Origin of the sequence: Mitsuaria sp. WAJ17, assembly GCF_014174515.1 — a bacterium.
GTDB lineage: Bacteria > Pseudomonadota > Gammaproteobacteria > Burkholderiales > Burkholderiaceae_C > Roseateles_B.
On the sequence record NZ_JACJUG010000029.1, the window covers coordinates 1 to 53,595 of the forward strand.

Here is a 53,595-nt window from a genome sequence, read left to right on the forward strand (position 1 = left end):
CCTCGGCCCGGGGATAGACCAGCAGGGGGCTGGCCGGTCGCCAGTAGCTCCAGGCGCGGAACAGGCCCAGGGGAAAGCGGGTCTCCAGGCGCAGGGCGGGCAGGGCGTGCAGGCCGCGGGGCAGGGCGGGCAGGGCCACCTGGACCTGGGCATGGCCCTGGGCGGGCACGTCCGCCCAGGCGCTGCCGCCCAGGGGGTCGGCCTTCAGGAACTGGCGCCATTCCCGGCGGTCGGCCGCCAGGGCGATGCCGTAGCGCGCCGGGCCGGGGTTGTGCAGGCGCAGCAGCAGCGGGGCTTCGCTGCCGGCCTCCACGGCGTCGGGCGGGCGCAGGTCCAGGTCCAGACCGCGCAGATTGGCGTGGGTGGCCAGCATGGAGGCCAGGCCGGCGCCGGCCAGCAGGAAGCTCAGTGCGAAGCCCAGGCTCAGCTGCTCGTTGATGGAGGCCAGCAGCAGCACCGCCAGCGTGGCGCAGAAGAACAGGCCTGGCCGCGTGGGCAGGATGTAGAGGTTGCGCTGAGTGAGGTGGTGGGTGTCGGCGCGTGGATGGCGGGCGCTCCACCATCGCTGCCAGCGGCGTGCGAGCGAGGCCATCAGGGCAGGGGCACGGCTTCCAGCATGGCCCGCACCTGTTCCACGGCACCGCGGCCGCTGCCGGGCCGCGGGCGCAGGCGGTGGGCGATGGTCTGCGCCAGGATGCCCTGCAGGTCGTCCGGCGTGACGTGGTCCCGGCCGCGCAGCAGGGCGCGGGCGCGGGCGGCGCGTAGCAGGGCCAGGCCGGCGCGCGGTGAGAGGCCGTCGCTGAACCACTGGCCGGAGCGCGTGGCGCCCAGCAGGGCTTGCAGATAGTCCAGCAGGGCCGGCGAGGCATGGACTTGGGGGATGCGGGCCTGGATGGCCAGCAGTTCCTGCGGCTGCATCAGCGCCTGCAGGTGGCGGATGGCCTCGCGACTGTCCTGGCCCAGCAGCATCTCGCGCTCGGCCGCGCGGTCCGGCAGACCCAGGCTGATGCGCATGAGGAAGCGGTCCAGCTGCGACTCCGGCAGCGGATGCGTGCCCAGCTGCTCGCTGGGGTTCTGGGTGGCGATCACGAAGAAGGGCCGGGGCAGGGCATGGGTCTGGCCGTCGGCCGTGACCTGGTGTTCTTCCATGGCTTCCAGCAGGGCACTCTGAGTCTTCGGGCCGGCGCGGTTGATCTCGTCGGCCAGCAGCACCTGGGCGAAGACGGGTCCCGGATGGAACTGCCAGCCACCGCGCTCGCGCTCGTAGAGGCTGACGCCCAGGAGGTCGGAGGGCAGGAGGTCGGCGGTGAACTGCACACGGGAATAGCGCAGGCCCAGCGAGACGGCCAGGGTGTGCGCCAGGGTGGTCTTGCCCACCCCGGGAAGGTCCTCGATGAGGAGGTGGCCGCCCGCCATGAGGCAGGTCAGGCAATCCTCGATCTGTAAGGCTTTGCCGCGGATGATCGTGCTAATCTGGAGCGACAGGGCCTCGAACCGGCGGGCGATGCTGGCAGGGGAAAGGTCTTGCATAGGCCCAGCACCATAACCCAAATGTGGGGCGATGGCTTGCGCCATACAAGAGTTCCTGGAGACAGTGCCTGCGATGTCCACCGCCTTCCTCAGTCACCCCGACTGCCGCCGCCATGACATGGGCGCCGGCCACCCCGAATGCCCGCAACGCCTGGACGCCATTGACGACTGGCTGATCGCCAACGGCCTGGACATCGCCCTGAGCCGCCATGACGCGCCGCTTGCCGAGCTGAAGGATGTGGAGCTGGCCCATACCCATGGCTATGTGGCCGAGATCCGCGACGTGCTGGAGGCCGTGGCCGCCAGCGGCGAGTGCAAGGCCATCGACCCGGACACCATTGCCAATCCCTACACCTGGAGCGCCGCCCTGCGCGCCGCAGGCGCCGCGGTGCGGGCCACGGACCTCGTGCTGGACCGCCGCGCCGAGAACGCCTTCTGCGCCGTGCGCCCGCCCGGTCACCATGCCACGCGGGACCAGAGCATGGGCTTTTGCTTCTTCAACAATGTGGCCATCGCCGCGCGCCATGCCCTGGACGTGCGGGGCCTGGAGCGCGTGGCGGTGGTGGACTTCGATGTCCACCACGGCAATGGCACCGAGGACATCCTCGCCGGTGACGAGCGCGTGCTGATGGTGGGCATCTTCCAGCACCCGCTCTATCCCTACAGCGGCGCCGTGCCCAGGGGCGAGAACATGGTCAACGTGCCCATCCCGGCCTACACGCGCGGCGGCGAGATCCGCGAGATGATCGAGGCCATGTGGATGCCCGCCCTGGAGCGCTTCCGCCCGCAGATGGTCTTCATCTCGGCCGGCTTCGACGCCCACCGCGAGGACGACCTCGGCCAGCTGGGCCTGGTCGAGTCCGACTACGAATGGATCACCCTGCGCATCAAGGACATCGCCGCGCGCCATGCGCAGGGGCGCATCGTCTCGGTGCTGGAGGGCGGCTACCATCTGGGGGCCCTGGCGCGCAGCGTCGGCACACACCTCAGGGTGCTGACCGGCGTCTGATGACCCACCGCGTACGGGCTTCGCCAGCCCCCTCGATGGGGCACACCCCTGGAACCGACGGAGCCGGATCCCGGGGTGTCGCTCGATCTTTGAAGCGAAGCGCAGGTGGGTGTCTGGACTCCAATGAGGGGCGGCGAAGGCCGCCCTTGCCGTTTCTGAAGAGAGTGAATGAGTACCCAATCCCTTGATTTCGAGGAGGTGCAGCGCCTGCTGGCCTCCTTCGCGACGACCTCGGCCCTGATGGAGCTGGGCCTGCTGCTGGGCTGTCTGGCCCTGTCATGGCTCATCGTCTCGCGCCTGAGGCGCTTCGTGCAGGAGCGCCCGGCCTCGGTGCTGTTCGGCAGCCATGTGGTGGACGGCGTGCTCTTCCCGGTGCTGGCGCTCGTGGCGGCCTTCGCCGCGCGGCGGGCCCTGCCCATGCTGGGCATCAAGTCGGCGGTGTTCAAGCTGATCATCCCGGTGCTGGTGTCTCTGGTGGTGATCCGGCTGACGGCCCGCGTGCTGCGCGCGGCCATGCCGGAGTCGCGCTGGGTGGGCCTGCTGGAGCGCAGCGTGTCCTGGCTGGCCTGGGGCGGTTCCATCCTGTGGATCACTGGCCTGCTGCCGGCGGTGATGGAGGAGCTGGAGAACATCTCCTGGAAGATGGGCAACAGCCAGGTCACGCTGCGGGCCATGATCGAGGGCGGCCTGACGGCCATCTTCGTGATGGTGCTGGCGCTGTGGCTGTCCGCGGTGATCGAGGGACGCCTGCTGCGCAATGCCACGACGGACCTCTCGCTGCGCAAGATCGCCGTCAACCTGACGCGGGCCGTGCTGCTCTTCATGGGCCTGCTGCTGGCGCTGAGCGCGGCGGGCATCGACCTCACCGCCCTGGGCGTGCTGGGCGGTGCCATCGGCGTGGGCCTGGGTTTCGGCCTGCAGAAGCTGGCGGCCAACTACGTGTCGGGCTTCGTGATCCTGGCCGAGCGCTCGCTGCGCATCGGGGACATGGTCAAGGTCGATAACTTCGAGGGCCGCATCTCCGACATCAAGACCCGCTACACGGTCATCCGCGCCCTCAACGGCCGCGAGGCCATCGTCCCCAATGAGACCCTGATCACCACGCGGGTGGAGAACTCCTCGCTGGCCGATCCCCAGGTTCTGATCTCGACGGTCGTGCAGGTCGATTACGCGGCGGACCTGGACGTGGTGATGCCCGCCCTGGTGACGGCCGTGTCCGAGGTGCCGCGCGTGCTCAAGGACCCCGCGCCCACGGTGCAACTGAGCAACTTCGCCGCCGACGGCCTGGAGCTGACCCTGGTCTTCTGGATCTGCGACCCCGAGAACGGCCAGGGCGGCGTGCGCTCGGAGGTCAATCTGAGCATCCTGCGAACGCTGCGGAGCATGGGCGTGGAGATTCCCTATCCGCAGCGCGTGGTGCATCAGGGCAAGGCCTGACCCTGCCGCGGTGCCAAAAAGAAAACGCGACCCGAGGGTCGCGTTTTTCATGGCGCCGGGGGGATGAACTTCAGTCCCAGTCGCGCGTGCGCATCACCGAGGCCCAGCGGCCCTTCTCGATGGCGTAGACGCTGATGGTGCCGAAGGCCTGCTCGCCAGCGGCGTCGTAGCGCAGGCTGGCGGTCACGGGGCCGTGCAGGTCAAGCTCCTTCATGGCAGCCAGCACCTTGGCGGGGGTGGCGCTGCCGGCGCGGATCATGGCCAGGGTGATGGAGTGGACCGCGTCGTAGGCGTAGTGGGCACCGTAGACGACTTCCTGCTTGGTGGCCGCGGCGAAGCGGGTCTCGAAGCTGCGGCCGGCGCTGAACTCGTAGGGCTCGATCACGGGAGAGGTCGAGTAGACCGCGCGGATCGGCATGTCCATCTTGGGCAGCAGATTGGTCTTGATGGTGTCGCCGCCCAGCAGCACGGCGTCGCGCAGGCCGGCCTTGGCCATGGCCTTGACCAGGGCCTCGACCTGGAAGTCAGCCAGCGTGGTGATCACACCGTCGGCCTTGGCTGCCACCATCTTGGCGATGAGATCGTCAAAGTTGGTGGTCTTGGCATCCAGCGAGACGGCCACCGCCGCTTCCTTGCCCTTCTTCTTGAACAGGGCCTGGACGCCGGCGATCAGGGCCTTGCCATAAGGCGTGCCGTCATCGACCAGGGCCCAGCGCTCGGCCTTGAGGTTGGACAGCGCGTAGCTGGCCATGGCCTTGGCCTGCAGATCATCGTTGGCGACCAGTCGCAGCGTGGTGGACAGGCCCAACTGGGTGTATTTGGGATTGGTCGAGATGGCCAGCTGCGGGATGCCGGCGGCGGCATACACGGGGGCCGACTCGATGCTGACGCCCGAGTTCAGGTTGCCGATCACGGCCACGACACCGGCGTCCACCAGCTCCTGTGCCACCTTCTTGCCGGTGGCTGCGTCGGACTTGTCATCGCGCGAAACCACCTCCAGGGTGATGGCCTGGTTCTTCACGGAGAAGTGGGCCTCGTTGAGCTCCTTCACGGCCAGCTGCACGCCGGCCAGCATGTCCTTGCCCAGGGCAGCCAGGGGGCCGCTCAGCGGCTGAGCCACACCGATCTTGACCGTGTCCGGCAGGCGCGAGCAGGCACCCAGGAAGGGGGCGAGGCCGCCGGCGATGAGGAGGTTTCTGCGTTGAATCATGGGGGCCTTTCAGAAAGCTGCGCCATTCTAGAAAGCCTGACGCAGGCGCCAAGCCCGTGGGTGGCGCGAATGAGACTTCCTGTAGCAATTGAATGAGATTTCCTCGCCGGGGGGCCTGTGAATGCCCCGAGAAATCTCAGTGAGAACCCTGAAAAAAAGGCCATCGCGAGGCGATGGCCTGGGTCGGAGACCCCGGCTTCGGGGTTTTCCCTGGGCGAGCCGGATCAGGCCACGGTGACCGGAATCTTGCCGATCTTGGCCTGCCCGATCTTGTGTGCCCATTCCGCGGGGCCGGTCTCGTGGGCGCTGGTGCCGCCGGCATCCACGGCCACCGTCACCGGCATGTCGGTCACGTCGAACTCATAGATGGCTTCCATGCCCAGGTCCTCGAAGCCGACGACCTTGGCCGCCTTGATGGCCTTGGAGACCAGGTAGGCCGAGCCGCCCACGGCCATCAGGTAGGCCGACTTGTGCTTCTTGATGGATTCGATGGCGACCGGGCCGCGCTCGGCCTTGCCGATCATGGCGATGAGGCCCGTTTGGGCCAGCATCATCTCGGTGAACTTGTCCATGCGGGTGGCGGTGGTCGGGCCGGCCGGGCCGACGACCTCGTCACGCACCGGATCGACCGGGCCCACGTAGTAGATGACGCGGTTGGTGAAGTCCACAGGCAGCTTCTCGCCCTTGGCCAGCATGTCCTGGATGCGCTTGTGGGCGGCGTCGCGGCCGGTGAGCATCTTGCCGTTGAGCAGCAGGGTCTGGCCGGGCTTCCAGCTGGCGACTTCGGCGGGCGTCAGCGTGTTGAGGTCCACGCGCTTGCTCTTGTTGTAGTCCGGGGCCCAGTGCACGTCGGGCCACAGGTCCAGGCTGGGCGGCTCGATGTAGCTGGGGCCGGAGCCGTCCAGCACGAAGTGGGCGTGGCGGGTGGCCGCGCAGTTGGGGATCATCGCGATGGGCTTGGAGGCCGCGTGCGTGGGGTAGGTCTTGATCTTGACGTCCAGCACCGTGGTCAGGCCGCCCAGGCCCTGTGCGCCGATGCCCAGGGCGTTGACCTTCTCGTACAGCTCGATGCGCAGCTCCTCCAGCTTGTCCTTGGGACCGCGCTGCAGCAGCTCGTACATGTCGATGTCGTCCATCAGGGCTTCCTTGGCCAGCAGCGCAGCCTTCTCGGCCGTGCCGCCGACGCCAATGCCCAGCATGCCCGGCGGGCACCAGCCGGCGCCCATGGTCGGGACGGTCTTGAGCACCCAGTCGACGATGTTGTCAGAGGGGTTGAGCATGTAGACCTTGCTCTTGTTCTCCGAGCCGCCGCCCTTGGCCGCGACGATCACGTCCACGGTGTTGCCCGGCACCACCTCCATGAAGACCACGGCCGGCGTGTTGTCCTTGGTGTTCTTGCGTTCGAAGATGGGGTCGGACAGCACGGAGGCGCGCAGCTTGTTGTCCGGGTGGTTGTAGGCGCGGCGCACGCCTTCGTCGATGGCGTCCTGGATGGAGCCGGGGAAGTCGCCCCAGCGCACGTCCATGCCGATCTTCAGGAAGACGTTGACGATGCCGGTGTCTTGGCAGATCGGGCGCTTGCCTTCGGCGCACATGCGCGAGTTGGTCAGGATCTGCGCGATCGCGTCCTTGGCCGCGGCACTCTGCTCGCGCTCGTAGGCGCGGGCCAGGTGCTGGATGTAGTCGGCGGGGTGGTAGTAGCTGATGTACTGCAGGGCGGCGGCGACGCTGTCGACGAGGTCGGCGTAGCGGATGGTGGTCGTCATGGCTTTCGAGGCGGGGTCGTGAACCTGCGCGGGATTATCCCGCACGCGGCTGACGTGCCTTTGACGCCTGGCAGCTGCCGGGGCCGGGCGCTGACGCTGCAGCCCTCGGTCCCCGCAGGCCAGGTGCCTGGCTCCAGGTTCAGGGCCGACCGACTGCCGTCCAGGCGGCGGCCACGGCGTTCTGCTCGGCCGAGCCGCTGCCGTAAAGGTCGGCCGCCGCGCTGAGCGTGGCGCTGCGGGCCCCGGCGTAGTTGGTGCTGGAGGTCATGTAGACGGTCAGCGCCCGATACCAGATCTTCTCGGCCTTGGCGCGGCCGATGCCGGCCAGAGTGGCCGTGCCGGTGGCGACCCGGGTGTCGCCCGCCTGGCAGGTCTTGCTGGGGCTGCCCGCGTTCGTGCCCTCGGCCAGCAGGTAGAAGAAGTGGTTGGCCACACCGGAGGAGTAGTGCACGTCCAGGCTGCCCACGGTGCTGTACCAGCAGTCGGCCGAGCGGCCGTCGCTGCTGGGCTGAATCATGGAGCGCAGGGCGCTGTTGCCGCTTCTGTAGAGCTTCTCGCCGATCAGGTAGTCGCCCGGGTCGTTGGCGTTGGCGGCATAGAACTCGACGGCGGTGCCGAAGATGTCGCTGGTGCCTTCGTTGAGGCCGCCGGACTCGCCCGAGTACGTCAGGTTCGCGGTGCGGCTGGTGACGCCATGGGTCATCTCATGGCCGGCCACGTCCAGCGAGTCGAAGGGGTTGAAGGTGGTGCCGTCGCCGTCGCCATAGGTCATGCAGAAACAGGAGTCCGACCAGAAGGCGTTGTTGTAGTTGCGGCCATAGTGGACGCGGTTGTAGGCGCCCACACCGTCATTGGCGATGCCGCTGCGGCCATGCACGTTCTTGAAGTAGTCCCAGGTCACAGCCGTGCCGTACTGGGCATCGACGCCCACGGTCTGGCGGTTGGCCAGGCTGCCGTCGCCCCAGCTGTTGTCGGCATCCGTGAAGATGCTGCCCCTGCCGCCCTGCTTGTTGCCCATGTCGATGGTGTACTGGCCTCCGCGCGAGGGGTCCTTGAGCTCGTAGCCGGTGCCCGTCGAGTTGGTCACCAGGGTCACGCTGCCGTTGAAGAAGCCGCGGCCGCTGCCGTTGGCGGAGCCGGTGTGGACGCCGTCCCAGGCGTCGAGCAGGGCACCCGAGCTGGCATCGACGATCACATGCATCTCACTGGGCGTGCCGTCCCCGCGTTGCCCAGCCAGTCTCACCTCGTAGGCCAGCATCGGGGCGTCGCCGCGCGCGTAGACGAGCAGCTCGGGCCGGCTGTCCGCCGTGAGCCCGGGATGCCGCGCGAGCGCGGCGTCCATGGCGCTCTGTGCCCTCAGCTGGGCCTGGGCGGGCAGGTTGATCCCGTAGTGCAGGGTGCGCGACATGGCACGCAACTGGCCTTGCCGGTCCGCATGCACGACCAGGTCGCCGCCGATCACGCGCATGCCGCGGAAGCTGCGGTCGAAACGCACGTGGGTGCTGCCGTCGGCGTCGATGATCATGTCGCGCATCTCGTAGGCATGGCCCTCGCCATGTTGGGACAGGCCGGGGTAGGCGGCGATGTGCGCGCGGGCCTGCCCTTGCGCGTCTGCGGGGGCGGCAGTGGCTGCTGCTGTCTGGGCGGTGCCCAGCGTGGCCAGTGCCAGTGCGATGGCGGAGCGGTGGAAGGGCTTCATGTCTTGCGTCCCGGTTGAGTGCAATGAAGGCCGCCGCCTCGGGCGTGCGGCCCGGCGCTGGCGCGCGAACGCCTTCTGGGCTTGCGCGGCGGCCTCCCGCTTTTACGCCCGGTGCAAGCGCTTGACCATCCCGTGACTGCTCCCCTGTCGCATGAAAAAGGGGCCCCGCGGGGCCCCTGGCTGTGGTGGCGCGGCTGCGCGTTGTCAGTGGGCGTCGTCCTGGCCCGAGTGGCTGCCGTGGGCGCTGGCCAGCAGCTTGTCGGTGTAGGCGATGGCCATGGCCGAGAGCAGGAAGGCGATGTGGATCAGGGTCTGCCACATCAGCGTCTTCTCGCTGTAGTTGTCGGCGTTGATGAAGGTCTTGAGCAGGTGAATGGACGAGATTCCGATGATGGCCGTGGCCAGCTTCACCTTGAGCACCGAGGCGTTCACATGGCTGAGCCACTCGGGTTGGTCCGGGTGGCCTTCCAGGTTCATGCGGGACACAAAGGTCTCGTAGCCGCCGACGATCACCATGATCAGCAGGTTGGAGATCATCACCACATCGATCAGGCCCAGCACGACCAGCATGATGATGGTCTCGTTGAGCTTGGCGATGGGCTCGTAGCCGATGACGGCGCCGCTGGCGTCCTTGATGGACGCAGCCTTGTAGCCAATGCTCTTCACCAGCGTCACCAGGGCCTCCTGGTGGCCGAAGGCGGCCTCGATCAGGTGCACGAGCTCGGTCCAGAACTGGAAGACATAGACTGCCTGCGCCAGGATCAGGCCCAGGTACAACGGCAGCTGCAGCCAGCGGCTGCCGAACATCAGGGCGGGCAGGGGCCCCAGCTTGCGATTCATTTGGGAACTCATTGGTAACTTCCAGGTGGGATCGGCGGCGATTCTAGTGAGACGATCGCGGGCGCATTGTGAAGCAGTCGGATCTCCCGCGCCGGTGTCCCGGCGGTGCAGGAGCCACAATGCCCGAGAACACTTCTATAAGAGTCAGCGATTCGTCAGAGACGAATCGCACAGTTGGTGCAGCGCAAAAAATACCACGGGCCAGCACACGCACCCGTCAAGGAGACCCCAGCCATGAGCAATTCCCCGGAGAAGCTGTACAACCCCAATGAGGCGGCCGCCCAGGCGGCCCACGTCTCGGGCATGGCGGCCTACGAGGCCCTGTGCAAGGAGGCCGAGACCGACTACGCCGGCTACTGGGCCCGTCTGGCCCGCGAGCTGATCAGCTGGAAGACCCCCTTCAGCAAGACCCTGGACGACAGCCAGGCCCCCTTCTTCAAGTGGTTCGAGGACGGCACGCTGAATGTCTCCTACAACTGCCTGGACCGCAACATCGAGCGCGGCCTCGGTGACAAGACCGCCCTGATCTTCGAGGCCGACGACGGCGCCGTGACCCGCGTCAGCTACAGCGAGCTGCTGGCCCGGGTCTCGCAGCTGGCCAATGTGCTGAAGGCACGCGGCGTGAAGAAGGGCGACCGCGTGGTCATCTACATGCCCATGTCAGTCGAGGGCGTGGCGGCCATGCAGGCCTGCGCGCGCATTGGCGCCACGCACTCGGTGGTGTTTGGCGGCTTCTCGGCCCAGTCCCTGCGCGACCGGGTGCAGGACGCAGGCGCCGTGCTGCTGATCACCGCGGACGAGCAGGTCCGCGGCGGCAAGCACCTGCCCCTGAAGTCCATCGTCGATGAGGCGCTGGCCGACAACGCCTGCCCCACGCTCAAGGACGTGATCGTCTACAAGCGCACCGGCGGCACCATTGGCTGGACGGCCGGGCGCGATCTGTGGCTGCATGAGGTGCTGGCCGGCCAGTCCACGCAGTGCGAGCCCGAGTGGGTAGGGGCCGAGCACCCACTGTTCCTGCTCTACACCTCCGGCTCCACCGGCAAGCCCAAGGGCGTGCAGCACAGCAGCGGCGGCTATCTGCTGCATGCCGCGCTGACCACCAAGTGGACCTTCGACCTCAAGCCGGACGACATCTTCTGGTGCACGGCCGACATCGGCTGGGTCACCGGCCACACCTACATCACCTACGGCCCGCTGGCCCTGGGCGGCACCGAGATCGTCTTCGAGGGCGTGCCCACCTTCCCGGACGCCGGCCGCTTCTGGCAGATGATCCAGAAGCACAAGGTCAGCATCTTCTACACGGCACCCACGGCCATCCGCTCGCTGATCAAGGCCGCCGAGACCAACCAAGCGGTGCACCCGAAGCAGTACGACCTCAGCAGCCTGCGCATCCTGGGCTCGGTGGGCGAGCCCATCAACCCGGCCGCCTGGGAGTGGTACCACCTGCATGTGGGCGGCGGCCGCTGCCCCATCGTGGACACCTTCTGGCAGACCGAGACCGGCGGCCACATGATCACGCCGCTGCCGGGCGTCACGCCCCTGGTGCCGGGCTCCTGCACCTTGCCTTTCCCGGGCATCCAGGCCGCCATCGTGGATGAGTTGGGCAATGACGTGCCCAACGGGCAGGGCGGCATCCTGGTGGTCAAGAAGCCCTGGCCCTCGATGATCCGCACCATCTGGGGCGATCCGGACCGCTTCGTGAAGAGCTACTACCCGTCCGAGCTCAAGGGCTACTACCTGGCGGGCGATGGCGCCATCCGCGATGCCAAGACCGGCTACTTCACCATCACCGGTCGCATCGACGATGTGCTGAACGTGTCGGGCCACCGCATGGGCACGATGGAGATCGAGTCGGCCCTGGTCAGCTGCACCGAGCTGGTGGCCGAGGCGGCGGTCGTGGGCCGCCCCGACGAGACCACGGGTGAGGCGATTTGCGCCTTCGTGGTGCTGAAGCGCCCGCGCCCCACCGGCGAGGAAGCCAAGAAGATCGCCAACGAGCTGCGCAACTGGGTGGCCAAGGAGATCGGCCCCATCGCCAAGCCCAAGGACATCCGCTTCGGCGACAACCTGCCCAAGACCCGCTCCGGCAAGATCATGCGCCGCCTGCTGCGCTCCGTCGCCAAGGGCGAGGCCGTCACCCAGGACACCAGCACGCTGGAGAACCCGGCCATCCTGGAGCAGCTGGCGCAGACCAACTGAGCCCGGCTGCCGTTCTGCGGGGCCCGCGTCATGCGGGCCTTTTTGCTGGGGCAGACGGCGGATAGTGCCGCCAGCCCGCTGCCACCATCGTGGTCGGGCGAGGCACCGAGCACGGCGTCGATGCGCCAGGCGCCTGCCGCAACGATGAAAGAAGGGCCCACTGCACAGCAACTGGGCACCGCGGCCCAGCACCCAGCAGCCAAGCGCTCATCCGCTGCAAAAAGAGAAAAGGCCTGCGGCAAAGCAGCCGGGCACTGCGGCCCCGCATCCCAGCTGCCATACGCTCATCCGCTGCAAAAAGAGAAAAGGCCTGCTGCACAGCAGCCGGGCACCGAGGCCCTGCACCCCAACTGCCATACGCTCATCCGCTGCAAAGAAAGAAAAGGCCCGCTGCAAAGCAGCCGGGCACTGCGGCCCCGCATCCCAGCTGCCATACGCTCATCCGCTGCCAAAAAAGAAAAGGCCCGCTGCAAAGCAGCCGGGCCTTTTCGCACCGCACGCGGCTCGCTGATCCGGCTCCGCCGGTCAGCCGAGCCGGCCCCCCTGGGGGGGCGCGCGAAGCGCGTAGGGGGGGGATCACTTCACAGAGAGCACCCACTTGGCCAAGGTCTCTGCCTCGGCGGGGGTCACGGCATTGGCAGGCATGGGCACGGGGCCCCACACGCCGGATCCGCCCTTGATGATCTTCTCGGACAGCTTCTTCACGGCGTCTTTGTCCTTGGCGTACTTGGCGGCCACTTCCTTGTAAGCAGGCCCCACGACCTTCTTGTCCATGGAGTGGCAGGTCATGCAGTTCTTCTTCTGCGCCAGCTCCTGGTTGGCAAAGGCGGGAGCAGCGAAGACGGCGGCCAGGGCAGCGACGGCGATCAGCTTGGACTTCATGGATTCCTCTCGAAACTAGCGTCAGGGATTGGGGGCATGGCCCGGCGCTCAAACTGCTCTACAGTGGGAGCCGGAACCGGCGCAAGTCATTCTACGAGGCGCCGTCCCACGCAGCAGGTGTGTACTTCTTGTGTGGGGTCAAAGACAAAGAACCAGAAAGAAAGGAATCCGACCATGTGGTTTGTGGGTCTGGGTGTGCTGCTGATCCTGATGAAGATCGGCGATGTCGGCTTCGTGGCTGGCTGGAGCTGGATTGCCGTGCTGAGCCCCTTCGCGCTGGCGGTGGTCTGGTGGGTCTGGGCGGATGGCAGCGGCTACACGCAGCGCAAGGCCATGGAGCAGCTGGAAGCGCGCCAGGCCAAGCGCCGCCAGCGCGCGCTGGAAGCCCTGGGCCGCGACAAACCCGGCCAGCGGCGCTGAGTTCGACTCGAGCGCCGCTCGCGGCCCGCAGTTGGGCACCTGCGGATGCCCCCAGGCATTGGCAGTCAGCAGCGGGGCGTTGAGCCGCCCGGCGGCAGGCCCCCGCGCCCCGTCAGCGGTAATGCAAAGATGAAGAAAAAGGCCCTGACGGCAGCGCGCCGTCAGGGCCTTTGTGCTGGTGGCCGGGGCCTGGATCAGTCGAATTTGTCCAGCACGGCACCGGCGCTGGCGCTGGATGCGTTGCGGGCGAACTTGGCCAGCACGCCACGGGTGTAGCGCGGCGCGGGCTGGGTCCAGCCGGCGCGGCGGCGGGCCAGCTCCTCGTCGCTCACGTGCAGCTGCAGCAGCAGCTGGTGGGCGTCGATGGTGATGCTGTCGCCTTCCTGTACGAGGGCGATGGCGCCGCCTTCATAGGCCTCGGGCGCCACATGGCCGACCACCATGCCCCAGGTGCCGCCGGAGAAGCGGCCATCGGTGATCAGGCCCACGCTCTCGCCCAGGCCCTGGCCGATCAGGGCGCCGGTGGGCGCCAGCATCTCGGGCATGCCGGGGCCGCCCTTGGGGCCCAGGTAGCGCAGCACCATCACGTCGCCGGCCTTGATCTGCCCGGCCATGATGGAGGCCAGGGCGGACTGCTCGTCGTCGAAGACGCGAGCCGGGCCGGTAATGACGGGGTTCTTCAGGCCGGTGATCTTGGCCACGGCGCCCTCGGGCGAAAGATTGCCCTTGAGGATGGCCAGGTGGCCTTCGGCATAGAGTGGCTGGCTGACCGGGCGGATCACGTCCTGATCCGGCGAGAGGTCCGGCACATCGGACAGGTTCTCGGCGACGGTCTTGCCGGTGATGGTCATCGCATCGCCGTGGATCATGCCGTGCTTGAGCAGCTCCTTCATCACGGCAGGGATGCCGCCGGCGCGGTGCAGGTCGATGGCCAGGTACTGGCCGCTGGGTTTGAGGTTGCACAGCACCGGCACCTTCTTGCGCATGCGCTCGAAGTCGTCGATGGTCCAGTCCACCTCGGCGGCGTGGGCGATGGCCAGGTAATGCAGCACGGCATTCGTGGAGCCGCCGGTGGCGAGAATCACGGCCACGGCGTTCTCGATGGCCTTCTTCGTGACGATGTCGCGCGGCTTCAGGTCCTTCTTGACGGCCTCCACCATGATGGCCGCGGCCTTCTTGACGTTCTCCACGACCTCGTCCTCGACATTGGCCATGGTGGAGGAGTAGGGCAGGCTCATGCCCAGCGCTTCGAAAGAGGAGCTCATGGTGTTGGCCGTGTACATGCCGCCGCAGGAGCCGCTGCCTGGGATGGCGCGCTTTTCGATCTCGCAGAAGTCGCGCTCGTCCATCTTGCCGGCGGAGAACTGGCCCACGGCCTCGAAGACGCTGACGATGTTGAGGTCCTGGCCCTTGTACTTGCCGGGCAGGATGGTGCCGCCGTAGATGTACAGCGAGGGCACATTGGCGCGCAGCATGCCCATCATGCCGCCGGGCATGTTCTTGTCGCAGCCGCCGATGACGATGACGCCGTCCATCCACTGGCCGCCCACGCAGGTCTCCACGCAGTCGGAGATGACCTCGCGCGAGACCAGGCTGTACTTCATGCCCTCCGTGCCCATGGCCATGCCGTCGCTGATGGTGGGGGTGCCGAAGATCTGCGGATTGGCGCCCGCGGCCTTCAGGCCCTCGACGGCGGCGTCCGCCAGGCGCTGCAGGCCGCTGTTGCAGGGGGTGATGGTGGAATGGCCGTTGGCCACGCCGATCATGGGCTTGCCGAAGTCCTCCTCCTTGTAGCCCAGACCGTAGTACATGGAACGGTTGGGCGCGCGGGCCACGCCTTCGGTGATGTTCTTGGAGCGGCGGTTGTAGCTCATGGGGGTCTCCGGTGTGGGGAAGGCCGCAGAGGCGGCCGGTGCTGGCGCCAGTATCGGTATGGGGTGATATCGTGTCCAATATATATCTAGCCATCAAATGATTTGCAGGATGTATCAATGATCGACCTTCGCACCTGGCGCCAGTTCAGCGTTCTGGCCCGCGAACTGCACTTCGGGCGCGCCGCCCAGCGCTTGCACATGACGCAGCCGCCCCTGAGCCTGGCCATGCAGAAGCTGGAGCAGGCCCTGGGCGTGACCTTGTTCGAGCGCAGCCGCCGAAGCGTGCGGCTCAGCGCGGCCGGCGCGGCCCTGCTGCCCCTGGCCGAGGCCCTCCTGGCCCAGGCGGAGGCGCTGCCGGCGGTGGCGCGCTCGGCTGCGGCCGGCATCAGCGGGCGGCTACGCCTGGGCTTTGTCTCGACGGTGGGCTATGGCGAGATGCCCCAGTGGCTGCGCCAGTTCCGCGAGCGCTTCCCCGAGGTCGCCCTGCAGCTGCGCGAGGCCACGCTGGACGTGCAGCTGGAGGCCTTCGAGCGCGAGGAGCTGGACGCCGGCTTCGTGATCCACGCTCCGGGCGCTGCGCCGGCGGGCTTCGAGACCCTGCGCCTGTCCGAAGAGCCCATGGTGCTGGCCCATGCCGAAGGGGTGGCCGCGGCCTCGTCCAAGGCCCTGCTGGACGCGCCGCTGATCATCTTCCCTCGCGAGATCGCCCCCTCCCTGCACGATGCCGTGCTGGCCTTCTACGCGGCGCAGGGGCGGCGGGTGGACATCGCCCAGGAGGCCATCCAGATGCAGACCATCGTCAACCTGGTGTCCTCGGGCATGGGGGTGGCCTGGGTGCCGCGTTCGGTGATGGCCCTGCAGCGCGCGGGCGTGAGCTATCGGGCACTGCGCATGCCGGGGCTGCCACGCTGCGAGACACGCCTGATCTGGCGCGCGCCCGCGGCGCCGGTGGTGGGCGGCTTCGTGGCCCATGTGCGGCAGGCTCTGCGGGCAAGTCCTGAGACGAAATAGCCGGAAGTCATGCCGGGTGCGGCAGCAGAATGCCCGTCCGTGCGAGCAGCGACCGTACGACACCTTCGGGCCGCCTTGGGCATGCCCCCGGCGTCAACGCACAGGCCCGGCCGCCGTTGAACGCCGACAACCCACGAGAGGAGATGCTCCATGCCCCGCAACGCCCTGCTCCCCCTGGTCCTGCTGGCCGCCCTGCTGAGTGCAGGCCTGGCCCAGGCCGCGGTCTTCAAGGATCCTGCCCTGCAGCAGGCCCTGGATGCCGACCATGACGAGGAACTGCAAGCCTTGGCCCGTGCGCGCCTCAAGGCGGATGCCAACGATGCCCAGGGCCTCGCGGCCACGGCCCTGCTGGGCATGCAGGACGCCGACAACGCGCGCCTCGAAGCCCATGCCAAGGCCCTGCAGCAGTGCGTGGAGCGGCAGCCTCGCGAGTTCGTCTGCCATTTCGTCTTGGGTCAGGTGCTGGGCACCCAGGCCATGTCGGGCGGCATGATGAAGGCCATGACCCTCACTGGGCGCATCAAGGACTCCTTCCAAAAGGCGCTGGAGCTGGAGCCGCAGTCCTTCGAGGCCCGCGAGGCGCTGCAGCAGTTCTACCTGATGGCCCCGGGCATTGCAGGCGGCTCGACCAGCAAGGCCCGAGCCCTGGTCGATGAGATCCGGGACAGCCAGCCGATCCAGGCCCACCTGCTGCGCGCCCGGTTGCTGGTCGCCGACGGCGACACCGCCGGCGCCGAGCGCGAGCTCAAGGCCTACAAGCCCGGCAAGGAGGTCGCTCCCAACAAGGCCTGGGTGCAGGGCTGGGCAAGCCTGGGCCTGAGCTATCTGCAGGACAAGCAACTGCCCAAGGCCCGCGCCTGGTTCGAGCAGCTGATCAAGGAGCAGCCCCAGGCGGCGCTGGGTCCCTTCGGCCTGGCCCGTGTGGCCGCGGCGGAGCAGCGCTGGGAGGAGTCGGCACGCGCCTTCGAGCAGGCCCGCACGCTGGATGGCGCAAGGGACCTGCCCATCGACTACCGACTGGGCCTGATGCTGCAGGCCAAGGGGGACAAGGCGCAGGCCAAGGCGGCTCTTGAGCGCTACCTGGCCGGCCGGACGCCCAGCAAGCGCCTGGCCGAGGACGCCCGCAAGCGCCTGGCCGAACTCGGCTGATGGCCTGCTGACGGCCCGCTGAAGAGCCGGCGGCCGGCAGGGAAGCCGCGGCTGGCCTTAGCATGTCGGCCATGCTGCCGATGTCGCGTTTTGCCGTTCCAATGCCTGCCATGACCTGGTCCCTGCCGACCCTGCCACGGCTGCTGGCGGCCCTGGCCCTGGCCCTGCCGGGGGCTGGCCAGGCCGCCGTCCTGTCCGATCCCGTCCTGCAGTCCTTCTTCGCGGCCGGCCAGGCCCTGGAGCTGGAACGAGCCGCGCAGGCCCGCCTCGGTGCCGATGCCAACGACCTCCAGGGGCAGATGGCCCTGGCCCTGTCTGGCCTGGAGTGGGGCCGCCCGGAGTTGCTGGAGCCCTCGTTGCGGCAGATGCAGGCCTGCGTCGAACGCCAGCCGGATTTCGCGCCCTGCCAGTTCGTGCTGGGTTCGCTGCTGAGCGTGCAGGCCGTGCGCGGCGGGGCGTTGAAGGCCCTGAGCCTCAATGCACGCATCCGCCAGCATCTGCAGCGGGCCTTTGAGCTGGACCCTCGCAGCTACGAGATCCGCAGCGCGCTGGCGCAGTACTACCTCGCGGTGCCCCTGCTGGCGGGGGGCAGCCCCAGCAAGGCCCGCAGTTTGGAGCAGGACTGGCGCAGAGCCAACGCCGAGCAGGCGCGCATGTTGCGCATCTTCATTGCCCTGGGCGACGAGGACTGGGCCGACGCCGAACGCGAGCTCAAGGCCCTGCGCACGGGCAGCGATCTGCGCCTGGCCTTCGATGCTCGCGTGGCCTATGGCCAGCTGGGCCGGCATTTCGTCAAGGACCACCAATGGGAGCGCGCCCGCAAGCTCTACGAGCAGCTGATGCGCGACCAGCCCCGTCAGGCCACCGGCGCCTATCTGATGGCCCGCCTGGCCCAGGATCAGGGCCGCTTCGACGAGGCCATCGACTGGCTGCAGCGCTGCCGCAAGCTGGATGGCGCCGAGCTGCTGCCCCTGGACCAGCGCCTGGGCAATGCCTACGAGGGCCTGGGCGACAAGGCGCAGGCGCGGGCCGCCTACGAGCGCTACCTGGGCGGCAGCCACCGGCACCAGCGCAATGAGCAGGAGGTGCGGCGCTCGCTGGCCGCGCTGGAGGGCGGGGCGGGTTGAGCCGGGGCAGGGCGGTGCCGAGCCGAGCCGTGGCCAGGCGGGCCACTATGATGCGCGCCTGACCAATCAGGACCCTCGAGGACCTTGCCATGTGGGTGCATCCCCAGTTCGATCCCATCGCCTTCCGGCTCGGCCCCCTGGCCGTGCATTGGTATGGCCTGGCCTACCTGGCCGGCTTTGTCGTCTTCATGCTGCTGGCGCGCTGGCGCATCCGCCAGCCAGGCCTGACCACCCAAGCCTGGACCCCGCTGCACCTCGATGACCTGCTGTTCTACGGCGTGCTGGGCGTGGTGCTGGGCGGTCGCCTGGGCTTTGTCTTCTTCTACAAGCCCGAGTACTACCTGGCCAATCCCCTGGAGATCTTCAAGGTCTGGACGGGCGGCATGGCTTTCCACGGCGGCCTGCTGGGCGTGGCGCTGGCGCTGGCGGTCTTCGCCTGGCGACGGGGCTGGCGCTTCTTCGAGGTGACGGACCTGGTCGCGCCCTGCGTGGGCTTGAGCTTTGGCCTGGTGCGCATCGCCAACTTCGTCAATGGGGAGCTGTGGGGCCGGCCGGTGGAGTCCAACGTGCCCTGGGCCATGGTCTTCCCGCAGGCTCCGACGATGGAGGCTCGCCATCCCTCGCAGCTCTACCAGGCCTTTGGCGAGGGCGTGGTGCTTTTCGGCCTGCTGTGGCTCTATGCCCGCAAGCCGCGTCTGACGGGCCAGGTCTCGGGCGTCTTTCTGTTCCTCTATGGCCTGCAGCGCTTCGTGATCGAGTTCTTCCGCGAGCCGGACGCCTACCTGGGCCTGCAGGCCCTGGGCCTCAGTCGGGGACAATGGCTGTGCCTGCCCATGATCCTGGCCGGCCTTGCCATCTGGGCCTGGGCTGGACGCCGGGGCAGCAAGACCTGACCCCTGTCTGAGCTCACACACTGGCCGCCATGCGACAAATCTTCTTCGACACCGAAACCACCGGCCTGCGCGCCGAGGCCGGCGACCGCATCATCGAGATCGGCTGCGTGGAAATGGTGAACCGGCAGCTGACCGGCAACAACCTGCACCTCTACCTCAACCCCGAGCGCGACATCGACGAGGAGGCCGTGCGCGTCCACGGCCTGACGGTCGAGTTCCTCGCGGACAAGCCCAAGTTCGCCCAGGTGGTGGACCAGATCATCGACTTCCTCCGCGGCGCCGAGCTGGTCATCCACAACGCGGCCTTCGACATCGGCTTCATGAACGCCGAACTCAAGCGCCTGGGCCGGCCCCTGGTGACGGACTTCGTTGGTGGCGTGCGGGACACCCTGCTGATGGCTCGGGACATGTTCCCCGGCAAGGCCAACTCCCTGGATGCACTGTGCAAGCGCCTGGAGGTGGACAACTCCAACCGGACCTTCCACGGCGCCTTGCTGGACTCGGAACTGCTGGCCGAGGTCTACATCCGCCTGACCCGAGGCCAGGATGCCCTGCTGATGGATGACCACGGCAGTGCCAGCGGGCAGGAGGGTGGGGACACCCGTGTGGCCCAGGTCGATTTCAGCCGCTTCGTGCTGCCCGTCTTGCAGGCGACGCCCGAGGAGCTGGAGGCGCACGAGAAGGTGCTGGCCGAGCTGGACAAGGCCAGCGGCGGCAAGCGTGTCTGGCAAACGGCGTCCCCGGAGGCGGCCCCGGCCGCCTGAAGGCCGGCGGAAGTTTTTCAGCAAATTTCTGTTCCAGTCCAAAAAACTCGTGGCATAATCGTGGGCTTCCCGGTTAAAGAACTTTGTTGACGCGGCGCTGCTGAAGAAGTGGCGACGGCAGCCAGCGATGGCAACAACAGGGTTTGACTGGCAGCGACAGCCAGCAGACAGATTGATCGGGCGGTTAGCTCAGCGGTAGAGCACTGCCTTCACACGGCAGGGGTCGCAGGTTCGAACCCTGCACCGCCCACCAGAACAAGCCGTCGGGCCCGCAGTTTCAGACTGCTGGCGACGACGGCAAAAAGCTCCGGCGATCGTATCGGAGCGCTCTGGAAGATCTGTCCCCAGTCGCTGCGGTCGCACGCATACCGGGCGGTTAGCTCAGCGGTAGAGCACTGCCTTCACACGGCAGGGGTCGCAGGTTCGAACCCTGCACCGCCCACCAGGATCACCCCGCAAGTCGAACGGCTTGCGGGTTTTTTCTTTGGTCGCTTCGTTTTTGCTGGGTCCAACGAGGAGGGCGGCTGGCGTTGCTGGCGCGGTCGAGCCCTCGCAGGGCGGCGGGCGGCGGGCGGCGGGCGTTGGGGGAGGCTGCGGCGCGGCGCTTGTGCGTCCCCAACAGGCCCGTAAGCCCTGCCGGGTGGGGGGCGCCTGCTGTGGCATGCTGCTGCCCTGTGATGGAAGGTCAGACCAGGAGCTCCGCCGTGCAAGCAGCCGCCGCATCGACTGTGGGCCCAGCACGGCCGCCCGACGACTGGTGGCGTCTCTCGCTCGACGGCCAGGCCCTGGGCTGGCTGGCCCCGGCGCATCAAGGGCTGCTGGCGGACTGGGGCCTGGGCGAGGCGCTGGCGGGTTCACACACATGGTCGGTGCGCAGTGGTGCGGGCGATGCGGCGGCACGCACGGCCTGGCTCGCGGACCTTGCCCAGCGCCTGCGCGAGGCCGGCTGGGTGCGAGGCTGGCGCGGCGAGCGCTATCGCTGCCAACTGCCTGGCCCGGGGGGCATTGGACAGCCGGCCGACGGCCCCGTCTTCTTCGAGCTGGAGCGCGCCGCCTACCGCTTCTTCGGCCTCAGCAGCCAGGCCGTTCACATCAACGGCGTGGACGCGGCCGGTGCCCTCTGGTGCGGTCGCCGCGCTCTGCACAAGGCCACCGACCCCGGCCGCCTGGACAACCTCGCGGCGGGCGGCCTGCCGGCGGGCGAAGCGCTGTTCGAATGCGCTCGCCGCGAATTGTGGGAAGAAGCCGGCGTGCCCGCCACGCTGTGCGGGTCGCTGCGCCTGATGGGCTGCCTGCGCACTGCTCGCGTCGAGCCCGAGGGCTGGCATGACGAGTGGCTGCATGTCTTCGAACTGGCACTGCCTGCCGGCTTCACGCCACGCAACCAGGACGGCGAGGTCAGCACCTTCGAGTGCCTGGCGCCAGCCGAGGTAGCGCAGCGCATTGACCTGCAGGATTTCAGCCCGGATGCGGCGGTGGCGAGCGCCTGGTGGCTTCGTTCCCGGGGCGGAGGCTGAGCCATCTCGACTACAGTCGCCAGCCGCTGATCTCTGTGCCACCCATGACCGCTCCCTCTTCGATGCTCACGTTCAATGCCGGTTCCCTGCTCGTGCTGTCCGGCCTGCCAGGTGCGGGCAAAACCCGCCTTCGCCAGGCGGCGCAGGGCTTGCCCGAGGGCGCCTGGGTGTCGATGGACGAGTTGCGGCGGCAAGTGCTGGGCACCCTGAACGTGCTCAACGGCGGCCGGCCCCAGACCCAGGTCCGGCAGGAAGCCAATGACGTGGTCTATCACATGGCGCAGGCCATCGTGGCCGAGCGCATGCGCCATGGCCTGAGCACGGTCGTCGATGCCACCAACCTCACGGACGCCGACCGCCAGGCCTGGATCGAGCATGCCCAGGCGCACGGCGCCGAGGCCGTCGTGCTGATCGTGGACACCCCGCTGGACGAATGCCTGCGTCGCATGAGCGGGCGGACGGACTGGGTGCCCCAGAGCCGCATCCTCGAGATGCTGGAGGCCGGGGCCTCCGCGCAGGGCAAGGGTGATGGATTCGAGCGACGATCCGTCCATCCCTACCGGCTTCTCACGGGCGGCGAGACGCTGTGCTTCCGGCCCAGGCCGGTGGCCACCGAGCAGCTGGACGTCGTCAGCGATGTGCACGGCCTGCTGGACGACCTGCTGGTGCTGCTGGCGGAGGCAGGCTGGCAGGTAAGGGACGGTGTCCTGCGCCACGCCGATGCCCAGCGGCGGCTGCTGTTCCTGGGCGATCTCGTCGATCGAGGCCCTGACTCCCTGCCCCTGCTGGAGCTGGTGCAGCGCAGCTGCGAGGCTGGCACCGCCCAGTGCCTGCAGGGCAACCACGAGGCCAAGCTGCTGAAGTTCGTGGATCAGGCCCAGCGAGAGGGAATCGAGCGCTGGGGCTCCTGGGCCAACGCCGAGACCGGGATGAACCTGCTCAAGCTGCCCGAGGAGCGTCGCCAGCGCCTGCTGGCCTTCATGCGGGGATTGCCGCCCTACCTCGTGCATGAGCCCGCCAAGGTGGCCTTCGTGCATGGAGACGTCCATCGCTTCGACCCATTTTTGAGCTTGCGCGAGGATCTGGTGCACGGCCAGTCCGGCTTCCGGCAGGGCGTGGATTCAGATGCCCTGTATGCCGCCGGGCACCGTGCCGGCCTCAATGCCTACCTCGTCATCCGGGGCCATGTGCCGCCGACGAGCGAGCAGGACTGCATCGTGTCCATCGAGGCCCAGGGCTACCAGAAGGGAGAGCTGCGGCTGCTGCGCTTCGACGAGTTCCTGGCGGCGCGCGCGGCGGGTGTTGGCGTCCAGGCGGCCGTGCGCCAGGCCCTGCGCGTGCGCGCCTGCAGCCATGACCAGCAGGCGCATGCCGAACGCCAGTTCGGACTGGCCAAGGCGCTGGAAGCTCTCACCTCGCGCAAGTTGGTGCGCCGCAGCCTCGATCCCTCCAAGCTCCTGCGCAGCTACAAGTACGCCAAGGAGGTGTTCTGGCTGGGCGCCTGGGACGAGTCGCCCTACCTCATCAAGGCAAGGGGCATCGTGCTGGATGCCGCGGGGACCGTGGTGTCCAACCCCTTCGACAAGGTCTTCAACTACGGCGAGCGCGAGGTCGGCCGGGACCTCCCGGACACGCTGCCGGTCGTGGAGGCGCTCAAGCTCAACGGCTTCCTGGGCATCATCAGCCCCCATCCCTTGAAGCGTGGCGAGCTCCTGGTGCACACGCAAGGCAGCCTAGATCCGGAGAACGCCTACGTCCGCCACATCACGGAGCTGCTCCAGCCCCGCCAGCGCGGCCTGCTCGCCCGGTTCTTCTCGCAGCGCCCGATGACGCTGATGCTGGAGGTCCTGCATCCGCAGGACCCTCACATCGTCGAGTACGGACCGGATGAGCACGGGCTCTACCTCATCGGCGCCCGCACGCTGGGCTTCGAGGATCCCGAGCTGCCGGAGGATGCGCTGGACCCAATCGCCGAGCAGCTGGCCCTGCGCCGCCCCTGGTGGCGGCGCACGACGCTGGGCGAGGTGAAGCGGCGCGTCCGCGAATGCCGCGACGAAGGCTCCATGGTTCGCGCGGATACCGCCACGCAGACCAGCCTGCTGAAGATGAAGTCGCCTTTCTACCTGACGACCAAGTTCCTGGCCCGGTTGAGCAGCAAGAATGCCCGCCATCTGTTCGGCAATCCCCAGGACTTCAAAAAGCACCAGGACGAGGAGCTCTACCCCATTGTCGATGCCGTGGCTGCGCGATTTGACCTGGACGGTTTCCTGGCCTTGAGCGAGAGCGAGCGCGTGCGGGCTGTGCGCGACATCATCGACAGCCAGCAGTAGCACCCGCCAGCTGCGCCGTCGGGCTCCTGCACCGGCCTACACCAGCAGGAAGCACAGCCGCCCCGTCCCCGCCTCCTTGCCCAGCAGGGGCAGGGTGAGGCTCAGGTCGGTGCGGGCGCTGGGCTGCTGCAGCACCTGCTGCAGCTTGTCAAAGGGCTGCGGGGCCAGGCGGGTGCTGCCCAGCTGGGCCTCGCTGCCGGCGCCGGGCTTGTGCAGCACGGCGGCCATGCTGCGCAGGTAGCGGCTGGCTTCCTCTACCATGCGGGCGCTGGGCTGGCGGGCCTGGATGGCCTTCAGGATCTCCTGCTTGCCCAGGGCCAGGGCCATGCCGCCGATCATGGCGACGGCGGTGGCGTCCAGCAGGCCGACGGCATAGGCCGTCTTGCGGCCGGTGCAGCCGTAGAGGCCCACCAGCAGCGGGTACTGCTCGAAGTCATGGCGGGCGTCGGACTTGAGCAGGTCGAAGCTGCGGGTGCAGAGCAGGGCGTGCAGCTGCTGCTGGGCCAGGCCCAGGGACTGCAGGGCGCCGGGCAGCACCGTCGCGGGCTCGGCCACCTCGGCCGCCTTGCGCTGCTGGGCCTGCTCACGCAGGGCGGACTGGCCGTAGAGGGAGTCGTGCACCACGCGGCGCAGGGTGGCTTCGTCAAAAGGCTTGTGCACCACGAAGGCTGCGCCGTTGCTGCGGGCCTGGTTGAGGCACTGGGCATTGGTCTCGGTGGTGACGAAGCCCACGGGCACGTGGCCCTGGCCGATCTGGCGCAGGGTCTGCAGCATCTCGATGCCCGAGACGCCCGGCATGTGCCAGTCCGAGACCACGAGGTCCGGCTTGAAGTCGTGCATGCGCTCCAGCGCCTCGGCGCCGTCGCTGGCGGTCTGAATCTGCAGGGGGCCCAGTTCCCGGCCATCCTGCAGGATGCGCCGGATGATGGCCTGGATGGCGCGGCTGTCGTCGACGATCAGCACGCGGCGGGATTCCTCGCTCATGTTCTTTTCATTCATACACTGGCCTGTTCCTGCCTCAGGGGCACCCTCATGGCGACAGCGCCCTTTTGCAGGGCTGCTGCCTGACTCCGACGGTCTCCCTGGCGCCAGCGGCCGGGCTGAGGCCCTGCTCTGCTTCTGACCCTGACCTCCCTTCGCCCTGTGCCCCGCGGCTCGTGTCGGCCACATCGGCGGGGCGCCCTCGGGGGCGGCCTGGGCGGACCATCTCGGGTCCGGCTGGCTGAGGCAGGAACTCGCTGGTATCAGACGCGTCTCTGCTTCTGGACGAAGTGTCATGCAGGTGACAAGCGCGCCAAGTGGGGAAAAACACCCGCCTGCCTCAGCATTTGCGTCTCTGCGTGAAATAGTCGGCGCTCCGGGCCGGGGCAGAATGGCCGGATGGAGACCGTACAAGCGCTTGTGATCGGTGCTGGCGTCGTGGGACTGGCCGTGGCGCGGGCCCTGGCCCGGCATGGGCTGGAGCCCCTGGTTCTGGAGCAGGAGACCACCCTCGGGCAGGGCATCAGCTCCCGCAATTCCGAGGTGATACACGCCGGCCTTTACTACCCGACGGGGTCGCTGAAGGCTCGCTGCTGCGTGCGTGGCCGGCAGCTGCTCTACGACTTCTGCGAGGCCCGCCATGTGCCGCACCGGCGCTGCGGCAAGCTGCTGGTGGCCACGGCGCCCGCCCAGCGCGCGGCGCTGGAAGGCCTGGCGGCGCAGGCACGTCTCAATGGCGTCGATGATCTGCAATGGCTCAGCGGACCCGAGGCGCAGGCCCTGGAACCGGCCCTGCAGGCGGACGCCGCCTTGCTGTCGCCCTCGACCGGCATCGTGGACAGCCATGCCCTGATGTTGGCACTGCAGGCCGACCTGGAGGCGGGTGGGGGGCAGGTCTTGCCTTGCAGCCGCGTGCTGGGCTGGCACAGCACGCGGCAGGGGCTGCATGCGTTGCAGGTGCGTTCGGCGGACGGCGAAGTCTCCGAGCTCGGCTGCCGCGTGCTGGTCAATGCGGCCGGCCTGTGGGCCACCGCCCTGGCCGAGGCCAGCACGGGCCTGCCGCCGGGCCTCACGACGGCATTCTGCAAAGGCAGCTATTTCAGCCTGCAGGGGCGGGCCCCGTTCACGCGTCTGATCTATCCCATGCCCGAGGAGGGCGGCCTGGGCGTTCACCTGACCCTCGACCTGGGCGGGCAGGCCCGCTTCGGGCCTGATGTGCAGTGGCTGCCCGAGGGCATGACCCCCGAGTTCCTGGACTACGCCGTCGAGCCCTCGCGCATGCAGGGCTTCGAGGCCGACATCCGCCGCTACTGGCCGGGTCTGCCCGAGGGCGCGCTGCAGCCGGCCTACAGCGGCGTGCGGCCCAAGCTCCACCGCCCCGGCACGCCGGCCCCTGACTTCCAGATTGACGGACCCGCCCGGCATGGCCGAGCGGGCCTCGTGCACCTGCTGGGCATCGAATCCCCCGGCCTGACCAGCTGCCTGGTGCTGGCCGAGGAAGTCCTCAAATGCCTGGCTCTCGATCCCGCCCCCCCTTCGCACCACAGGACGTAAAGGAAAAAACAAAAAGGGGGGGGAGCGCATCGACACCTGCCGCCACCTCTGGCATGGCAAGAGGCGCCAGCCCCCAAGGGCCGAGCGCCGGGCCGCCCCAAGCCGGCCCCCATGGCAAAGCGGGCGGCCCAACGCCGCCCGCTTTGAAGTCCCCCCGGGGGACCGCCCATGCTCGCCCGCGTTCAGCGTGGCGAGCATGGGCGAGGGGCAAACGCCCTCCGGCCCCATGGCAAAGCGGGCGGCTCAAGGCCGCCCGCTTTGACGTCCCCTCGGGGGACCGATCAGGTTCTCCCGCGTTCAGCGGGGAGAACCTGGGCGAGGGGCTCACACCTTACTTCAAGCCGTTGCTGATCGCCTTCAGCAGCGTCGCCTGGCTGTCATCACCGTTGAACTCCCAGAAGAAGGCGCCGCCCAGGCCCTTGTTCTTGGCGTAGCTCATCTTCTCGGTGATCTGGGCCGGGGTATCGAAGCTCCAGAAGGTCGTGCCGTTGTAGATCCACTGGGCGCGGCTTTGCGGGTCCACGAAGCTCGGGTAGCCCAGGGTCTTGAGGATCTTGTAGTCCTCGATGCCCTTCTCGTACTTGCCCGGGGCAGCAGTGCCCTTCTGGTAGAGGCCGTTGTTGACGTTGGCCACACCCGTCCAGCCGCGGCCGTAGAAGCCGATGCCGATCTGCAGCTTGTTGGCCGGCACGCCCTTGTTCAGGAAGGCCTGCAGGGCGGCGTCGGTGTTGTAGGACTTCACGTCACCCGTGGCTGGGTCGCTGCTGTTGGCATAAAGGGGCGAGTGGAAGCCGGTGGTGTCTTCCCAGCCGCCGTGGAAGTCGTACGTCATGACGTTGATGAAGTCCACGTAGGGGTGGAACTTGTCCGGCTCGATCACGCGGATCTTGTCCACACCGGCAGGCGCGGCGATGGACAGCAGCAGGCCCGGGCGGATGGCGTCGAGTTGCTTGCGGAACTCGGCCAGCAAACCGGTGAAGTTCGCCGTGTCCTCGGGCTTGCCACAGGCCAGGCCGCAGGCGGCCGGGTATTCCCAGTCGATGTCGATGCCGTCAAAGAGGCCGGCCGCGGCGCCCTGGCCACCGGCGTATTCCACCGAGGGCAGATCGCCCTTGATGTAGGCGTCCACGCAGCTCTTGACGAAGGCGGCGCGGTTCTCGGGCCTGGCGGCCTCTGAGAAGCCACGCGAGTAGGTCCAGCCGCCCAGCGAGATCAGCACCTTCAGCTTCGGGTACTTGGCCTTGAGCTTCTTGAGCTGGCCCCAGTTGCCGCGCAGCGGCGCGTCCCAGGCGTCGGCCTTGCCGTCGATGCTGCTCGCGGCGTCGAAGGACTTCGTGTAGTCCGCGAAGGCATCGCCACCCACGCCGGTCTGCTCGTTCACGGGGACGGTGACGCCGACCTCGCACTTGTTGTTGCGCACGTTGCCGAAGGCGTAGTTGATGTGCGTGAGCAAGGGGGCGGAGCCGCTGGTCTCGATGTTCTTGACGAAGTACTTGCGGTCGTAGATGCCCCACTGGGCGAAGTAGCCCAGCACGTTCTTGCCGCCGACGGTGGCCTTGTCGGTGTGAACGGTGAGGGCAGGCGAGGCGGGCGAGGCGCCGGCTTCGCTGACGGCCTGCACGCTGAAGCTGTAGTCGGTGTCAGGCGTCAGGCCATTGACGCTGGCCGTGGTGGCCGGGCCTTGCGCTGCTTGGGCCGAACCTTGCAGTACGCGGTACTGCACCGTGCAGTTGGGGCCGGCGGGCACAGCGTTCCAGGCCAGGTTCACGCCGGTGCTGGACTTGGACGGCGCGCTCAGACCGCTGGGGGTGGCGGGCGTGGTGGTGCAGCTGCCGTTTGCGCTGGTCTTGGCGCTCAGCGCGGCGCTCTGGGCGGAGGCGTTGCCGGCCTTGTCTCGGGCGCGGACGGTGTAGCTGTAGCTGGTGTTGGCGGCCAGGCCGCTGTCCACGTAGCTGGTGCCGGTGGGCGAGCCCACCAGGGTGCCGTTGCGGTAGACGTCATAGCCCGCCACGCCGCTGCCGGCATCGGTGGAGGCGGCCCAGCTCAGCGTGATGCTGCTGGCGGTGACGCCGCTGGCGGCCAGGCCGGCGGGCACGCTGGGCGGGGTGGTGTCGGTGTTGCCGCCGTCGCAGGCGCCGAGCTGCTTCCAGACATCCCACTGGCCGGATTTGAGCGCGGGGCTCTCGTTCTGGGTCCACCACTTGGCCTGGTAGGCCTGACTGTTCTGCTGTACGACGGAGCCACCGGTGTAGACGGCGCTGGAACTCCAGGTCTGCACGCCGGTGCAGTTGTAGGCCTGGGCGCTGCCGGCGGCGAGTGCGGCGGCCAGGGCGATGAGTTTGAACGAATGTTTCATGAGCGTAGAAGAGAGAGGTCGAGGGGGAGGGCCCGCCGCCGGAGGAAGAGCGGCAGGCCCGGACTGCTTCAGGATCCCTGGATCGCCCCGGTCAGGGCTGCTGGGCCCGACCGCGGCTGACGGCGGCCTTGAGGGCATTGAGAGTGACGTTGCTCGTGGCGCGCCGTGCTTCCTGCTGCAGGGCGTAGCTCTTGCCGCCGAAGCTCACGATCCAGTTGCTGGGCGTGGGCATGGGCAGGTAGTAGTTCAGCTTGATGGCCACGCTGGCGCCGGGGGCCAGGCTCTGCCAGCTGGGGAGCTTGAAGGCCGCGCGGTGGAAGTCGTTCTTCAGGCCGCCGACGTTATTGCCTGCGGCATTGGAGCCGTCGGTGACCACCTTGAGGCCGAAGCCGCTCTGGTCGGTCAGCGAGGCCGGGATGGCCGTGGGGATGTCGAAGCTGAAATCCGTGCCGCCCGGCAGGGTCTGGCTGCTCTTGTTGGTGAGGGTGAGCGTGGGGTTGATGGGGTAGTTGGCATCGCCCAGGGCAAAGCCGCCGATGCTGAACTGCACGTCGATGGCCTCGGCGGGCATGGTCGCGCTGGTCAGGCGGTTGCCATAGGGCGCGGCGGTCTTGAACTTGTTGTAGAGCAGGTTCGTGAGCGTGCTGCCCATGCCGTACTCGGCCTTGGCGTTGTCGTAGGCATAGTCGCCGGCCAGTTCCCAGAACATCACGCCGCCGATGCCGCGGTCCGCCACGTACTGGGCCTTGACGCCCAGGGACTGCTCGTCCTCGATGGACAGGAAGACCTTCTTGGTGGCGTTCCACAGCCAGGGCGCGACAAGCGTGCCGTCGTAGTAGCGGGTGTAGGTGCCGACGAACTGGTCCTGCGGGTTGGTCGCCGGGTTCAGGCCATAGGCGCCGATGTAGCTGCCGCTCTTGCCGGCTGCCAGGTTCAAGGTGTGCCACAGGGGGTTGGAGCCGGCCGGCACTTCCTTGCCGTTGATGTCCAGGTCATGCCAGACGTTGTCCAGGCCGATGGCGCCAGCGCCGCACTTCTGCACCGTGCCGCCGCCCGTGCCCGGAGGGCACTTGGTCTGGTCGGCCTGGGCAGCCGTACCCCAGAGGCCGTTGGTGCCGCCGTTCACGTCCTTCCAGCCACGGGTGTAGTAGGGCACGCCGATGTTGATGCGGCCCGCCGGCATCGCGCCGCGGAAGTAGTGGTAGGCCCAGTCCGTGTTCAGGTAGCCGATGCGGCCGTACTGCGAAGCCGTGTAGTAGCTCCAGGCCACCAGTTCGGAGTCCTTGCCATCGTCGTAGAGCGCCGCATTGGGCCCCACGAACTGGTTCCAGGCGCCGTGCAGGTCATAGCTCATGATGTTGACGTAGTCCAGGTACTTGGTGACCTGGTACGTCTCCATGCCGCGCAGCAGATAGCCCGAGGCGGGCGCGGCGACGGTGAGCATGTAGTGGCGGGCGTCCTGCTGGCCGGCGGCGTCCAGCTTGGCGCGCAGGGTCTGCATCAGCGTCACGAAGTTCTTCATCAGCGTGGCCCGGCGGGCGTTGCTGATGGTGAAGTCGTCCGGATTGCCGGCGTCCTTCATGCTGGTGGCGTATTCGTAGTCGATGTCCACGCCATCGAAACCGTACTGGCGCAGGAAGGCCACCGCGGAGTCGGCGAAGGTGTTGATGCCGGCGGTGTTGGCGCTGCCGTCGGCATTGGTGGTCATGGTGTAGAAGCCGCCGCTTGCCACGCGCTTGCCGGTGTCATCGAAGTAGCCGCCGGTCTCGGCCCAGCCTCCCACGGAGACGAGCGTCTTGACCTTGGGGAACTGCTTCTTGAACTTGCTGAGCAGGTTGAAGTGGCCTTTGTAGGACAGGGTGCTGTCCATCTCGGCACCGGCCACGCCGGGCCAGGTCATGCCGGTGGCGGCGTTGTTGGCGTCGGCCGTGTTGCCCACCGAGAGCTTGTTGGCGCCGTCCACATGGGCGAAGGCGTAGTTGATGTGCGTCAGCTGGCCCCAAGGGATGTTGCTGGCCAGGTAGGCGGGTGTACCGTCCTTGCCGGTGCGCCAGCTGGTGAAGTAGCCGATGATGCGGCGCGGCTTGTCGGCGCCCATCATCTCGCGGCCCTGGTCGTCATAGACCTTGCAGTAGGCGGGCGTGGTGCCGGGCGTGGTGTAGAGGCCTTCCGGGCGGCACTTCTCGTCGCCGGTGGCGCCGCCGCTGACGGTGACGCGGGCGGCGCTGCTGTCGCCCGTGGCGCCCTTGTCGTCGGTGGCGCGGGCGGTCAGGTCATGCACGCCGGCGCGGGCCGTCCAGCTGATGCTGAAGGGCGCACTCGTGTCTTCGGCGATCAGCACACCGTTGTCGTAGAAGGCCACCTTGGCCACGCTGCCATCCGGGTCGGAGGCGGTGGCGGAGACGGTGAGCACAGCGCCGTCCGTCGCGCTGCTGCCATTGCCGGGGCTGCTCATCGACACCACGGGCGGCTTGTTGACCGTGCCGCTGGTGACGGTCACCGACTGGCTCTTGCTGTTGGTGGCGCCCTTGTTGTCGGTCACGGTGAGGGTGACGTTGTAGGTGCCGGCCGCGGCATAGGTGCGTGAGGCGGTGGCGCCGCTCGCCGTGCCGCCGTCACCGAAGGTCCAGGCGTAGCTGGCGACGCTGCCGTCGGGGTCGGTCGAGCCGCTGCCGTTGACGCTGAGGGTCAGGCCGCTGGCGCTGCTGGTGAAGCTGGCCACGGGCGGTTGGTTGACGGTGCCGCTGGTGACGGTCACGGACTGGCTCTTGCTGCTGGTCGCGCCCTTGTTGTCGGTCACGGTGAGGGTGACGGTGTAGGTGCCGGCCGCGGCATAGGTGCGGCTGGCGGTGGCGCCGGTGGCGCTGCTGCCGTCGCCGAAGGTCCAGGCGTAGCTGGCGATGCTGCCGTCGGGGTCGGTCGAGCCGCTGCCGTTGACGCTCAAGATCAGGCCGCTGGCACTGCTGGTGAAGCTGGCCACGGGCGGCTGGTTGACGGTGCCATCGCAGGCGCCGAGCTGCTTCCAGACGTCCCACTGGCCGGACTTGAGCGCGGGGCTCTCGTTCTGGGTCCACCACTTGGCCTGGTAGGCCTGGTTGCTCTGCTGGACCACGGCGCCGCCGGTGTAGACGGCGCTGGAGCTCCAGGTCTGCACGCCGGTGCAGTTGTAGGCGAAGGCGGGAAGGACGCTGCTGCCGATCAGCAGCGCCAGTACCGTGCGTTGATGCATGGCGATTCCTTGAGGGTTCGTGAAAAGGGTGCACGAAGCCAGGACCGCGGGCGCGGGGCCCGGGTCCGGCAGTCAGTGAGGGAGGGAGGGTCAGGGAGAGAGGGATCCCGGGGACTGTTGTTTTTTTTGGGGGTGCTCAGGGCTTCACGATGACGTCGAAGTACTTCTCGACGCAGCGCTGGTAGTCCCCGGCCTTCAGGGAGAAGTACGCGGTCTGGTAGCCCACCAGCTTGCAGGCGAAGGCCTTGCCCTCGGGCATTTCCGCGTGATAGGACCAGTCCTGGTCCCAGTAGATGTCCAGGGCGCCGGCACCGCCGACGGCAAAGGACTTCTGGTTGGCGCAGCCCAGCTCCTCGGTGGAGGGGATGGGTACGCCCAGGGCCGCCGCATGCTCACGGTAGTAGGCCATGCGGTTGACGGATTGCGGCTTCTCGTAGCCCTGGCCGCATTCGATGCCGCCGTTGATGATGTTGGTCGTGGCGCCGAAGCCCGGCTTGATGCCAGCGGCCGAATCGACCGCATTGGGCTTCCAGGTGCCATCCACCACATGCAGCATGCTGGGCTTGGGCGAGGCCGGGTAGACGTAGAAGAACACGGCCGAGGCCAGATTCAGCCAGGTGTCGGCCACCTGCTCGGGGTTGTTGAGCAGGACCTTCACGTCACCGAACATGGCGTCGGAGAAGGGGCCGTAGTTGTAGTTGTACGAGAGCTGCTTGGCGCCGCGGCCGAAGTACTGCTTGTAGCGCCCCTGGGCGTCCTTGCCGCAGGGCCAGGTCTGGCCTTGCCAGGTCGTGGGATTGCACTCGTTGTTGTAGGGGCAGCCGTAGCTCGATTCGCTGCAGCCCGCCTCGCGCACGAAGTACAGGGCCTGGCGCCACTGCGGCGTCGCGCTGTTGGGGTCATGCGCGCCCGTCTCCTGCGTGAAGTGGGCGAACATGGTGGCCAAGGTCTTGCGGCAGATGGCGTCGGAGTCGCGGCCGTCCGTGTACGTCATGCAGACGCCCGAGAACTTGGCGATGGCCTGCAGCAGGCCGGTGTAGGTATAGGCCTTGTCGCGCTGCGAGAAGAGGTACTCCCACTGGCTGACCGGCAGGATCTTCTCGACGCGCTTGACGTTCTCCGGGTTGCTGGCCTGGCCCGGGGCCACGGCCGTGACCACGCTGTTGTCCCGCGTGGCGATGGAGGCCTTGACGGCGCGGAAGAGGGCGGTGTCCGTGAGCCGGGCCTCGGTGGCCAGCACGTCGGATTGCTTGAGGATGTACTTGCCCGTGGTCGGGTCCTTGACCACGACGGCCAGGGTGAAGGACTGCGACTTGGCGTTGCTCGCCCCCTTGTTGTCGGTCACGGTGAGGCTGACGGCATAGGTGCCCGAGGCCGCATAGGCGTGCGTCACCTTGGCGCCGCTGGCGCTGCTGCCGTCGCCGAAGGTCCATTTGTAGCTGCTGATCTGCCCATCCGGGTCCGTGGATGCACTGGCATCCAGCGAGAGGTTCAGGCGGTCCACGCTGCTGGTGAAGGCGGCCACGGGGGGCTTGTTGCCGGGGTCGGAACCACCGCCGCCGCCGTCACAGCTGCCCAGCGGCTTCCAGACGGCCCAGGCGCCGGAGTTGGCCGCGGGCGACTGGCCCTGCGTCCACCAGTTGGCGCTGTAGGCCTTGCCGGACTCCTGCACCTGCTGGCCCGAGGTGTAGGCCGTGGCGCTGTTCCACACGGCGATGCCCGTGCAGCTGAGGGCCTGGGCATGACCCGCCGCCATCACCAGCGGCACTGCCGCGAGTGTGGTCTTCAGGAGGGACGAGGTGCGGAACAGGCCGCGGGAAGGGGATGCCATGGCACGGACGCCATGAGGTACTGCGCTTGCAAACATGAACGGGTCTCCTGCGTTCAACGTGCGCTGCTGATCCTGCGCTGGGCGTCTTCGCGCCCGAGAAAAGACCGAAAGCTCAACAACACCCTCAGTCCGCATCTACCAGACCAGTACCACTTGTAGTCTTGTAGTGGTATGCACTTTAGATACCACTTTATGCAAAAACATTGATACAAACACCTAGTACCACGGTAACCCCGTGTAAGGTTAATGACCAATAAGAGACCAGATGCGCAGATCGCCCAGGAGGCGGGGTGCGGTGGTCTGGGTCCAGTGGGGAGGAAGAATCGGCGGGCTAGGGGTTTGCCCTGCATGGGGAGAGTGGGGGCGGCAAGGGTGGGTTGATGCCGCCCTCGCATGCGCCCGCATCCACCGGCACCTAGCGGTGGCTGTCGCCCACCTGGCGATCGAATGCCCGGACCCCCATCGCACCCCCTGGCCCCGTGCTTTTGTGAGAGCTGCCCTCAAGCTCGCGCAGAAACCGCCGATAGTGCCGTCATGGACATCAGCAGCTTCACCAGCGTCGCCACCGTGGTCAACGATGCCTCCAGCAGCATGCCTGGCACGGTCGGCAATGCCGCCAGCCTGCTGGTGCTGCGCAAGGCCATCGATGCCCAGGCCGCCGGGGCTGCCGCCTTGCTCGCGGCCTTGCCCCAGGCGCCGGCCTTGGCCACCGAAGGGCAGCTCGGGCGACAGCTCAATACCTACGCTTGAGCCCGATGCCTGGAGGCGGGCAGGCAGTATTTCCCCTGATGCTCGCCAGGGTGCGCGCGTTCCAGCTCCTTCCGCAAGCCGGTCGATCTGCCGATTGATCTGGCCGAAAACTAAGAAGGCAAGACCTGACCCCACGTCGGCCATCGCGTGCGGGCCGCGTCCGTGGTGCTTTCACGGCCCGGCAGGCACCGATCGATGATCAAAGCTCATCACCCGAGCCAGCCGCCATTGCCCCTCCTGCTGGCGCCACAGGCTGACGAACTGCGCCACGGTGCTCGTGGGCGCCCCCCGTTCATCGAAGCGATGGGCGCCGAGCTGCAGGGCGCCATAGCCCTGGATCGGGTACACCCGCAGCGTGCCCGGCACCAGGGTACGCACGATGCCCCGGCTGGCCGGGCAGGCAGCGGTGAGCCGGCGCGTGTTCTCGCGCACCTGCTCGCCCGTGGAGAGGCCGTCCTTGTCGTGATAGAACTCGACGTCATCGGTGAAGATCGCGTTGGCCCTGGCAGCATCGCAGGACACGAAGGAGGCCTCGAACAGCAGGCTGTCCATGTGCGCCAGCTCGTCGAAGAGGGCACCCGAGCGCAAGCCATCGACGCCTTGCGCAATCGTCTGCGAGTGCGTCACCGCAGCGCTCGCCATCAAGGCAAAGGCGAGGAGCGCCGCATGGCACATGCGAGACGGCGTGTTCACGACGCTTGATCCTGCGCCGGGGCAGTCCCGGATGCCAGAGGTTTCATCGCGCCCACCCTCTATCGCTCCACCCGCTTCCACCGCCCCTGCTCCAGCAGCTCATGCGGCAGGAACCTCGCCTTGTAGGCCATCTTGGGGCTTTCGGCGATCCAGTAGCCGAGGTAGAGGTGGGACAGCTGCAGCTGCCGTGCCTGCTCGATCTGCCACAGCACGTTGTAGCTGCCGTAGCTGGTGCCGGGCTCGGGCTCGTAGAAGGTGTAGACCGCGGAGAGGCCGTCGGTGAGGATGTCCAGGATGGACACCATCTTGAGCACCGCGCTGCCATCCGGCCGCGGCTCGCGGAACTCCACCAGGCGGGAGTTGATGCGGGACTGGAGCAGGAACTGGGTGTATTGGTCCACGCTGTCGTGGTCCATGCCGCCCCCGCTGTGACGGCCGGCCTGGTAGCGCAGGTAGAGCTGGTAATGCTCCTCGGAGAAGCCCAGGCGCATCACCCGCGCCTGCAGACCCTCGTGCTGCTGCCAGGCGCGGCGCTGGCTGCGCGAGGGCTTGAAGTCCGCCACGGGGATGCGCATCGGCACGCAGGCCTGGCAGCCCTCGCAAAAGGGCCGGTAGGTGAACATGCCGCTGCGGCGGAAACCGGCTTCCACGAGGCCGGAGTAGGCGTCCGCATGGATGAGGTGGCTGGGCGTGGCCACCTGCGAGCGCGCCAGGCGCTGCGGCAGGTAGCTGCAGGGGTAGGGCGCCGTCGCGTAGAACTGCAGCTCGGCCAGCGGGAGTTCCTTGGGATGCGTCACGGTGGCGGCAGGGGCTAAAGGGTCAGTCGGTCGGGCCTGGTGAGGGGGCCGGGTGGACGGAGGGCGCAGGCTGGGCCGGCAGGTCCAGCAAGTCCCAGAGGCCTGCATGATAGGTCCAATCGCGCGGCGCCTCCTCAACGACCTTGGCTCGCAGATGGGCCTCGAAGGCCTCGCGGGGCAGCTCGAAGGCGCCCAGGGAGGCCAGGTGGCGGGTGTTCTGCTGGCAATCGATCCAGGGGATGCCATGGTGCCTGCATAGGCAGACCAGGGCGGCCAGGGCGATCTTGGAGGCGTCGGTGCGGCGCATGAACATGGACTCGCCAAAGAACATGCGGCCGATGTTGACGCCGTAGAGCCCACCCGCGAGCTCCCCATCCATCCAGGTCTCGACGCTGTGCACCACGCCCTGGCGGGCCAGCTCCTGGTAGGCAGCCTGCATCTCGGGCAGGATCCAGGTGCCGCTCTGGCCCTCGCGCGGGCTGCTGGCGCAGGCGCGCAGGACCTCGGCCGTGGCGCTGTCCACCCGGATCTCGCAGCCGGGGGTCTGGCGGAATCGCTGCAGGGTCTTGCGCAGGGAGCGTGAGAGCTTGAAGTGGCGGGTCTGCAGCACCATGCGCGGGTCCGGGCTCCACCACAGGATGGGCTGGCCGCGGCCGTACCAGGGAAAGATGCCCAGCGAGTAGGCGGCCTTGAGGCGCTCCGGGGAGAGGTCACCGCCAGCGGCCAACAGGCCCGGCGCTTCCGAGCCGGGGCCCAGGGCCTGCGAGGCCGGGGGAAAATCCAGGGAATCGGGGGCCAGCCAGGGGATCATGGGCCCATGGTAGCCGCTGCCCGGCGGACGGCCCGGACTCGCCATACGTTCAAGAGAGGATCAGATGATCAAGGTCTACGGCATTGCCAACTGTGACACCGTCAAGAAGGCCCGCAGCTGGCTGGACGCGCAGGGGCTGCCCCATGAATTCCACGATTACAAGAAGGCCGGTGTGCCTGAAGCCCTGCTGTCGCAGTGGCAGGCCGCTCTGGGCTGGGAGCCCTTGGTCAACCGCAGCGGCACCACCTGGCGCAAGCTGGACGAGGCCCTGCGCGCGGGCGTGGTGGATGGCCCGTCCGCCCGCGTCCTGATGCTGGCCCAGCCCAGCGTGATCAAGCGCCCGCTGGTCGACTGGGGTGACGGCCGACTGAGTCTGGGCTTCAAGCCGGAGCAGTTCGAGGCCCTGCGCCGGGGCTGAGGGCCGTCCGGACTTGGTGCGTAGCGGGGCGTCATGCGCCAAGCTGGGGCGTTCTGGAGGTCCGGTCGCACTGGGTTGGTGCTTGCGTGGGCGGCTCGTCGCGCCCCAAGCTGGGCACTGTTCTTGCGTTCCTGGTGCGCGACGGGCCGCGCTGGTGCGGCCCGTCCTCACGCAACGCCCAGAAACGCCCCAAGGAAGCCCATGGAGTCCATCAAGCAAAGCGCCGACGCGCTCTTCATCCTGCTCGGCGCCATCATGGTGCTGGCCATGCACGCCGGCTTCGCCTTCCTTGAACTGGGCACGGTGCGCAAGAAGAACCAGGTCAATGCCCTGGTCAAGATCCTGGTGGACTTCGCGGTGTCCACCGTCGCCTACTTCCTGCTGGGCTACACGGTGGCCTACGGAGTGCACTTCTTCACCGGGGCCGAGGCCCTGGCCGCGAAGAACGGCTACGAGCTGGTCAAGTTCTTCTTCCTGCTGACCTTCGCGGCGGCCATCCCCGCCATCATCTCGGGCGGCATCGCCGAGCGTGCCCGCTTCGGCCCGCAGCTGATGGCCACGGCGGTCATCGTGGGCCTCATCTATCCTGCCTTCGAGGGCGTGGCCTGGAACCAGGCGCTGGGCATCCAGGCCTGGCTGAAGGCTCAGTTCGGGGCGGAGTTCCATGACTTCGCCGGCTCGGTCGTCGTGCACGCGGTGGGCGGTTGGATCGGCCTGGCCGCGGTGTTGCTGCTGGGCCCGCGGATGAACCGCTATCGCAAGGACGGCGCCATCAGCGCCCATCCGCCCTCCAGCATTCCCTTCCTGGCCCTGGGCGCCTGGGTGCTGGCCGTGGGCTGGTTCGGCTTCAACGTGATGAGCGCGCAGACCCTGGACAAGATCTCCGGCCTCGTCGCCGTCAACTCCCTGATGGCCATGGTGGGCGGCACCCTGGTGGCCGTACTGATGGGTCGCAACGACCCCGGCTTCGCCTACAACGGCCCCCTGGCCGGCCTGGTGGCCGTGTGCGCGGGCTCGGACGTCATGCACCCGCACGGCGCCCTGATCACAGGCGGCGTGGCCGGCTTCATCTTCGTGAAGATGTTCACCCTCACCCAGAACCGCTGGAAGATCGACGACGTGCTGGGCGTCTGGCCCCTGCACGGCCTGTGCGGCGCTTGGGGTGGCATCGCTTGCGGCATCTTCGGCACGCAGGTGGGCGGCGGCATCGGCGGCGTGAGCTTCTGGTCCCAGCTGCTGGGTACGCTGATGGGCGTGGCCTGGGCCCTGGCCGGCGGCTTCGTGGTCTACGGCCTGCTCAAGCGCTTCGTGGGCCTGCGCTTGAGCCAGGAGGAGGAGTTCGAGGGCGCCGACCTCTCCATCCACAAGATCGGCGCCACGCCGGACCGCGAGGTCAGCTGGTAAGCTGAGAACCTCTTTGACCCCCAAGCACCGCCCGCGGGCGGTGCTGCCGTTTCGAGCGTCCGCCATGTTCACAGGCATTGTTCAAGGCGTGGCCCAGGTGGCCGCGCTCAGCGACCGACCCGGTCTGCGCAGCTTCACCCTGCAGTTCCCGCCCGGTTTCTGCCAGGGCCTGGAGATCGGGGCCAGCGTGGCTTCGGACGGCGTCTGCCTCACGGTGGTCGCCCTGCACGAAGGCGATCGCGCGGACTTCGACGTCATGCAGCAGAGCCTGAACCTCACCACGCTGGGCGCGCTGCAGCTGGGCAGCCGCATCAACGTAGAACGGGCTGCGAAGGACGGCGCCGAGATCGGCGGCCATCCGCTCTCCGGCCACGTGGACTTCATGGCCACGGTGCAGGCCATCCGCCAGCCCGAAAACAACCACGTGATCCGCATCGGCGTGCCTGCACCCTGGATGCGCTACATCTTCGCCAAGGGCTATATCGCGGTGAACGGCGCCAGCCTCACCGTGGCCGAGGCCGGGCGCGAGCGCGACGGCTCGGGCTGGTTCGAGGTCTGGCTCATCCCGGAGACCCTGCGCATGACCACTTTCGGCGAGAAGGGCGTGGGTGCGCCGCTGCACATCGAGATCGAGCGCCAGACCCAGGTCCTGGTGGACACGGTGCGAGCTGCCGTGGATGAACGCCTGGGCCCACTGCTGCCCCATCTGGAGCAGTGGCTGGCGGAGAAGGGTCAGGTCTTGCCTGAGCTGCTGGGCTGAGGCCTCGCGCGCTGCACCAGGGGGGGCGTCATCGCTGCGCCACGCGCTGCAGCACGCCCTTCGCGCCGCTGAGGGCGCCGAGCCGGCTGCGCAGGTAGTCGCCCAGCCGCGCCTGCTGGCTGAAGGCCACGTTGAAGCGGATGTGCGGATCCGGCGTCTTGATCGCCGAGAAAGTGGCGCCCGGCACCAGCAGGATCTTGTTGCGCCAGGCGTCCTGCACCAGCTCGTCCACGTCCACGTCTTCGGGCACCGAGGCCCACAGGAAGAGGCCGCCCTCGGCGGGGTGGTCCAGCTGCAGGCCGGCCTGCTCCAGCAGCCGGCTGCACTGCAGGCGCGCCTGCTGGAGTCGGCGCTGCAGGCGGTCCAGGTGCTTGCGCAGGCGGCCGGCCATCAGCGCTTCCAGCAGCACGTATTCGTTCAGCGCAGCACTGCTGAGCACCGAGCAGATCTTGGCCCGCAGCAGCGGCTTGAGCAGTGCGGGCTCGGCGGCGATGTAGCCCATGCGCAGGGCCGGGCTCAGCACCTTGCAGAAGCTGGAGTAGTAGATGACGCCCTCCAGGCCCGCCAGCGCCGCCATCCGGCTGGGCTGGCCGGGGTGGAAATGCCCGTGGACGTCGTCCTCGGCGATCAGCAGGCCGTGCTGCCGCGCCAGAACGAGCAGGCGATGCAGGTTGGCCGGGCTGCTGCTCCAGCCGGTGGGGCTGTGCAGGGCCGGCTGCAGGAAGAGCAGACGAGGGCGGTGCTCGCGGCAGGCGGCTTCCAGCTGCGCCAGGTCCAGGCCATCCGGCCGCCGGCGGATCGCGATGGGCTGCACGCCCTGCTGGCGCAGCCGGTCGAACATCAGGAAGTAGCCCGGGTCCTCGACCAGCACCGTGTCGCCTGCGCGCAGGAAGCTGCGGCAGATGAGGTCGATGGCATGGGTGCCGCCATAGCAGGTCATCAGCCGTCCGGCGTCCACCGGCAGGCCCTGGCCACGCAGCAGCAGGGCGATGCGCTCGCGCAGCTCGGGCAGGCCCTGGGGCGGGCAGCGCGAGGCCATGCCCGCACTGCTGCGCGCCAGGCCACGCTGCACGGCGGCGGCGGGGATGGCGTCCTCCAGCCAGGACGGCGGCAGGGCGCCGCTGCTGGCCAGCAGTACGCCGGGGCGCTGGTCATTGGCCTGCTGGGCGAGCCAGACACCCTCCAGCGCGTCGCCGGCTTCCAGCCAGGACTCGTCGCGCTCCAGGGCTGGCGTCTCGCAGACGAAATAGCCCGCCGTGCCTCGCGATTCGATGCGGCCTGCGGACGCCAGACGGTCGTAGGCCAGCACCACGGTGTTGGGGCTCACGGCCAGTTGGGTGGCCAGGGCGCGGATGGAGGGCAGGCGGGCGCCGGGCGGCAGCTGGCGGCGTTCGATCAGGCCGGCCAGGCCGGTCTCGATCTGGTCGGCCAGGGGCTGGGCGGATTGGCGGTCGAGCGGGATCACTAGCGAAGCTTAGCGGAGAAAGCTCAGGGCCAGCACGGCCAGCGCGCCGGCCATGAAGAGGTTGAAGCCCCGCTGCACCGCCGGGCGTTCCAGCAGGCGCCGGATGGCCACGCCGAACAGCGCCCACAGCGAGATCGCCGGGAACCCCATCAGGACGCTCACCACGGCTACCACCAGGGCCGCTTGCAGAGGCGGGAGGCCGGCGGGCATGAAGACCGAGGCCAGGGTCACCGCCTTGAGCCAGTTCTTGGGGTTGATGAACTGGAACAGGGCGCCATGCGCGAAGCCCAGCGGCCGGGGCAGTGGCTGGGCTTGCGCGATGCTGGCGCCCCCGAGCTTCCAGGCCAGGAACAGCAGGTACAGGGCGCCACCCATGCGCAGTAGGTTCTGGGCCAGCGGCCAGGCCAGAAAGAGCTGGCCCAGGCCCAGGCAGCAGGCCATCGTCAGCACGAAGCCGCCCAGCAGGATGCCCAGGATCTGCGGCAGCGTGGCCCGGTAGCCAAAATTGGCGCCGGAGGTGGTGAGCATGACGTTGTTGGGACCGGGCGTGCCGGACATGAGCAGGCAGTAGCTCATCAGAGGGAGGAGGTCGGACATGGTGCGTGAGGCTTGAGAAGCAGCCCCGAGGCTAGGGGCGCAGCGCAAGCGATCCAAGATACAGACATCGCTCGCTGCCGCAACGCTGTGTCATGACTGGCAGGGCTACAGATGCCCGGGGTCAGGCCGTGGATGGGAATCCATGCATCGACCATGCGGCCTGCACCAGCCGCGGCGATGCTGCCGGCGAGGCAGGGCCAGGGGGCGAGGACTTTAGCGCGTCACCGCGCCCGAACAGGTACAAGCAGTGTGGAGGGCAGACCTGCAGCTTGGCGGCGCCGCGCTGACTCTCGAGGCAGCCCGGGCCGGGCTCACAGGAAGGGGTTTTCCGGCGCCCGGCGCGGGCCCAGTGCCTGGCCCGTCAGGCGGGCGTAGGCCTTGACAGCCACCTTGTTGATCCAGTCGGTGTTGGACACGCCGACCGCCGTGGCCGCGTGCCTGGCTCCACGGTGGCAGAGGTAGAGGATCTGGTCTGGCGTGAACTCGGCCACCACGATGTCCATGCAACCCACGACAACCTCGGCGGTGGCGTCCACTTCCATGTGCAAGGCCCACCAGGTACTGGGCTCGATGCTGGCGAGGCGCCCGTCCAGCTCCAGCAGCAGCTTTCTCGCCTTTTCCTCGCCAACACCTCCAGTGCCGCCGGTAGTCTTCCCCTCGGATCGATCGAAGGCCGTGGCCTCACGCTTTTCCAGCAGACGCCAGTACATGCTCAACAGGTCCGAGAGCCTGCCGGCCAGCTCGAAAGCCGAGACGTCCCTGACGCCTTCGCTGATGGCCAGCAGCAAGCCGTCCACGGTGGTGGTGGCCCGCTGCTCTTCCACGGCTTGCGTATGCTGGGCAGACTCATGACCCTGCAGGTTGTCCGTGACGAGCCGGTACAGACCTTCGAGGAAGCCCTCGACAGTCGTCCCGATCAGCGACTTGATCGAGTTCGTGATCAGCGTTTCTGCGACGGTGTGGTCCCCCTTTCCTTTGCTCGCACTGGTAGGCACGCGCTCGTGGAAGGTGATGTTGGCGATATAGGGGCCTCCCTCGTCCAGGAGGTGCACCGCAGCGAACCCGAAGGCCTGGATGGGCGGCGCATCGGACGCAATGGGGTCCTGCCCGAGCGTGACCGCCGCCTTGCTCCGCAGCTGGGCCTCTTTTGACTGCATGGCCGCTGCGGCCGGGTTCGCCGCCACCGCCGCTGCCCCGGCTTGCTGAGCGGCCCTGGATTCGCCTGGCCTCCCCGCTGCCCGCGCCCCCATCTGGTCGGCCTCGCGCTCCAGTGCCGCGTCGGTGTTGAGCGCAACCCCTTGCTTCATCTGCACCGTCGGTTTCACCCGCCCCTGCGCCTGCTGGACCACATGCCAGGCCTCGTGCGGCAGGTGCTGTTCCTGGCCCGGGCCCAGGTGGATGTCCTGCCCTTGTGCATAGGCATGGGCTTGCAGGGCGGCCGGCTTGCTGGAGTTGCGGTGCACGCGGACGCCCGACAGGTCGAGCCCGGAGAGGGACTCGATGCCGGCGCGCAGCGGCTCTGGCAGACCGTTGGCAGCCTGACTTGGCGCCGACGGCGCCAGGGCTCGGAGCTGAGCGATGCGCTGCTGCTGCGCCTGCTGGCGCGGTGCCTTCGCCAGGCTGACGCCCGCCGCTGGCGCCACGGCGCCGGCGCCAGCGGCGGGCAGCCGCGACGCGGAGCGGCTCGCCTGTCCCGGGGCGCGTGATTGGGACGGTGGCCGCATGGGCTTCACTCGGGACATCCCGGCTCCTTCCCATGCGGCAGCCGCCGGCTGAACTCATAGCAGGCGCGCAGCCACTGGATGTTGGACCCCAGGTCATCGAGCGGCCGGCCCGGGCCTTTCCAATGCGCAGCCAGGGCCTTTCGCAACGGGGCGACGGTGTCCATGTATTCATCGGGGAAGGCGATGATCTCGTAGACCAGCGGGAACTCGATATAGCCCAGTTTCACCAGCGCCCCCAGCTGCTCGTAGTGGTAGTGAACGGCGGCGAAATCGGCCATCTCGTCTGAAAGGTAGAAGGCCTCGCCGCTGCCGGCCTCGCGGATCTTCTCCTGGATGCGGGGGCGGATCTGCAGCCAGTTCGTGCTGAGGAAGCGGTGGGCGCGCCGCGCCATCTTGGCGTCCTCCGCGAAGAACTCCTTCACATGCGAGAGCGCCGCCAGGCGGCGGGACATGTCGCCCTTCACCGAGTTGTCCACGAACTCGCGAAACTGCCCCACCGAGATCGCCGCACCCACGATCACGCTGATGCCCGAGGCGATGCCAACAAGGCTGCGCCAGCGCAGCAGCGCGGTGCCCAGGCGGCCGCTGGCCAGCGTTGCCGATGTGTCGTCGTCCATGAGGTCGTCCTCAGGGGCGGGCGCGGGCCAGGCCGCTGCCGGTGGGCTCGGCCCGCCTCAGCAGCAGCAGCCAGGGGCGCTCGGCCTGGGGCAGAAGGCGGCCCTGGGCATCCAGGGCCGCCTCGGTCCAGACCACCCGCTCGTGCACATTGCCGCCGATGGCGCCGGCGCGGTCAGCCTGCACCTCCACGACCAGATCGCAGTGGAAGGGCCACAGGCGCTCGCGCTCCTGGCGCGTCAGGCGTTGCAGCTGGGCGAAGTTGTCGAAGCGCTGGATGGCCGCCTCGCGCGGGGCGCAGATCAGGTCGCCCACCCGCGGGCCGGCCGTGGCGGCATCCAGCAGCTCGAAGCTGCTGCGCCGGGGCTGCTCCAAGCTGGCGCGGATATAGCTCCAGTGCGCGGCGCTGGGCGGGAACTGCTGGGCGCTGAGGCCTGCGGTCTTGGCCAGGTAGGAGATGAAGGCGGCAGACCAGGGCAGCAGGGAGCCGTCCGGGTAGATCAGGCGCTGCAGCCCCTCCGCCTGACCGATGGCGAACCAGTAGTGCAACACCCGGCTGGTGAAGGCGGGCTCGGCCTCTGTGGGGCTGGCTTGGCCGCGCGGGCGCTCCAGCTCGTCGCTGCGCAGCTTCCAGCGCACCTGGCCCCACAGGGCCCACTCCTGTAGGGCCAACTGGGTGATGCGCGCGCTCCAGTCCGGGATGGCCACGGGGTGTCCGCCCAGGCCCTCGCCTTCGCTGCGCTCGATGGACTCCACGTCGGGCAGAGGGGGGGGCTCCACCCGCTGCGGGATCGCGGGCGGCGCCGATACGCTGGCGCAGCCCTGCAGGATGGCCAGCAGCAAGAAGGCGCTCAGCCGGGCTGGCCGCGAGGCCAGGGCGTCACGAAAGGAGGATCGCGGGGCGAGAGCAGGCATGAAGGACTCCGCTTGAGGCGATGGCAGCGGGAGCCGCAGTGTGGCCCGCGAGCGCGCTTGAGGCCTATCAGTCAAAAGCGGATTCCACCTGGGAGTAATACCGAAATGGACCGAAAAGATCCCGGCCCGCGCCGTGCCTGACGCGGCCCGGCAACGCGAGGCCGGGCCAGGTCTTGCGCCTGGTGCCGGACTTGGTAGTCTGGTTGCCGCCCCCGGTTAGGGACGGGGCAGGAGCACATGATGCAGTGGACGCTCAAGAAGCGACTGACGCTGGGATTCGGCGTCATGCTGGCCCTGCTGGCCCTGGTGGCCCTCGTGGGGCAGTATCAGCTGGGTCAGATTCAGTTCTACAACAGCCGGCTGGACTCGCGCGCCTTCCGCCTGTCCCTGGCCCAGGCCTGGGAGACGCAGGTGAAGCTGGCGGTGGCGACCAAGTCCACACTTCCCGCACTGGACGCCGAGCCGGTGGGCAAGCTCAAGGGCCTGGTCGAGGCTCGCGAGGAGCGGCAGCTGCTGGACGCCGCGCTGTCCTCCCAGGCGGGCGGGCCGGAGGCGCATCAGGCGGCGGTGGGCCAGCTTGCCGGTGGCCTGGTGCAGCTGCAGATCGCCGACAGCGGCCAGCTCCAGGCCGCCCTGAACCGCGCGGTGGCGCTGAACTGGAGCGCGCTGGCCATTGGCATCGTCCTTGGCGTGATCGTGGCCCTGCGCCTGCTGGCCGCCATCATGGCGCCGCTGCAGAAGGCCTCTGCCCTGGCCGGGCGCATTGCCGACGGGGACCTCACCGGCGCCGTGGGCAGCCATGCACAGGACGAGGTCGGCGCGCTGCTGGACGCGCTGGAACGCATGCAGGCCAAGCTGGCCACCCTGGTCGCTCAGGTGCGCAGCGGGGCGGAGTCGGTGGCCAATGCGTCCAAGGAGATCGCCTCGGGCAATCATGACCTCTCGGCCCGTACCGAGCAGCAGGCCGCCTCGCTGGAGGAGACCGCGTCCAGCATGGAGGAGCTGGGCTCCACCGTGCGGCACAACGCCGACAACGCCCACCAGGCCAAGCAGCTGGCGCAGCAGGCCTCGGACGTGGCCCGCGACGGCGGCGTCGTGGTGGGCCAGGTGGTGGACACCATGCGCGGCATCCACGAGGCCTCACGCAAGATCGGGGACATCATCGGCGTGATCGACGGCATCGCCTTCCAGACCAACATCCTCGCCCTGAACGCCGCGGTGGAAGCAGCCCGTGCGGGCGAGCAGGGCCGCGGCTTCGCGGTGGTGGCGGGCGAGGTGCGCAACCTGGCACAGCGCAGTGCCGAGGCCGCGCGCGAAATCAAGGCCCTGATCGGCGCCAGCATGGAGCGCGTAGAGAAGGGCACGGCCCTGGTCGATCAGGCCGGCGGCACCATGGGCGAGGTGGTGGGCGCCATCCAGCGCGTCAGTGACATCGTGGCCGAGATCTCTTCCGCCAGCGGCGAGCAGGCCAACGGCGTGACCCAGGTGGGCGAAGCCGTGCATCACATGGACCAGGCCACGCAGCAGAACGCGGCCCTGGTGGAGCAGATGGCCGCGGCGGCCAGCAGCCTGCAGGGGCAGGCGGACGAGCTGGTGCTGCAGGTGGGGGTGTTCAGGGTCCGATAGGCGGCGTGCGTGATGGGGCCAGGTCTTGACTACAGGGGTGAGGCTAGATTGCCTGGATGTTGCCGATCAGGGCGGCGAAGTTGGCCCGGATGTCAAGCTGGCTGAATTCGTTGTAGAGCGCCGTGGTCGCGGGCGATCGCCGCTTGTCCGGGGTGGCGACGCGGCGCAGTGCTTCCGCGCGAAGGGCATCCAGGCTCTCCCGCTTCGCGCTAGGGTCCAGCAGCGTGCGCATCTTGCTGACGCCATTGGGTATCTTCTTGCCGATGAACGCTTCACCTTCGTTGCTCCAGCGCGCCTCGAGCAGCTTGCTGCGAACCGTGTTGTAGAGCGTCAGGAAGTCGTTGACGGGGGCTGGCTGCAAGGCCACGGGCTGCACCACGCCGTGCCCGTTGCGTCTGCGCACATTTGCTTCCTGCAGCATCGCGGTCGCCTGCAGGTAGTAGTGGGTCTCGGTCAAGCCGCGATGCTGCAGCAGATAGAGGATATCGACCAGCACAGTGTCGTAGTGCGAGGCAGGTGCGACGCCTCTGGCGTACTGCTCGCGGCTGTCCAGCAGCGCGCGCTCGTCCGCCGTGAAGCCATGGTCGGTGGTCCTGAGCTGCGTCAGTACCTGCCAGTTGTTGTCCATGACGTCTATTTGAGCGTTGCTGCCGCTGACGGGGTCGGTGACCTGATTGATCGCCACCTGGGTCCCCTCGAACACGGGGCCGAGTGCGGCAGGGAGATGCATGTTGGCGTTGTGCAGCCCCTCGCCTTCGGGCACGTTGGTCTGGTACTGAAGGCCGGAGTTGACATGGCCCATCTCGTGGATGATGGCACTGACGAACGAATCCACCTCTGCGAATCGCCCCGTCTGCGTGTCCTGCTGGCCGAACGTGATGTTGTAGGTGCCGTCGGGATTGGCGCCGAAGCTTGCGATTGGTTGTGTGCCGGGGCTGTCCACGAAGTTCATCCGCGCGAGGTTCGCGAGGGAGTCCTCATAGGCATCCTGGAGCGCGCTATTGCCGTTGATGACGGCTCTGATCGCATGCAGCGTGGTGGACGGTGCCGCGGCAGCCCAAAGCGCGGCCTCTGAGCCGTAGACGACACGCTGGCTGACGCCTTGATCCAGCGCCTTGCCCAGCGGGGCAGGGCGCCGGCTGCTGAGCTCGGGCCGCTCGGCCTGGTGGCTCGGCGCTCCTGGTCCGCCCGATTCGTGCGTTGCCCGCTGGCCGGCCAGCTGCATCGCCCGGATCCCCATCAGGTCGGCCTCGCGTTCCAGTCCGGCATCGTCATTGACGGCCACGCCGCGTTTCATCTGCCGCGTGGGCTTCACCCGCCCCTGCGCCTGCTGCACCACGTGCCAGGCCTCGTGTGGCAGATGCTTCTCCTGGCCCGGCCCGAGGTGGATGTCCTGCCCTTGCGCATAGGCGTGGGCTTGCAGGGCCGCGGGCTTGGCAGAGTTTCGATGCACGCGCACCCCCGACATGTCCATGCCCGACAGCGTTTCGATGCCCCTTTGCAGTCCCTCGGGCAAGCCGCCGCGGGCGGGGGGCCCGGCCGCCGGTGCCGACCGGAGCTGCGCCATCCGCGCACCTTGCTGCTGCTGACGAGGAGTCTCCCGCCATGCCGAGACGGGGCTGGTGTCAACTCGCGCAGGACCTTCATGGGATGGTGCGGCCGCGCTGCGCGCAGGCTCGGCGCCCGTGGGCCTTTGGGCATGGGTGGGCTTGGACGACATGGTCAGAACCTCCTCAAGTACTTCGATGGGTGCGGTGTTCCGTCATGAGCAGCGCGCTGGGCCGCCACCTCATTTGGCCTGGCTCTTGGCGATGGAGTTGCCCACATTGGCCTCCATCTGGCGCCGGCGCTTGTTGTTCTTGGCGGCGCTGATGCGCGGGTTCTCCGTGCGGCCCTTGCCCGGCTTGTGCGAGGTGGTCTTGCCGGTGGGGCCTGTCTTCGAGTGTGAGGGCCCCAGCGAGTGGCCCTTGGCCTTGCGGGGGTTCAGCTGCGCGATCTGCGCGCTCTGCGCCTGCTGGCGAGGCGAGTCGGACGCCCCGTTCGCGCCCGCATGAGCGGCCGCCTGGCGCTGGACGGGCGCCACTGGCGCCAGGGTTTTCTCGTTCGACTTCATGGCTTCTCCACCTTTCTCTTGAGCAGCGCCACCAGCGCCGCGATGACAGGAATCGCAATGAGGGCCAGCAGCTGCGCGTTGCTGTTGCGTATGCCGGCCAGCGCTGGGTCGCACTCAAGCAGGGCAGCGCCCAGGATCACCGGCGGGATGCCCGCCAGGAAGGCCAGCTTCCCGTACTTCGCCCGCCATTCGCAGTTCCACTGGAAGGCGACCCAGGTCAGCAGTCCGGCCAGGATCAGCAGGTCGAAGAGCAGGCGCAGCAGCCAGCGGTTGGGGCAGACGAAGCCGCAGACGGCATCGCTGATGCCCAGGCCCGGATCACCCACGAAGACCCTGCGCAGCATTTCGCGCTGCTCGGGCTGGATCAGGCTGTTGGCCAGGGGCGAGGGCCAGAAGCCGATGCCGTCGAAGTTGTCCTGCACATAGACCAGGTCGTCCTGGTACTGCTGCGTGTCCATCTGCGGCAGCACCAGCAGCGGCACGACGCTGCGCAGAAAGATGCGCCGGTCCCCGCCCTTGAGCGCGGGGCTGGCCTCGATGGTGCTGCGCAGCTGCTTCTTGCTGTCCGTGCTGGGCTCCGACAGCAGGACCAGGAAGCGCAGCTGCACGTTGGTGTTGCGCTTGTAGTCAGCGTTGGTCTCGACGATGCGGCCGTTGAGCATGTCCGGCTTCTCGACGGCCTTGAGCAAATCGAAGAGCTTGTCCACCGCGAAGGGGCCGGCCTCGGCCATCATCCGATCGCTGAGCATGAGGTTGATGGCATAGCGGCGACTGGGGTTCTCGGCCAGCGCTTCGCCCAGGCCCTGGATGAAGCGCGGGTAGAAGGCCGCGAAGCGGTCGGCCAGCACAGGGTCCTTGCTGCGGTCGGGCAGTTGGTCGAAGTAGACCGTCAGGCCATCGCCCGCGTACTGCACCTCGGCAAAGCCGGGTAGCCAGGACCGGGCCCTGGCCTTCCAGCCTTTGAGCGGGGTGTCCAGCAGGTCCCGGGCATGGCGCGGAACCTGGGTGCTGAGCCGTGCCAGCAGGGCCTCGCGTGCCTGGGCGGGCTCGGTGGCCAGGAAGCGCCAGTCGCGGCGGTAGATGCCGAAGTCGATGCGGGTGTCGTAGCGGCGGGCGGTGTCGATGTAGGCGACCTGGTCCGCCGCCAGCGAGGGGAGGCTCAGGTCTTGATCCAGCGCCAGGGCGAAGGGCGTGATGCGGTGGATCAGGCTGAAGTCCATGGGCTGGGGCGGCTCGGGATTCAGCCAGTTGGGGGCGATGGCGTAGATCAGCTGCCGGGCCCGCGCATTGGCGCAATGGCAGTCCGGCGTGGCGGTCCACTGCGGCGGGCCGGCCCACAGCAGCCGTTCGCGTGCGGCGGCGTCCGCCAGCCACTCACGCAGGGCCGGCGGCAGCAGCCATGTCGGCAGTTCGCGCAGGGAGAGCTGCTCGGCGGCCGCAGGCAGAGCGCCGGCGGCGGCACTCGCCGCACTCGCCGCACTCGCGGCACTCGCGGCAGCCAGGGGGCGCCGGGCTCCGGTCTTGGCCGAGGCAGGTTTGCCGGCCTGGGCGCCGTCCTCGCTCGGGGAATTCAGCGCCTTTTTGCAGGTCTCGGCCAGCTGCCGGGCGTCGGGTGCCTGCCGCTTCAGGCGCTGTGCCTCTGCCGTCACCAGCTGGCGCACCTGTGCGCAGGCCAGCGCGTCCACCGCGGCCAGGAAGAGGGCGCGGCTGGGGTACTCGATGCCCATCACCGGCTCCATCCACAGGGGCAGCTGCTTGTTCTGGTCCTCGGTCCAGGCCATGCCCGCGGGTGGCGGCAGCGTGGGGGCGGTGGGGTCCGGGGCCGCAGCGCTGGCCGCGGGGTCGCTGGCGGCGGCGCCCTCGGTGCCGGCCGGGTTGCCCGCATCGGCGCCCCCGGCCGGCTTGACGAGGGTGGCCAGTGCGTCCAGTTGGGCGGGCTGCAGCTGGTAGACGATGGCGGTGGCCGCGCGGCTCTGGGTCTTGCCCAGCTCGCGACGATCGACCTGGCTCAGCGGCGGCACGGGGCTGCTGGCTGCGGAGGCGGCCGGCTCCGGCTTGCGAACCGGCAGGATGCGCAGCATATAGGCCTGGCCGGCCACGCGGCCGGCGCCGTCTTCCACGCTGAGCCGGAAGCGGTAGAGCCCGGCTTTGGTGGGAATGCCGCCCAGCGGGCCGGCAGGGTCCAGGCTCAGGCCGTCAGGAAGGCTGCCCTCGGCCAGGCTGAAGACATAGGGCGGCTTGCCGCCGACGGCCCGCACCTCGCGCAAGTAGCGAACGCCCACCGTGCCATTGGGCAGGTAGTCGGGGCGGCGCTCCATGCTCAGCGGGTCGGGGTCCACGCAGGCCGGGCGCGGCGAGGCGCTGCACTGGGCGGAGGCCGGCAGCTGGATGCTGGAGACGGAGGGCGTGAGGTTCACGGGCCGGGCCTCGGCCGCAGCGGTCGGGGCCGGGGCAGCTGCCGCAGAGGCCGGCGCAGGCCTGGCGGGGGCAGCTGCGCTGGCAGGTGTGTTGGCAGGGGCGTTGAAGGGTGCGCTGGCCGGCACCGCTGCTTGTGTCTGTGCAGGGCCCGCGCCCGCCCCGTCGCTCCAGATGGCCAGGCCTGTGGGCAGCAGGGCCAGGGCCAGCAACGGGGCCAGGCGGGCAGCGCGCCGCAGCAGGGCCGGCGGCAGGCGTCCTTCAGGCGCTAGGCGGCTCATAGGGTCCTCCCTTCCTTGCGCAGCTCCTTGGCCAGGCCGGTGCGCAGCTCCAGCAGGCGGATCTGCTGGCGGCCATCGCGCAGGGCGCTGAGCGCTGCATGGCGGATCACGTTGGCGATGGCGCCGCCGGCCAGCTCGTAGCGCTGTGCCAGGCCGATCAGGTCCACCTCGGGGGCCAGGTGTTGCGCGGCCAGCATGCCTTGCCACAGGCGCAGGCGGGCATCGGCATCGGGCATGGGGAAATAGATCATCGATTGAAAGCGGCGCGAGAAGGCCTCGTCCAGGTTGCTGCGCAGATTGCTGGCGAGGATGACCACGCCGGGGAAGTCCTCCACGCGCTGCAGGAGGTAGGCGATCTCCTGGTTGGCATGGTGGTCGTTGGCGTTGCTGACGGCGCCTCGCTTGCCGAACAGCGCGTCCGCTTCGTCGAAGAACAGGATCCAGCGCCGCGTGGCGGCCTGGTCGAAGACGCGGGCCAGGTTTTTCTCCGTCTCACCGATGTACTTGGAGACCACCATGGAGAGGTCGATGCGGTAGACGTCCGCGCCGGTGCGCTGGCCGATGAGCGTGGCCGTCAGCGTCTTGCCCGTACCGGGGGGGCCGTGGAAGAGGGCGCGGTAGCCGGGTTTGAGCGCTCGGGCCAGGCCCCAGTCCTGCATCAAGACCTGACCCTGCTGCATCCAGGCGCAGATCTGCTCCACCTCGTCCAGCACATCGGGCGGCAGCACCAGGTCGCTCCAGTCCAGGGGCGACTCGATGCGCTTGGCGGGGAACTGCAGGCTGTAGTCGGGCCGCTCGGCTGTCCCGCTGCTGAGCAGCTGCAGGGCCTCGCTGCTGAGCTGCAGGGTGCCGCTGAGCCGGGGCTCGCCGGCCGGTGGCAGGTCCAGCTGCAGGAAGCCGCGCTGCACCAGCGGGTGGCGCGGGTCGAAGAGGTCCAGAAGTGCCACGCGCCGCGGCAGGGACTCGCCTGCGATCAGGAAGGCCGCCGTCTCGCCCGTGGGCAGGAAGCCGCCATGGGCCTGGGCCTTGATGCCGCCGAACTCGGTGAAGCCGCGTTCCAGGTTCTCGTTGCGCATGAAGAGCAGGTCCAGGGCCGCCGGGCGCAGATGGGGCACCAGGCCCAGGGCCAGCAGCAGGCGCTCCTCGGGGCCCAGACGCATTTCGTCCACCCAGCGGCCCAGCTCGCTGCCGGCGGGCGGCGCGGGCGGCGGCTCGGCCGCCTCCAGGCCCTCTTTGCGCTGCTGGAAATGCTGCTCCAGGCGCAGGGTCAGCACGCGGTCCAGCCAGTCCAGCTCCTGCTCCAGGGCCAGGCTGTGCGGGGTCTCAGCGCCATTCCACATGCAGCACTCCTTCCATCCACGGCAGGCGTATCGTCGAGAAGCCCCAGGGCAGGCGGTCCAGCAGCACGTCCAGGCCGCGCTTCTCCACCCGAAGGCGCCAGGCCGGTGGGGCGTCCGTGCGCGGCTTCTCCTTCATCAGACGACCCTGGCGCTGCAGAAAGGTCTCGCGCAGGCCCGCCACCGAGGTGTGGCCCAGGGCCTTCCAGTGCGCAATCACGGCCTGCAGCATCTGCTCCAGCACGGCGAGCGTGTCCGCCGGCAGGGGCGGCACCACAGGCAGCAATGTGGCCGGGCTGGCGCCGCACAGCAGGCGGGACAGCACGCCGTGGCACTCCTCCCGTGGCTGGCTGCCGTGGCACAGCTGCTGCAGGCATTGCACGGCCACGGCGCGCGCGGTCTCGTCGCGGAAGTGGCCCTGGTCCAGCAGGTCCAGGTGCTTGAACAGGCGTTCGGCGTAGGCCGCCAGCAGGACCTGGCCGGCGTCATCGACCCAGATGGGCTCGCGCTCTGGCATGGGCAGCGGCTGCGCGGCCGCGGGTGCGGGTGGACGCTGCTGCTGATAGGCCTCGCGCAAGGCGCCGGCTTCGGGGGGGCGGCCTTCCAGAAAGAAGACGCGGCACAGGCGGCGCCAGTGCTCGGCCAGTGCCGCGGCGGGCTCCTGCATGGCCTGGCCCAGCCAGCGCAGCAGGCGACCTGCCCGCTGCTGCAGGCCCTGCGTCGCGGCGCCGAATTGGGCGCGGATCATCTGCCAGCGCCGGGACTCGTCGAACAGGCGTACCCAGCGCGCGCAGGCTTGCTCGCTGCTGAGCAGGCGAGCCAGGCGTAGGCGCTGTGGCCATTGCCAGCAGCCCTGCTCGCACTGGCGGGCGAGGCCCTGCAGTGCGCGGTCCAGGGGGGCGCTGGAGGGCATGGCGTCCGCGGCACGTCGATCGGGCCGGGGCGGCGCGGGCGGCAGCCAGGGCTCCGGGGGCGGGGCGGCGGGCGTGGCTTCGGCAGGGCGTGGTCGGCGCTGGGGAGGGGCCTCTGGTTGCTCCCAGCGCTTCCAGGCGGCCTCCCAGAAGCGCTGCCAGCCGGCATGGCTGTCAGGCAGGCGCTCGCCGCGGGCCAGGGCTTCCAGGCAGGCCTCCATCAGCAGACCCTGCAGGCGCGACAGGCCCGGCCGCAGTCCCGGCAGAGCGCGCCGCTGCAGGCGCAGGGCCGTCTGGCGCAGAGATTCGGCCCAGTGCAGGGCCGGCGCCGCCTGGGGCAGCTGCAGGGCCT

The 53,595-nt window shown here is 68.6% G+C and carries 41 protein-coding genes, 2 tRNA genes and 1 pseudogene; 19 read left to right on the forward strand and 25 right to left on the reverse strand.

What is annotated here, in order from left to right; all coding sequences use genetic code 11:
- Both H5407_RS19430 and H5407_RS19435 read right to left on the reverse strand, forming a co-directional pair.
- Positions 1-592 (reverse strand): annotated as a pseudogene (locus H5407_RS19430) (DUF58 domain-containing protein); the annotation flags it as partial.
- The gene (locus H5407_RS19435; protein WP_183106152.1) at positions 592-1,530 is read right to left on the reverse strand and encodes a MoxR family ATPase; all 939 of its coding nucleotides are present in this window, start codon (positions 1,528-1,530) and stop codon (positions 592-594) included. The pseudogene H5407_RS19430 and the gene H5407_RS19435, both read right to left, overlap by 1 nt.
- Before the next feature lie 73 nt (positions 1,531-1,603).
- Here H5407_RS19435 and H5407_RS19440 point away from each other — a divergent pair, with 73 nt between their 5' ends.
- Positions 1,604-2,539: a histone deacetylase family protein gene (locus H5407_RS19440; protein WP_183106153.1), complete on the forward strand. Its 936-nt coding sequence runs from the start codon at positions 1,604-1,606 to the stop codon at positions 2,537-2,539.
- A 168-nt stretch (positions 2,540-2,707) separates the two neighbouring features.
- Positions 2,708-3,976 (forward strand): mechanosensitive ion channel family protein, encoded by a 1,269-nt coding sequence (locus tag H5407_RS19445; protein WP_183106154.1) that lies wholly within the window; start codon positions 2,708-2,710, stop codon positions 3,974-3,976.
- Between the two features lie 70 nt (positions 3,977-4,046).
- Here the strand turns inward: H5407_RS19445 and H5407_RS19450 are convergent, their stop codons facing one another.
- The 4 genes from H5407_RS19450 to H5407_RS19465 form a co-directional block, all read right to left on the reverse strand.
- On the reverse strand, positions 4,047-5,186 hold the full coding sequence (locus H5407_RS19450) for a branched-chain amino acid ABC transporter substrate-binding protein (protein WP_183106155.1): 1,140 nt from the start codon (positions 5,184-5,186) through the stop codon (positions 4,047-4,049).
- A 224-nt stretch (positions 5,187-5,410) separates the two neighbouring features.
- The gene (locus H5407_RS19455; protein WP_183106156.1) at positions 5,411-6,952 is read right to left on the reverse strand and encodes a fumarate hydratase; all 1,542 of its coding nucleotides are present in this window, start codon (positions 6,950-6,952) and stop codon (positions 5,411-5,413) included.
- A 139-nt stretch (positions 6,953-7,091) separates the two neighbouring features.
- Positions 7,092-8,651, reverse strand: a complete 1,560-nt coding sequence (locus tag H5407_RS19460) for a M4 family metallopeptidase (protein WP_183106157.1) — start codon at positions 8,649-8,651, stop codon at positions 7,092-7,094.
- A gap of 204 nt (positions 8,652-8,855) precedes the next feature.
- The gene (locus tag H5407_RS19465) at positions 8,856-9,491 is read right to left on the reverse strand and encodes a TIGR00645 family protein (protein ID WP_404935644.1); all 636 of its coding nucleotides are present in this window, start codon (positions 9,489-9,491) and stop codon (positions 8,856-8,858) included.
- Between the two features lie 234 nt (positions 9,492-9,725).
- Here H5407_RS19465 and acs point away from each other — a divergent pair, with 234 nt between their 5' ends.
- Positions 9,726-11,693, forward strand: a complete 1,968-nt coding sequence (gene acs / locus H5407_RS19470) for an acetate--CoA ligase (RefSeq protein ID WP_183106159.1) — start codon at positions 9,726-9,728, stop codon at positions 11,691-11,693.
- Positions 11,694-12,269: 576 nt separating this feature from the next.
- Here acs and H5407_RS19475 read toward each other — a convergent pair.
- Positions 12,270-12,575 (reverse strand): c-type cytochrome, encoded by a 306-nt coding sequence (locus H5407_RS19475; protein WP_183106160.1) that lies wholly within the window; start codon positions 12,573-12,575, stop codon positions 12,270-12,272.
- A 174-nt stretch (positions 12,576-12,749) separates the two neighbouring features.
- Here H5407_RS19475 and H5407_RS19480 point away from each other — a divergent pair, with 174 nt between their 5' ends.
- The gene (locus tag H5407_RS19480) at positions 12,750-12,995 is read left to right on the forward strand and encodes a TIGR04438 family Trp-rich protein (RefSeq protein ID WP_183106161.1); all 246 of its coding nucleotides are present in this window, start codon (positions 12,750-12,752) and stop codon (positions 12,993-12,995) included.
- Positions 12,996-13,189: 194 nt separating this feature from the next.
- Here the strand turns inward: H5407_RS19480 and ilvD are convergent, their stop codons facing one another.
- Complete coding sequence (gene ilvD, locus H5407_RS19485) at positions 13,190-14,869, reverse strand: dihydroxy-acid dehydratase (RefSeq protein WP_183106162.1); 1,680 nt, start codon at positions 14,867-14,869, stop codon at positions 13,190-13,192.
- A gap of 117 nt (positions 14,870-14,986) precedes the next feature.
- Between ilvD and H5407_RS19490 the strand changes: the two genes are divergently transcribed.
- The 9 genes from H5407_RS19490 (at position 14,987) to H5407_RS19530 (ending at position 23,660) form a co-directional block, all read left to right on the forward strand.
- The gene (locus tag H5407_RS19490; RefSeq protein ID WP_183106163.1) at positions 14,987-15,880 is read left to right on the forward strand and encodes a LysR family transcriptional regulator; all 894 of its coding nucleotides are present in this window, start codon (positions 14,987-14,989) and stop codon (positions 15,878-15,880) included.
- 150 nt (positions 15,881-16,030) lie between these two features.
- Positions 16,031-17,029, forward strand: a complete 999-nt coding sequence (locus H5407_RS19495; protein ID WP_183106164.1) for a lipopolysaccharide assembly protein LapB — start codon at positions 16,031-16,033, stop codon at positions 17,027-17,029.
- 110 nt (positions 17,030-17,139) lie between these two features.
- Entirely contained in the window at positions 17,140-18,156 is a 1,017-nt protein-coding gene (locus H5407_RS19500; RefSeq protein WP_183106165.1) for a lipopolysaccharide assembly protein LapB, read from the forward strand.
- An 89-nt stretch (positions 18,157-18,245) separates the two neighbouring features.
- A complete protein-coding gene (lgt, locus tag H5407_RS19505; RefSeq protein ID WP_183106166.1) occupies positions 18,246-19,049 on the forward strand; it encodes a prolipoprotein diacylglyceryl transferase in 804 nt (267 codons plus the stop codon).
- Positions 19,050-19,078: 29 nt separating this feature from the next.
- Positions 19,079-19,813, forward strand: coding sequence for a DNA polymerase III subunit epsilon (gene dnaQ / locus H5407_RS19510; RefSeq protein ID WP_183106167.1), 735 nt, complete (start codon positions 19,079-19,081; stop codon positions 19,811-19,813).
- A 178-nt stretch (positions 19,814-19,991) separates the two neighbouring features.
- Positions 19,992-20,066 (forward strand) — tRNA-Val (locus H5407_RS19515).
- Positions 20,067-20,183: 117 nt separating this feature from the next.
- A tRNA-Val gene (locus H5407_RS19520) sits at positions 20,184-20,258 on the forward strand.
- A 259-nt stretch (positions 20,259-20,517) separates the two neighbouring features.
- The gene (locus H5407_RS19525) at positions 20,518-21,330 is read left to right on the forward strand and encodes an NUDIX hydrolase family protein (RefSeq protein WP_183106168.1); all 813 of its coding nucleotides are present in this window, start codon (positions 20,518-20,520) and stop codon (positions 21,328-21,330) included.
- Positions 21,331-21,374: 44 nt separating this feature from the next.
- Positions 21,375-23,660: an AAA family ATPase gene (locus H5407_RS19530; protein ID WP_183106169.1), complete on the forward strand. Its 2,286-nt coding sequence runs from the start codon at positions 21,375-21,377 to the stop codon at positions 23,658-23,660.
- 36 nt (positions 23,661-23,696) lie between these two features.
- Here the strand turns inward: H5407_RS19530 and H5407_RS19535 are convergent, their stop codons facing one another.
- Positions 23,697-24,644: a response regulator gene (locus H5407_RS19535; RefSeq protein WP_183106170.1), complete on the reverse strand. Its 948-nt coding sequence runs from the start codon at positions 24,642-24,644 to the stop codon at positions 23,697-23,699.
- Between the two features lie 396 nt (positions 24,645-25,040).
- On the opposite strand from H5407_RS19535, the gene H5407_RS19540 reads away from it, so the two are divergent.
- Positions 25,041-26,195 carry an NAD(P)/FAD-dependent oxidoreductase gene (locus tag H5407_RS19540; protein ID WP_183106171.1) on the forward strand — a complete coding sequence of 385 codons (1,155 nt, stop codon included), beginning with the start codon at positions 25,041-25,043 and terminating at the stop codon, positions 26,193-26,195.
- A gap of 331 nt (positions 26,196-26,526) precedes the next feature.
- Here the strand turns inward: H5407_RS19540 and H5407_RS19545 are convergent, their stop codons facing one another.
- The 3 genes from H5407_RS19545 to H5407_RS19555 all read right to left on the reverse strand — a co-directional run bounded on the left by H5407_RS19545 (position 26,527) and on the right by H5407_RS19555 (position 33,611).
- Positions 26,527-28,551, reverse strand: a complete 2,025-nt coding sequence (locus tag H5407_RS19545; protein ID WP_310737673.1) for a glycosyl hydrolase family 18 protein — start codon at positions 28,549-28,551, stop codon at positions 26,527-26,529.
- A 91-nt stretch (positions 28,552-28,642) separates the two neighbouring features.
- Positions 28,643-31,780 (reverse strand): chitinase C-terminal domain-containing protein, encoded by a 3,138-nt coding sequence (locus H5407_RS19550; RefSeq protein WP_183106173.1) that lies wholly within the window; start codon positions 31,778-31,780, stop codon positions 28,643-28,645.
- Between the two features lie 136 nt (positions 31,781-31,916).
- On the reverse strand, positions 31,917-33,611 hold the full coding sequence (locus tag H5407_RS19555; protein WP_220800690.1) for a glycoside hydrolase family 19 protein: 1,695 nt from the start codon (positions 33,609-33,611) through the stop codon (positions 31,917-31,919).
- A 534-nt stretch (positions 33,612-34,145) separates the two neighbouring features.
- On the opposite strand from H5407_RS19555, the gene H5407_RS19560 reads away from it, so the two are divergent.
- Entirely contained in the window at positions 34,146-34,361 is a 216-nt protein-coding gene (locus tag H5407_RS19560; RefSeq protein WP_183106174.1) for a putative motility protein, read from the forward strand.
- Positions 34,362-34,532: 171 nt separating this feature from the next.
- Here H5407_RS19560 and H5407_RS19565 read toward each other — a convergent pair whose 3' ends face one another.
- Genes H5407_RS19565 through aat form a run of 3 tightly spaced genes read right to left on the reverse strand, consistent with a single transcriptional unit; the run spans position 34,533 to position 36,662 of the window.
- Entirely contained in the window at positions 34,533-35,054 is a 522-nt protein-coding gene (locus H5407_RS19565; protein ID WP_220800691.1) for a nuclear transport factor 2 family protein, read from the reverse strand.
- A gap of 59 nt (positions 35,055-35,113) precedes the next feature.
- Positions 35,114-35,851, reverse strand: coding sequence for an arginyltransferase (locus H5407_RS19570; RefSeq protein ID WP_183106175.1), 738 nt, complete (start codon positions 35,849-35,851; stop codon positions 35,114-35,116).
- 22 nt (positions 35,852-35,873) lie between these two features.
- Positions 35,874-36,662: a leucyl/phenylalanyl-tRNA--protein transferase gene (gene aat / locus H5407_RS19575; protein WP_183106176.1), complete on the reverse strand. Its 789-nt coding sequence runs from the start codon at positions 36,660-36,662 to the stop codon at positions 35,874-35,876.
- Between the two features lie 64 nt (positions 36,663-36,726).
- On the opposite strand from aat, the gene H5407_RS19580 reads away from it, so the two are divergent.
- The 3 genes from H5407_RS19580 (at position 36,727) to H5407_RS19590 (ending at position 39,244) form a co-directional block, all read left to right on the forward strand.
- Positions 36,727-37,080, forward strand: a complete 354-nt coding sequence (locus H5407_RS19580; protein WP_183106177.1) for an ArsC family reductase — start codon at positions 36,727-36,729, stop codon at positions 37,078-37,080.
- Positions 37,081-37,281: 201 nt separating this feature from the next.
- A complete protein-coding gene (locus H5407_RS19585; protein ID WP_183106178.1) occupies positions 37,282-38,484 on the forward strand; it encodes an ammonium transporter in 1,203 nt (400 codons plus the stop codon).
- A 64-nt stretch (positions 38,485-38,548) separates the two neighbouring features.
- Positions 38,549-39,244: a riboflavin synthase subunit alpha gene (locus H5407_RS19590; RefSeq protein WP_183106179.1), complete on the forward strand. Its 696-nt coding sequence runs from the start codon at positions 38,549-38,551 to the stop codon at positions 39,242-39,244.
- A gap of 28 nt (positions 39,245-39,272) precedes the next feature.
- On the opposite strand, the gene H5407_RS19595 is transcribed toward H5407_RS19590, so the two are convergent.
- The 5 genes from H5407_RS19595 to H5407_RS19615 form a co-directional block, all read right to left on the reverse strand.
- Positions 39,273-40,709 carry a PLP-dependent aminotransferase family protein gene (locus tag H5407_RS19595; RefSeq protein ID WP_183106180.1) on the reverse strand — a complete coding sequence of 479 codons (1,437 nt, stop codon included), beginning with the start codon at positions 40,707-40,709 and terminating at the stop codon, positions 39,273-39,275.
- 9 nt (positions 40,710-40,718) lie between these two features.
- Positions 40,719-41,306, reverse strand: coding sequence for a LysE family translocator (locus H5407_RS19600; RefSeq protein ID WP_183106181.1), 588 nt, complete (start codon positions 41,304-41,306; stop codon positions 40,719-40,721).
- A 311-nt stretch (positions 41,307-41,617) separates the two neighbouring features.
- On the reverse strand, positions 41,618-43,048 hold the full coding sequence (locus H5407_RS19605) for a DUF4157 domain-containing protein (protein ID WP_183106182.1): 1,431 nt from the start codon (positions 43,046-43,048) through the stop codon (positions 41,618-41,620).
- Positions 43,036-43,647, reverse strand: coding sequence for a hypothetical protein (locus tag H5407_RS19610; RefSeq protein WP_183106183.1), 612 nt, complete (start codon positions 43,645-43,647; stop codon positions 43,036-43,038). Before H5407_RS19610 ends, H5407_RS19605 begins: the two co-directional genes overlap by 13 nt.
- Positions 43,648-43,657: 10 nt before the next feature.
- Entirely contained in the window at positions 43,658-44,560 is a 903-nt protein-coding gene (locus H5407_RS19615) for a DUF2272 domain-containing protein (protein ID WP_183106184.1), read from the reverse strand.
- 237 nt (positions 44,561-44,797) lie between these two features.
- Here H5407_RS19615 and H5407_RS19620 point away from each other — a divergent pair, with 237 nt between their 5' ends.
- Positions 44,798-46,186 (forward strand): methyl-accepting chemotaxis protein, encoded by a 1,389-nt coding sequence (locus H5407_RS19620; RefSeq protein ID WP_183106185.1) that lies wholly within the window; start codon positions 44,798-44,800, stop codon positions 46,184-46,186.
- Positions 46,187-46,229: 43 nt separating this feature from the next.
- On the opposite strand, the gene H5407_RS19625 is transcribed toward H5407_RS19620, so the two are convergent.
- The 5 genes from H5407_RS19625 to H5407_RS19645 all read right to left on the reverse strand — a co-directional run.
- Entirely contained in the window at positions 46,230-47,906 is a 1,677-nt protein-coding gene (locus H5407_RS19625) for a DUF4157 domain-containing protein (RefSeq protein ID WP_183106186.1), read from the reverse strand.
- 69 nt (positions 47,907-47,975) lie between these two features.
- A complete protein-coding gene (locus H5407_RS19630; protein ID WP_183106187.1) occupies positions 47,976-48,299 on the reverse strand; it encodes a hypothetical protein in 324 nt (107 codons plus the stop codon).
- Entirely contained in the window at positions 48,296-50,995 is a 2,700-nt protein-coding gene (locus H5407_RS19635; protein ID WP_183106188.1) for an Ig domain-containing protein, read from the reverse strand. The genes H5407_RS19630 and H5407_RS19635 overlap by 4 nt, the downstream gene beginning before the upstream one ends.
- Positions 50,992-52,335: an ATP-binding protein gene (locus H5407_RS19640; RefSeq protein WP_183106189.1), complete on the reverse strand. Its 1,344-nt coding sequence runs from the start codon at positions 52,333-52,335 to the stop codon at positions 50,992-50,994. Before H5407_RS19640 ends, H5407_RS19635 begins: the two co-directional genes overlap by 4 nt.
- On the reverse strand, positions 52,319-53,595 hold a 1,277-nt coding region (locus H5407_RS19645; protein WP_255501335.1), incomplete at its 5' end, for a contractile injection system tape measure protein. The genes H5407_RS19640 and H5407_RS19645, both read right to left, overlap by 17 nt.

Excerpts from the sequence above, each read along its gene's own strand:
- H5407_RS19435 (WP_183106152.1), bottom strand. The coding sequence starts at position 1,530 with ATGCAAGACCTTTCCCCTGCCAGCATCGCCCGCCGGTTCGAGGCCCTG.
- H5407_RS19440 (WP_183106153.1), top strand. The coding sequence starts at position 1,604 with ATGTCCACCGCCTTCCTCAGTCACCCCGACTGCCGCCGCCATGACATG.
- H5407_RS19445 (WP_183106154.1), top strand. The coding sequence starts at position 2,708 with ATGAGTACCCAATCCCTTGATTTCGAGGAGGTGCAGCGCCTGCTGGCC.
- H5407_RS19450 (WP_183106155.1), bottom strand. The coding sequence starts at position 5,186 with ATGATTCAACGCAGAAACCTCCTCATCGCCGGCGGCCTCGCCCCCTTC.
- H5407_RS19455 (WP_183106156.1), bottom strand. The coding sequence starts at position 6,952 with ATGACGACCACCATCCGCTACGCCGACCTCGTCGACAGCGTCGCCGCC.
- H5407_RS19460 (WP_183106157.1), bottom strand. The coding sequence starts at position 8,651 with ATGAAGCCCTTCCACCGCTCCGCCATCGCACTGGCACTGGCCACGCTG.
- H5407_RS19465 (WP_404935644.1), bottom strand. The coding sequence starts at position 9,491 with ATGAATCGCAAGCTGGGGCCCCTGCCCGCCCTGATGTTCGGCAGCCGC.
- acs (WP_183106159.1), top strand. The coding sequence starts at position 9,726 with ATGAGCAATTCCCCGGAGAAGCTGTACAACCCCAATGAGGCGGCCGCC.
- H5407_RS19475 (WP_183106160.1), bottom strand. The coding sequence starts at position 12,575 with ATGAAGTCCAAGCTGATCGCCGTCGCTGCCCTGGCCGCCGTCTTCGCT.
- H5407_RS19480 (WP_183106161.1), top strand. The coding sequence starts at position 12,750 with ATGTGGTTTGTGGGTCTGGGTGTGCTGCTGATCCTGATGAAGATCGGC.
- ilvD (WP_183106162.1), bottom strand. The coding sequence starts at position 14,869 with ATGAGCTACAACCGCCGCTCCAAGAACATCACCGAAGGCGTGGCCCGC.
- H5407_RS19490 (WP_183106163.1), top strand. The coding sequence starts at position 14,987 with ATGATCGACCTTCGCACCTGGCGCCAGTTCAGCGTTCTGGCCCGCGAA.
- H5407_RS19495 (WP_183106164.1), top strand. The coding sequence starts at position 16,031 with ATGCCCCGCAACGCCCTGCTCCCCCTGGTCCTGCTGGCCGCCCTGCTG.
- H5407_RS19500 (WP_183106165.1), top strand. The coding sequence starts at position 17,140 with ATGACCTGGTCCCTGCCGACCCTGCCACGGCTGCTGGCGGCCCTGGCC.
- lgt (WP_183106166.1), top strand. The coding sequence starts at position 18,246 with ATGTGGGTGCATCCCCAGTTCGATCCCATCGCCTTCCGGCTCGGCCCC.
- dnaQ (WP_183106167.1), top strand. The coding sequence starts at position 19,079 with ATGCGACAAATCTTCTTCGACACCGAAACCACCGGCCTGCGCGCCGAG.
- H5407_RS19530 (WP_183106169.1), top strand. The coding sequence starts at position 21,375 with ATGACCGCTCCCTCTTCGATGCTCACGTTCAATGCCGGTTCCCTGCTC.
- H5407_RS19535 (WP_183106170.1), bottom strand. The coding sequence starts at position 24,644 with ATGAGCGAGGAATCCCGCCGCGTGCTGATCGTCGACGACAGCCGCGCC.
- H5407_RS19540 (WP_183106171.1), top strand. The coding sequence starts at position 25,041 with ATGGAGACCGTACAAGCGCTTGTGATCGGTGCTGGCGTCGTGGGACTG.
- H5407_RS19545 (WP_310737673.1), bottom strand. The coding sequence starts at position 28,551 with ATGAAACATTCGTTCAAACTCATCGCCCTGGCCGCCGCACTCGCCGCC.
- H5407_RS19550 (WP_183106173.1), bottom strand. The coding sequence starts at position 31,780 with ATGCATCAACGCACGGTACTGGCGCTGCTGATCGGCAGCAGCGTCCTT.
- H5407_RS19555 (WP_220800690.1), bottom strand. The coding sequence starts at position 33,611 with ATGGCATCCCCTTCCCGCGGCCTGTTCCGCACCTCGTCCCTCCTGAAG.
- H5407_RS19560 (WP_183106174.1), top strand. The coding sequence starts at position 34,146 with ATGGACATCAGCAGCTTCACCAGCGTCGCCACCGTGGTCAACGATGCC.
- aat (WP_183106176.1), bottom strand. The coding sequence starts at position 36,662 with ATGATCCCCTGGCTGGCCCCCGATTCCCTGGATTTTCCCCCGGCCTCG.
- H5407_RS19580 (WP_183106177.1), top strand. The coding sequence starts at position 36,727 with ATGATCAAGGTCTACGGCATTGCCAACTGTGACACCGTCAAGAAGGCC.
- H5407_RS19585 (WP_183106178.1), top strand. The coding sequence starts at position 37,282 with ATGGAGTCCATCAAGCAAAGCGCCGACGCGCTCTTCATCCTGCTCGGC.
- H5407_RS19590 (WP_183106179.1), top strand. The coding sequence starts at position 38,549 with ATGTTCACAGGCATTGTTCAAGGCGTGGCCCAGGTGGCCGCGCTCAGC.
- H5407_RS19600 (WP_183106181.1), bottom strand. The coding sequence starts at position 41,306 with ATGTCCGACCTCCTCCCTCTGATGAGCTACTGCCTGCTCATGTCCGGC.
- H5407_RS19605 (WP_183106182.1), bottom strand. The coding sequence starts at position 43,048 with ATGTCCCGAGTGAAGCCCATGCGGCCACCGTCCCAATCACGCGCCCCG.
- H5407_RS19610 (WP_183106183.1), bottom strand. The coding sequence starts at position 43,647 with ATGGACGACGACACATCGGCAACGCTGGCCAGCGGCCGCCTGGGCACC.
- H5407_RS19615 (WP_183106184.1), bottom strand. The coding sequence starts at position 44,560 with ATGCCTGCTCTCGCCCCGCGATCCTCCTTTCGTGACGCCCTGGCCTCG.
- H5407_RS19620 (WP_183106185.1), top strand. The coding sequence starts at position 44,798 with ATGATGCAGTGGACGCTCAAGAAGCGACTGACGCTGGGATTCGGCGTC.
- H5407_RS19625 (WP_183106186.1), bottom strand. The coding sequence starts at position 47,906 with ATGTCGTCCAAGCCCACCCATGCCCAAAGGCCCACGGGCGCCGAGCCT.
- H5407_RS19630 (WP_183106187.1), bottom strand. The coding sequence starts at position 48,299 with ATGAAGTCGAACGAGAAAACCCTGGCGCCAGTGGCGCCCGTCCAGCGC.
- H5407_RS19635 (WP_183106188.1), bottom strand. The coding sequence starts at position 50,995 with ATGAGCCGCCTAGCGCCTGAAGGACGCCTGCCGCCGGCCCTGCTGCGG.
- H5407_RS19640 (WP_183106189.1), bottom strand. The coding sequence starts at position 52,335 with ATGTGGAATGGCGCTGAGACCCCGCACAGCCTGGCCCTGGAGCAGGAG.